This is a genomic window from Nostoc sp. DedSLP03, assembly GCF_034530815.1.
Taxonomy (GTDB): Bacteria; Cyanobacteriota; Cyanobacteriia; order Cyanobacteriales; family Nostocaceae; genus Nostoc.
Genome location: NZ_JAVRCK010000044.1, coordinates 1 through 57,671, shown reverse-complemented (window position 1 = coordinate 57,671; position 57,671 = coordinate 1). Strand labels below are relative to the sequence as shown.

The following is a 57,671-nucleotide window of genomic DNA, read 5'->3' as shown; positions in this document are numbered from 1 at the left end:
AAAACTTTTGGCATCTGAGCGCCGCCAGTCTTCCAAGCTTCAATTGCTTCTTTTTGCAGAACTAACTGCCCTCCTTGGGCTTTGAGTGTCTCTGCTAAAAGTCTTTGAGCTTCTGCCCTACCTTTGGCGCGATTCACATCTGCTTGCGCTTCTTGTTCGGCTTCCCGTGCTACATAAACGGCTCTTTGCGCCCGTTGTTCAGCAATTTGTTTTTCTTCAACTGCTCTGGCAAATTCTGGTGAGAATGCTAAATCAACTACGCTAGTATCTAACACAATTATCCCATATTTATCTAAGCGATCGCCTAAAGCATTATCAAAGTCTTCTTTTAACTCACTTCGTTTAGTAATCGCTTCTTCTACTGTTCTTCTAGCTGCCGCAATTTTAAATGCTTCTTGTGTCTGAGGGGCAATGATTTTTGAGACAATATTCTCTAATGTTCCTTGTTTTCTTCTAACTTCAACTACCTGTATGGGATCGAGGCGAAAGTTAATTGCAAATCTCGCGGATAAATTTTGTAAATCTTTAGTAGAACTCTCCGCTGGTACTTCAAATTTTTGCACCGTCAAATCATACACATCTATCACAGAAATAAAAGGCGGTTTCAGGTGAATACCTTCCAATAAAGCGCCATCTCTGGCTTTACCCAAAATGCTGATTACTCCTGCTTGTCCTGGGTTAATAATGATAAAGGAATTTAGCCCAATAATCACTAGTATTGCTAACACAATTCCCAAAACTGTGGTTTGCCAATTACCCAATTGCTGATTTTTCAAATTACTTTCTCCAATATTTAGTTAGTCATTTGTCATTTGTCATTTGTCATTTGTCATTTGTTATTCTCCCTCTGCACCCCTGCTCCTGTTCCCAGTCCTTAAATAAACTCAGTTACTAGTTTCTCACTAGTACAACACGGCGTAAATCAACTACCTATTCCAAATTAACGAAACTCTTACGCTGTATACCTGTTTGAATTTTGAATTTTGAATTTTGAATTCAGCCTTGCGGTACTAGTCTGTCTGAATCAATTTTCAGACTCAGGACTTAGGACTCAAAACTTTGTTCCGTGGTAATATCAGTCACACGAAACCGCAAAAAACCGTGGCTACTGTATTAAAATCTCATCGGACATCAAGAAGGCGTAAACATTCAACGTATCCTCTCCTGCGTTTGCTGGAGTATGGACACGAGTATCGTAAACAAATTTGGCTGGCGACTATTTATTCTATCCTCAATAAATTTTTCGATTTGGCACCACCTGGCTTAATTGGCGTGGCGGTGGATGTGGTAGTTAAGCAACAGGATTCCATAATTGCACAGTTAGGGGTACGGGATGTCTTTCAACAATTTTTGATTATTTCCTTCCTGACTGTGGTCATTTGGATACTAGAATCGGTTTTTGAGTACGCCTACGCTCGACTTTGGCGGAATTTGGCTCAGAATATTCAGCATGACTTGCGTTTGGATGCATACAAACATTTGCAAGAGTTGGAATTGGCTTATTTTGAAGAACGCAGTACTGGCGGTTTAATGTCTATCCTTAGTGATGATATCAACCAATTAGAGCGGTTTTTGGATGGAGGAGCGAATGATATTATCCAAGTTTCTTCAACTGTTCTAATTATTGGCGCTGCTTTCTTTATTTTGGCTCCTAGTGTAGCGTGGATGGCCTTGTCACCGATGCCATTTATTCTCTGGGGTTCTTTTGCTTATCAACGACTACTTGCGCCTCGCTATGCTGATGTCCGCGAAAAGGTAGGTTTTCTCAATTCGCGGTTGTCAAACAATATTAGCGGAATTACTACTATTAAAAGTTTCACATCTGAAGCTTATGAAGCCTATCGTTTGGAATTAGATAGTGACGCTTATCGTCGTAGTAATAGGAGAGCAATTACTCTCTCTGCTGCTTTTGTGCCGTTAATTCGGATGCTAATTTTGGTGGGTTTCACAGCATTACTTTTATATGGCGGAATGGCAGCAGTTTCGGGAGCCATGTCTGTAGGTACTTACAGCGTATTAGTGTTTTTAATTCAGCGATTGCTATGGCCTTTAACTAGATTAGGCGAAACATTTGATCAATATCAAAGGGCAATGGCTTCTACTAATCGAGTTATGAATTTATTGGATACTCCGATCGCCATTCATACAGGTGATGTGACGTTACCTATAGATGAAGTGCGCGGGGAAGTGCAATTTAAAAATGTTTATTTTGCCTATAAAGATAGATTTCCAGTAATTAAAAATTTATCTTTGGACGTTCCGGCGGGGAAAACTATTGCGATTGTCGGTTCTACTGGTTCTGGTAAAAGCACTTTAGTCAAACTCTTATTGCGGTTATATGAAGTGCAAGCTGGAAGCATTACTCTCGATGGCATTGATTTGCAAAATTTGAATTTGCAAGATTTACGTCGCTGCATTGGTCTGGTGAGTCAAGATGTCTTTCTATTTCATGGCACTGTAGCGGAGAATATTGCTTATGGTAGTTTTGAAACTAGAGAGCAAGAGATTATCACGGCAGCAAAGATAGCCGAGGCGCACGAATTTATTGTTGAATTGCCCCAAGGTTATGAGACAATTGTGGGGGAAAGAGGACAAAAGTTATCTGGTGGACAAAGACAACGGATTGCGATCGCCCGTGCAGTTCTCAAAAATCCCCCGATTCTGATTTTAGATGAAGCGACCTCGGCGGTGGATAATGAGACAGAAGCAGCAATCCAGCGATCGCTAGAACGGATTACAGTAGATAGAACTACAATTGCGATCGCTCATCGTCTTTCCACCATCCGCAATGCCGATTGCATTTATGTCATGGAACATGGGAAATTAGTAGAGTCGGGAACCCATGAACAATTGCTAGAGAAAGACGGTATTTATTCCGGCCTCTGGCGTGTACAGTCGGGTTTGAGATAAGTTTCGCCTATTGTCTGTGTCTTCATTACGAATTATTTATGTTTTTTGGTAATAGTCAACCAGAATCAGGTGATACTAAGTGGCGTCGCCAGTTGGATAAGTTTGTCAAAGCAAATCAGCAAGAGTTGGCGGCGCTGTTTTGGGGATTGTGGTTAGCAAATGGTGACAGTCAGGGTACTGTTGGTATTGATTTGCAACCAACGCCGCATTTTGTTTATTGTCCAAAAGAACAGATAGAGAATTTAAATGATAAGGTTGAGAATCGGCTTCAGGAAATTTTGGGAATTGTTGAGAATCACAAGCCGGAAGTGGAAGTTGTGATGATTGGGATTGGGAAGGGGGAAATTAAGTTAATTCAGTTTGCACCGGAACCAGCACCACCGATTTGTTTTGAGCAAGCTGGTAAGGATGTAGATGGATTGTTGGATGTGCTGGAAGAGAGGATGAGTGAGGAGATTGTTTTTTAACGCAAAGGGACGCTGAGGGAAGCGCAGAGGAACGCAAAGGAAGATGGAGGACTCTGCGCTTATTGTTTAGTTCATTACTTTGTTGAAGTCTGGGTAAGTCATATTCTCGGCACAATGCCAGATAATGTTAAATACAGCATCGTAATGATATGAACTGTTTTTATAATGTGGTTCGCTCAGATAGTCTTTTAAGGCTATGACAACTTCAAGTAAATGTTCGCTTTGGATGATGCTTATCAAATCATCAGCTATATCTAAAAGACAGGATTCATAGGATAGCCACTCTAAAGGAAATAAATCTTCATTTTCATCTTCCTCAACTTCAAGATAATGATGGGTTTGAATGAATCTAATAAAGACGGCGATTAGTTCATTTAGCTTCTCTGCTTCTAATTTTCTACTTAGGTTAAATTGTTGTAGGCTATAAGCAGCACTTGTAAAAATTGATTCATGCTTTGTAGTGTTCAATAGCCGAATTAGAGTATCAAACGCTTGTTGATTATTAGAATCTATTTCCAGCAAGATAAAGAGCGCACTTAGAGATGTACGTTCATCTTTCAAATTAACCATTTTCCACATGGCTTTAATTATTTGCTGCTGATAGTCATTAGTCGGTGCTAGTATATCTGCTGCATGAAAATATACCCATTCTTCCTCAGCCGTTTCAAGTATTTTGGAGAAAGTGGTGATTGCTACTCTATTACCTGAATCGAACTTTCCTAGACATAAAGCAGCTTTACAACGGAAAAATTCATTCTTAGTGGTTTTAATTCTCTCAGTTAAAATAGTAATTGCAGCTTTGTTACCTGGATCAATTACCATCAAATATCTAACAGACATATCGAGCAAATATGTATTCTCGGTAGTTTCGAGAATCTGGACTAAAGTATTTAATGCTATTGGATTACCTGGATCGATATCCCACAAAGCCGCAGCCGCAGATGAAGAAACCACATCATTTTTGTATTGTTGGATGAAATCAATTAGGGTAGCGATCGCAATTTCATTGCCATAAGCTATTTTTCCTAAAGCTGTAATCGCACCCTGATATATGTCTTCTAAAGTCAACCACTCATTTGTAATTTCATCAGGCTTCATCTTAATAAATTGGATTAAAGCAGCGATCGCAGTTTCATTGCCATAGCCGATTTTTCCTAAGCTACCAATTCCAAACCACCAATAGTCATATTTATCTTGCTTCATTAGGAGTAATAAAGCTGCGATCGCACTTTTATTACCCGGATCTAGTTTTCCTAACTTCTCGGCTGCAAGTTTAAGAACTGTACGACTTTCGGTAGTATGAACCAAATGGACAAAAGCGGCAATAACCCGTTTTCTGTCGGTTAATTCCAGGGTTTTTCTAGCTGTCTGCACCAATGGTTTTGGTAGTATCTGCCAATCTCGCTTATCTTGCCGAAAATAGGCATAACTCCATTTGAGTAGTTGTTCTACAATTGCATCACCCAAATTACATTCTGGGAACTGGGATAAAGCCTCAGCCGCCAAAAAATAGGCGCGATACCGATAAAAATCGCCGCAACCATCATCAAAATCTATTAAAGCTTGGATAAAATCTTCTTTCTGCTTTTTAGCTACATCCTTTTGACTGAACCAGTGGAGAATCTCTGCTTTCCACTCTGGTTCAAAGATGCGGTAAGTGCCTTGATTTAAATTGCTGCGATCGTGGTTAAAGAAATACTGCCAATCATGCATTGCCTCCTACCCACTTCGAGATGTGGGACGAAAGGGATTTAGATGCATCTTGCTACATCAGTTGGCTTTTTGTCAAGTCTGGATGAGACAATGATTGAGGAGATTGTTTTTTAACGCTTCAGGTAGCAAAGGTAAGCGCAAAGGAACACAGAGAAAAGACTCTACTTACATAACAAGCTTATGCAGTGTTCGCATCCAACTATTTTGCTCTGCTTTGATGGCTTGCAATATCATACGTTGTTCTGGAATAGCTAGTTGCTTTACTAATGATATGATTTGCTCAGTATTGAGCTGAAGGGTTGCCATCTTTGTAGCACCTCTGTTGAGATTTGCAGATATTTTAACTCAGTTAATTTTATGCTGTAGCGATCGCACTCCATACAGCAACAAAAGCGATGTCTAACGACAAGGCCAGGAAGTTTTACTTACCTCGGTTTACAATCTCAAGTAGAGCGATCGCTCTCCATTATCAACGAACACATAAAAGCGATCTCTCACGATCTCAGCACCTCATCTAGAATCACAATCGGCAAGTTTGTGGCTGTCCTCAGTTGCCGATCGTTGGTGAGAAACTGAGTACAGCCAGATGTTGTAGCAGTCGCAATATGAATGGCATCAGGTGTTCTCAAAGAAGGCGTGCTTGCACGTAGCCTTGCTGCTTCACGCAAGATGGTCTGACTTATTGGAATCAACTGCATTTGAGGCGATCGCAGTAATCGCTCATAGGCATCAACCAGAAATGTATCCGAGTTTCTCAGTGGCACAACTAAGGTTTCCATCAGAGTTAGTTCACTGCTAAAGACTTCAAGGGTTCTGGCCTGAAGACTATTCCATAGGGTATTCAGCAACACCCCATAAGTTGGGGTCTGTTCGACGGCGTAAATAACTGTTACCGTATCGATGTATACACGAGCAGCATTTGGCAGAATTAGTTGTCCCATGCATCTCGTTCTGCTTGGAGGTCTTGATTGATTTCTTCTACACTTCTGCCAACAGGACGCTGTTTGTGGATTTCTTCAAGCAGGTGGATAATCGATTGTCCTTCTAGTGTCGTTTTTTGTGGTATCAGGACAATTACCTCAATAGTTTGTCCTACAGAGGTTGAGAGTGTATCGTCAGGCAAGGTGATTTCAATTTTGTTGCCTGGTAACACTTTAGTTTCAATGCGTAATGCTGATTGCATCAAGCCTTCTCCTGATTTGGTTTCTTTTTAGCTATTGTTTCTTCTATGGACTCCCTATCGTTCTATCCATTGTGGCTCAAAAAGCGATCGCGATCGCAACTATCTCTCAACTATCAAAGGCGATCGCACCTCATTCTACAATTTAGGTGGAGCGATGTCTTTGACGGGCTACGCCTACGCCCTCAGAACACCATCATTCCACCTCACAACAAGAATATTCTCGTTTGGAACAAGAACGTTCTCACTTGGAACAAGAATATTCTCGTTTGAAACAGGAACGTTCTCATTTGGAACAGGAATGTTCTCGTATAAAACAGGAACGTTCTCACTTGGAACAGAAACGTTCTTGTTTAAAACATGAAACTTCGAGTTCAGAACAGGAAACTTGGAGATAAAAGCTTGATTGATGAGGTTGGGAACTTGAATTTTGCTATTGTGAGGAGAGGCGATCGCGTAAATCTTCTAAACTTTGACGCACAGCAGCAGTATTAGGATGATTTGCGCCTAACCGACGCTCAAAAATATCTAATGCTTGTATGTACAAAAGTTCCGCTTCGCTGTATCTACCTTGGTCACAGTAGAGTGCCGCTAGGTTCTTGAGACTAATTGCGACATCTGGATGTTCATCTCCCAGCAGCTTGGGCCTGAGTGCCAAAGCTTCGATGAAAAGGGTTTCTGCTTCGCTGTATCTGCCTTGGTCACGGTAGAGATACGCTAGGTTGTTGAGACAAGCAGCAACTCCTTCATGTTCATCTCCCAGCAGCTTGCGCGTCAGTGCCAAAGCTTTGATGTAAAGCGGTTCGGCTTCGCTGTATCTGCCTTGCAAACGGTGGAGTACCGCTAGGTTGTTGAGGGTTTCTGCGACATCTAGATGTTCTTCTCCCAGCAGCTTACGCCTAAGTGTCAAAGCTTGGATGTAAAGAGGTTCGGCTTCGCTGTATCTACCTTGCAAACGGTAGAGTTCTGCAAGGTTGTTGAGGCTAGTGGCGACATCTGGATGTTCTTCTCCCAAGCGTTTTTTAGTAACTTCTAGACACTGCTGATACCAAGGTTCAGCCTGAGTATATAATCCTTGACCATTGTAAAATCGAGCGTTGCCAACAAATGCCCAAATCAAATCATCATCGCTGATATATTCAATGAGATTATTTGCTACTTCAGCTATATGAGGTATGGCGAAGGAGACGGCGTTGATTTGCTTAAGGATAGGGTCTTGAGGAATATCTTTAGCAACTGCTACCATTATCCGGCAAAAACTTCGCTTTAATTCCTCTGCCTGTTCTAAACCTGTAAGCTTATATTGGAAAAACTCCCGCAACAGTGGATGCAATTGGTAAACTCCCTTATCTTTACGCTGGAGTAAATGCAAATTCAATAATTTATCATCCCGAATTTCTTCTAACTCTTCCTCGTCTGACTCTGGAAAACACTGTTCTACCAAATCCCAAGCTATAGGCGCGGGGGCAAATAAACTCAATAAACAGCCATCAGTGAGAGGTTAGAGTAATTGCACTTTTGTCAAGAGGGTGCGGGAAAAGGCGATAAATCCAGCTTTGAGACTGGCTTTCGTATGGCTTTAACAACTCCTAAATCTTGATTCTGTTTTGCAGCAAAGTACTGAATGGGGTCATCGGCGCTACCTTTTTCGTTTGCTACGCTGAAATGGTACAAACCTCGAAAAATCATCTCCAAAGAAATGCGGTCAAATGGCAAAGATAATTCATCAGCTACCGCATCTCCCAAGTCAACTAACACGGCATAAAAGAGCCAAGTAGCCCAGACTTGTAACTTCACACCATTAATAGAACCAGTCCATAAATAAGATAGCCCCAGCAGGCGTTTGACTGTGTAAAAAGCTTCTTCAACTCTCCATCTTCGGCGATATAAATCTGCCACAACATAAGGAGGTAATATTTGTGGGTCGAGGACAGAAGTAACATAAGAATAGCTAGTTTTACCAACCTTAATTTCTATTAAACGTAAAGTGAGTACTGGTGCGCCACGACGAACAGTGCCAAGTTGAATCAATCGGTCTTTAACTGAATGGTCATAGCTGAAAATCTTTAAGTACTTAATAGATGCTTTGACTTTTAAACGAGTAATAAAATGAACTTCTTGGTTAATAATTTGTTGTAAAAAGTGGAAATGATAAAAACCTCTGTCAAGTAAAATCAGAGTTTTAGGAGGTAGTAAATTTAATAATGCCGCTTCAAAATTAGTGTCCGATGCTGCTGGATTAGTATGAAACCAAACTTCGACAGGTAAACGAGTAACCAAATCAATAACTGTACAAATTTTCCCGGCTAAGTGCCCTATTTTCAAGTCTTCCAGGCTTTTTAGCTTCCGAAATAACGCTTCTAGGGTTGACCCATCAGCAATCCAAATTTGTTCAAAATTACGGAGTGCAAATTTAACACTATCTGGCAATGGTCGTCGGAGTCTTTGTTGCCAGTTAAATTGTAACTTAGGTAGTAAATCTTTAAATACACGCTCAAATAATTCATTAGGAAAAACTAAAAATCTTTCTGATAGGGACTGTTGAGCAAAAATAGCTGGAGTTAATAAAGCTTCTAATTGCTGAGAAATTGCCTGATTATCTATAGTAGGAGTATTATGTTTATGTACGTGGTCAGAGCTTTGCTTTGGTCGCTTGGGCATGGCGGTAAACCAAACTTTTCATTGAGTCGTTTAATAATTGAATTTACCTAACAATGTTGCCCACTTCTTATAAATTTATTCTGCCGTTACAATACCTTTTCGCTGGAAATTTTAACTCTCAAAAACTTTTTGAAAATGATAATCAAATAAAGGGGGAAGGAGGTGAGCGTCGCTCACCTCCTTCCCCCTCCCCCACGCACGATTATCATTCTTATTTGAATTATTTTGAGTATTTTAACGGGTTGACAAAATACCTTTTATCTTAACCTCTCACGGATGCTTAAGGGCAAATTTTCCGGTATTTCGATAGCGAGATTTGACTTTACCTGTTCTCCTCCAGGCGAATGTAGTCAGAAAATATTAGTACCAGTGAAAATATTTCCTTGAAAGACGTTTTTAATAGACTCAGCTAACTTTGTAGAATTAATGATGGTCGCTGGTTGTGAGTTCAGCCCATTTGCTAAAGCTTGAACTTTTGATGCTACTTGAGGATCGGTGTTTACTGCTGCTTCCACGTCCCGCACTGATTGAGCAATATCGGTATCGGTGTCTGCTGCGGCTTTCAACTCTAGTACTGCTTTGCCATAATCTAAGGGCTGTTGTGGATTTTCTGGTATCGCCTCTGCTAACAACGGCAACTTATTTTTATTACGTAGCTGTGCGATTAATTTACCGCTTGCTTCTAACCCTGCTTCCCCAAGCTTTTCGCCAGTTTTTTCTAGAGCTTTAGTTAAAACTATAGTAGCGAGCGCAGTTGCAACAGCCGTTAGTGTTACAGGTTCCATAATTTTATGAATAATAACCGAAATTCCACTGAAAGCTATTCTAGCCTAGCCCGATCATCACATTTCTTGATTTTGTCTGTGCAGACACAGTTTTTAACGTTAACCCTCTGCTAAGAGTGGGTTTCTCGACTTGAGCGGACTGGCGTTGTGTTATGGTCTAGCCTAAAGCACCAAAACCTTTAACTGATGCGTTACGCTAATAACGCTAAAGTCATAGTATGACTACTAAAATCACAACCCAAATGCAAGCTGATAAATACCCTTTTGCTCAAGAACTGATTACTGATATGGAAGGTAATATTCGCAAAGTAGTCATAGATTTTGATGACTATCTACGCTTGCTAGAAGCTATTGAAGATGAAGGACTTATCTTAGCAATGAAGGCAGTAGAACATGAAATACCTCTAAATATTGATGAAGCATTAGCACAACTAGAACAAGAGTGATTACCCAATATCTATCCAGCTTTATCAAGGATCTCAAGGCTTTGAAAAGTACACCTTACTATGAGACTATTAAAACCCTTGTTTTTGAAGAAATACCACAAATATTAACCTTTGAAGAAATTACTAACCTCAAAAAACTTCAAGGTTATGAAAATGCTTATCGCATCCGTGTTGGTGATTATCGTATTGGACTTATTTTTGATGGAGAAACAGTCCTATTTCAGCGAGTGCTACACCGGAAAAATATTTATCGTCATTTTCCAAAATAAAACCATATTAATTACAAATTACGTTAGCGTAGCGCGACTTAGCCCCTTACCAATCACAAATGCAATTTAATACCCAACTACTACCTCGAATTAACAATAAATCCTTGAGAGAAAATGGCAAACAATATTATGTAGATGCCAAGGGAAACCGCTTCCCTAGCGTCACCACAATACTCAATGTCACCAAACCCCAAGCAGACAGAGACAGATTATTAAATTGGAAAGCGCGTGTAGGTACAGAAGAAGCCACCCGCATATCTACAAACGCCAGTCGTCGGGGAACCCAAACACACAAACAAATTGAGCGCTACCTCCTTGGGCAAAATCCTGTTTGTCCCGAAGCCAGTCGCCCTTACTGGGAAAGTATTCAGCCAGTTTTAGCAGAAATCGACACAGTGAAACTGGTAGAAGGCTCTGTTTTTCATTACGATTTGAGCTATTCTGGCAAAGTCGATTGTATTGCCAGTTATCAAGGCATCCCTTGTATTTGCGAGTGGAAAACAGCAGACAAACCTAAAGGTTCAATCGAGCATTTATACGAACATCCACTACAACTTACAGCCTACATTGGAGCAATTAACAATTATTATCGAGATTATGGCATTCAGCTAAATCATGCTTTGTTGGTAGTCGCAATCCCAGAGATGCCAGCCGAGGTATTTTGGTTTGAACCAGCAGCGATTAAAGATTACTGGCAGCAATGGGAAAAAAGAGTCGCCGAATATTGGGAACGCAGAAGTGTTTGGAGTTGATGAGTGGGATTCTGATTCAAAGATGCGGTAAGTGCTTTGATTTAAATTGCTGCGATCGCATGATTTTGTAATTCGAGTTTTGTTATAGTTATTACCCCATAGTAGGATGGGCATTTTAATACCCACCCTATTTGCCTAAACTAACGCTGGTGTATTTGCACGCTTAACTTGAGGTGTTGCAACCATTCGCATTCCGGCTGGTGCAGCTAAAGTTAACCCACGGCGCACAGGACGCACGGGACGTTTATTCACTAGCGAAACTTGGAATTCTGACAAAACAGTTGCCAAGACAATTTTCATTTCATACTGGGCAAATGCCATCCCAATACAGCGACGATTACCGCCACCAAAGGGTAAATATTCATAAGGCGAATATTGTCTTCCTAAAAAGCGTTCTGGTTTGAACTGCTTGGATTGTGGGTAAACTTCTTCCCGATGATGCGCTAAATAAATGCTGGGGATTATTACCGTTCCCTCTCGCAGTTCGTAGCCCATAATTGTAATTGGGGTTTTCACAATCCGGGGGAAAGCAGTCATGACAATTGGATAAAGTCGTAGTGTTTCTTGGCAAACTGCTGTCAAATAGGGCAATTTACCTACACTACTCAAATCGTGGTTAACTCCAATGGTGTTGAGTTCCTTTAGTAATTTCTCACGCACCTCTGGTAAACGATCGATCCAGTAAAAAGCCCATGTCAATGCCGAAGCAGTGGTTTCATGTCCCGCAACTAGCAGTGTCATTAACTCGTCGTGTAATTCTTCATCTGACATCCCTTGACCATCGTCGTAACGAGCCGCCATCATCAAACTGAGGATATCTTGGCGATTTTGTTCAGATTCAGCCCGACGTTCTCGAAGTAAAGCATAAATCAGTCGATCGATTTTTTGCCGTTGTTGCAGAACCCAGCCCCACGGACTCCACGCACCGAAATCTTTTTGCATGAACTGGAAGAAGAAGGCGCTGGACATTACAGGCGAACTAATGAAGTCTAATAAGTCACTTAGCGATCGCCTCAGTTCCTCAAACAGCTGTCCATCATTCAAACCAAATACAACCCGGAGAATAACACGCAAGGTAATTTCTTGCATCGACTCACGGATCTTAAAAGGTTTACCAATTTGCCATTCATGAGTCACCTGTTGGGTTATTTCCCGAATTTCCTCGCCGTAAGCCCGCATTCTTTCACCATGAAAGGGAGGAGCTAATAATTGCCGTTGCCTCTGGTGGCGATCGCCATCCGCTAACATAAAGGAGCGATCGCCAAGTAAAAATTTTAGTCCTACGTTCCCCCTGCCAACCTCAAAATGCTTGGAATCAGCAGTAAAAATCTGCTCAAGTGCTTGGGGTTGACTAAAATATACTAGATGGTTATCCGAGCGATTACTCCTAATCGTGAAAGTGTCACCGTAGATTTGGGCAAAATCATCCACATATTTCACTGGCTGAGTAATAAACTTGATCATCCTCAGCCAGCGCGGCATTTGAGGCCCATCGGGTAAATTGTAAGTTGTTGTCATAGAATTTTAGGGAGTTAATGGCTTCTGAATTTTATTGTTACGACTTTTCATGTTACTTAGGGTTACAGAAAGCGGTATATTCATCATTGGGGACTGGAAACTGGGAACTGAAGACTCAAAGGAAAACAAAGAGGATAATAATAACTCTTGTACAGACGCGATTAATGAGCCAGCGCGTTGCGGGGGTTCCCCCCGTTGTAGCGACTGGCGTCGCGTCTCTCCTAACTCAGCACTCAGAACTCAGCACTCAAAAGGCAGCATCGGAAGTAAGCAGTGCCAAAAATCATCGCTATTCTCAACGGTAAAGGAGGAGTCGGTAAAACGACTACCGCAGTCAATCTGGCTGCAAACTTTGCGAAGAAAAAAAAGGTGCTGCTGATTGATGCAGATATTCAAGGTTCTGCCAGTTGGTGGTTTGGGCGCAGTCAGCAGGGAATGGGATTTGATTTATCTCAAGAAACAGATCCCGCACTTTTAGGTGATTTAGCAAAGATAACAGGTTACGATTTAGTAGTGGTGGATACACCTCCCGCGCTACGCTCTGAAGCATTAGTGGCGGTAGTTGCGATCGCAGATTATCTAGTTTTGCCGACACCCCCATCTGCAATGGATTTAGCAATCCTCGTGGAAACAGTCAAGGAAGCCGTCATCCCTGTGGGAACCCCCCATCGGGTATTGCTCACCAAAGTCGATACGCGCAGTCTGGGGGAAGCACAAGAAGCAAAAAACACTCTGACTCGCTTAGGTATTCCTACTTGTAATACCTTCATCCGTGCCTATAAAGCTCATGAACGAGCAGCACTAGAAGGTGTAGCGATTACTCAATGGCGAGGCGGAAATGCACGGGAGGCGGAATTAGACTACCGCCGTGCAGCTGATGAATTACAGCGTGATTGGAGAAAATAATAATGGCTAGGAAACAAAGTCTCTCTGACTTACTACAAGAAGAGGCGCAAAAATTTACACCCCCAGAAGGTGAATCTGCGATCGAGGTTACAGCCGAAAAAATAGCCGCAGAACAGGCTGCATCTGATGAGGAATCGTTAGGACAACCACTTGAGCCAACTTCTACTAAGCGCACAAGTCCCACTAAAGCTGATTTAGAAGCAACTGTCAAAGAGTTGACAAGTAATCTAGAAACAAGCCACAAAAAAGAAGCATCTCTTGGACAAGAAATTACTGATTTGCAATCAAAATTATCTAAACAAAAAACATTTGCATCAGAACAAAAATCATTACTAGAACAGCTAACAAAAGAACTTGATGAAACCAAAAAAACAGCACTGCAACTTGCAGAAGCAAATTCCCAGCTTATAGAAGAAATTAATTCTTTAAAACAAAAAGCAGAAGAAAAAGCAGAGAAATCTAAACTTGTTGTCAAAGAAAGTAGCGCGATCAAACCAGTAAAAGACCGCTACAATCCACTTAACTACAAAAAATCATATCGGTCATCAGAAACACTAGCTCAAAATCAACCTCAAAATCAGCCGAATGAGTATCCTGATAGTTCTAATGAGATGTGGTTACTTGACTAAAGTCAGTTCATCAGTCAGTTAAAGATTAATGGTACAAATCAAAATCTATGGCACTGCTTCATTTATCCGTCATTCTCGCAGTGCCATTTCTGACGTAATTCATTCTTGTGTTGTTGAAGCTCTAGTATATCCTCAAGACAAGCGTATCCATCGGTTCTTTCCTCTCGAACCCGAAGATTTCATCTACCCCGTCGGACGTTCAGAGAAATACATCATCATTGAGATTAGTATGTTTGAGGGACGCACTATTGAAACGAAAAAGAAATTAATTAGGTTATTGTTTTCTGCCTTATCTGAACAAGTTGCAATTGCACCTATAGATATAGAAATCACGATTACAGAAACCCCAAAACACAACTGGGGTATTCGAGGAACAACAGGAGATGAATTAAACCTCAATTACCAAGTGCAAGTGTAAATTTTTGGAGCTTTTAGAGTGAGCATTGTAATCATTGGTGTCAACTTAACGTGAAAGCCTAGAATTTCCTGTTATTAAATCACTTGCTTACAATCACTATCCGCGTCACCCCTCCCTAACTCTCCCCTTTTAGATGACAGAAGCCATTAGTAACAGATGAAAAACTTGTCAGTCGCCGTCACAGAAAAATTATTGAGAGTTAGGCTATCTTTAAACTCGAAAGTCTAAAATATGCTGCGCGGTGATTTGTGGTTGTTCCAAATGTGGGAGATGACCACAATCTTTAATCCACGTAAGAGTACTGTGTGGAATTGCCCTTTTAAATATTATGGCATCTTTAGTACCCAAAATTTTATCGGAATCGCCCCACAAAATTAGCGTTTGTTGCACAATTTTTGAAATAACTGTGAATCTAAAAGCACTGTAACCACCACTTTTAGTAAAAGAAATCAGAGCTTGATGCCAACTCGGCATTTGTAAATGTAATGCTCCACAACATAACGCATCGATAGAGGCAAGAGTTTGATTTTTATATCCAATGCGAGAAACGCGATCGCGCACTTTCAGATTACTCAAAAACTGAGTTGCTAAATAATCTAATGGGGGAAACATGAATTTGCTTAATGGCGAACCACCCGCCAATCCTGCACTATCAATTAACACCAGCTTTTTGACTACTTGTGGGTAAGCCAATGTAAAATCAATCGCCGTCGCACCCCCCATCGAAGCGCCCACCAAAATTACAGGTTGCTTAATGAGGCTTTTCCAGAAATAATAAAGATGGGTTTTAATTGCAGTTGGACTATAAGCAATTCCTGAGAGTCTATCTGTAAACCCAAAACCCAATAAATCCACTGCCCAAGTTTCATTATCTTCAGAAAGTAGTGGCAAAAGCCGCCGAAATTCTAATACAGAACTGTCAAAGCCGTGAATTAATAAAATCGGAGTTCTACCACACCCTTGCTTGACAAATGTTGTAGTTACTGGTTGATTAGTTAAAGGAGTAGCGATCGCAGTTGTTTGAATACTCCGAGCTAGTGCGATCGAAGTAGGTTCTGTGAGTTGCTCAACTGCCGTAGGAAGAAAATTCGGAAACATAAATTTCAGTCGATCGTACTAGTACAATACGGCAAAAATAAACCACCCATTCCAAATCAATGAAATGCTTATGCTGTATTCATTTTTAATTTTTAATTCCGCTTTGCGGTACTAGCTTGCTTCCACCCATAACTAATTTTGTTAAACAATCAAGTTACACAACCTAAGATCCTGAAGTATTATTTGTAATACTATATATATATAAAACATCAGCCAGGGACTATCAAAATATTCTAACTCCCAACAGACACGATTAATCGCGTCTCTACTCCCCAAAAAAATATGGCATCAAAGAAAGTTTTCCAAAATGTCAAAATGGGGACTAAAGCCACGTACAATTAAAATCGCTTATCCCTTAGTCCAGGAGCTAATGCCATGCCAATGGCGGTTGGCGTAATTGAAACTTTAGGTTTTCCGAGTGTCTTAGCAGCAGCAGATGCAATGGTCAAAGCTGCCGCAGTTACAATTGTGTATTATGGTCAAGCGGAGAGCGCTCGCTTGTTAGTCGCCGTCCGGGGACAGGTTTCTGAAGTAAATAGAGCTGTTGAAGCCGGAATCATAGCTGGAGAGGAAGTAAAGGTTGGTACAGTAATTACCCACTACATCGTTCCCAATCCCCCGAAAAATGTCGAAACCATATTACCGATCCATTTCACTGAAGAATCAGAACCTTTCCGCATGTTCTAAGCAATTTTGCTATTCATTATCTGTAGCGAAGCTTCGTACAATTAACTTGTAGCCCCCAGTTTATTCATACAGGAGATTAATAATGTCATTACAGGCAGTTGGAGCACTTGAAACGAAAGGTTTTCCTGCGGTGCTAGCAGCAGCAGATGCTATGGTAAAAGCTGGTCGAGTTACCCTCGTTGGTTATATCAGAGTGGGTAGCGCCCGTTTTACAGTTAATATTCGTGGTGATGTTTCTGAGGTAAAGACAGCTATGGCTGCTGGTATTGAAGCCGCAGAAAATGTTTATGGCGGTACCCTAGAATCTTGGGTGATTATTCCTCGTCCCCATGAAAACGTTGAAGCTGTTCTACCAATTGGCTACACAGAACAAGTCCAAAGCTATCGAGAATCTGTAGAAAATCCCATTGTTAGTAGATCGAACAATCGATAGATTTAACCTCCTGCGGGGAAATTCAAAACAAAAACTTCCCATAAATGAATTTAAAGAGAAGTTTATTGTCAGGCTTCTGACTATCAAAACTTTAGAGGATTACATTTCTTCTGTTTTTAGATTTTGTATAAGTTGAATTTGGAAGCAGAGAAAACAACAGTTAGAGTCAATAGTCAAAACCAATATTGACTGTTGACTGTTCATTTTTATAAATATAAAAGCTTTCAGAATAACTTACCAATATGAAAGGTGTAGTTGTGACTGAAGCTAGTTTAAAAAAGATAAATTGACCTATCAATCCTTACTATTTTTTTATACAACGACTTACCAAACATCTTTTGAAACAAAAATTACCGTATATACACTTAATTCAATCAACAAATCTCACAAAACATAACTTAATCCAATTCAGTGAAAGCCCGCTCCTCTTTCAAAAGCAGGGAATTTAGCCAATTTATTCAGGAGAATTAGAGAATCTTCCAGAGCAAAATCTCATGAACACTAAGTATATTGAGATTAAACTAAATATTATATAGGACTCATATTTGATTTCTGAAAAAACTCAGTACATCTTTATTCCTATCTTCCCAGTCCCCAGTCCCCGATCTTTACGAGTAATCAGGAATCAAATAGGATTGCTATACGACGCAAGGGTTTGTACAGAGTTGAAACTTATACTAGTGAAATAACGTCCAACTTTGAGTTAAATTAGATTCGTTCCTTGGATCTGTTACAAAATGTTAGATTTACCCGATCCATTTTGTGAAAGGTGTATCCTCCACACTTTAAGCAGATTTCTGTTCTCAACTAAAAAAACATAACTTTACAAAAAATTTAAATTGGCAGAATGCCCCAAATGCCTGATACATAATATGTTTGGACTTTTTGAAGGAAAAGCGAAACATCAATGTAGAAATTTCTGCATAATTTTAGTGAATTCAGACGTAATAAAAGTAGAATCACTGAGCTATTTTCATGAAATTCATGAAATTCATGAAATCTGGGGCAGCTGCCAGTTAAACAATTAGGTGGGACGAATGGGGGTTGTAATGCAAACTTCAAAATTGAGTTTCGAGGAATGCAATCTCATTATGACAATAGATGTGGAAAAACTGGCTCTAGATTGGCAAAAGCGCTTGGCTGTGGAATGTCCAGACCAAAATGAAGCCGCAAGGCAAAGCATTGTTCTCTGGCTGTTGGGATCTGACTCAAAACGGTTCGATCTGTATAATCCTAAAGAACTAGATATCGCCAAGCAAGCGATGGAATATCGCTGGAGGATTTTACGTCAACGCTACTTGGGGTTGGGGCGAGAACGTGCTTATCGCAACTTGATAACCCGATTGGGGAGTTTAGTAACATTACGGAATAAAATTCAGACTTGGGTTTCCCTCAGCCGCGATCGCCAGCGTAGTGTAATGGATGTGTTACAAGAAGTACTCCAAGAGTTACTCCAAAACGACAGCCAGATGCAACAGCAAATGGCTGATATTGCCAAATATACAACCGATAGACGATTGGGAGATGCTCTGCTATTTGCCAGTTTAGAAGAATATTGTCTGCGACCGGTACGCAATCAACCCCTATTAGCTTATCGATTTGTGAATTATTTGCGTCGCACTCAGCGTGGTGGTTTAACCCAAGTGCCAGGACGTGATTTGGTTCGACTAGTCTCAGAAGAAGTTCTTACAGACGACAGTGACAATCGAGTTAACTTAGTCGATAGTCAGGCGATCGCAGAATATATTGAAGCACAACAACTAGAAGAACAACAAGGGCTGCGCCAGTCAGTACAAAAAGAATTTGAAAATTATTTACAAGAAAATCTCGGTACAGAAGCAGTAGAATGGCTACGGCTGTATCTGCAAGGTAAGTCCCAGGAAGAGATTGCCAAAAAAATGAATAAGCCGACGAAAGAAGTCTACCGTCTGCGAGAAAAAATTAGTTACCATGCTGTACGTGTTTTTGCCCTCAAAGGCAATCCAGAACTCGTAGACAACTGGCTCTCAATTTCCTTGCAAGAACATAACTTGGGATTAACCCAAAACCAATGGCAGCAACTTGATGAAAAATTGACTCCTCTAGGGCGACAAATCTTAGATTTGCGCAGAGCAGGTAATTCAATAGAAGCCATAGCCGAACAGTTAAAACTCAAAACCCATCAAGTGCTGGGTGAATGGACAAAAGTCTATCTTGCAGCCCAAGCTTTAAGAACCCAAGAGTAGCCTGTAGTGGAAAATGGAGCATAGGGAAGTGGGGAATGGGAAGCAGGGAAACAGGGGAGAAATCAATTCAAAATTCAAAATTCAAAATTCAAAATTGAAGATTCAATCCCCATACTCAATGCCCAACGCCCAATGCCCAATTTTCAGTATGATCGCTAATCCCTAATCTAAAATTCATACTTTACTTACATTTACTTAAGTATATATAATTGGAATTTTAACAAGTTAACAAAGTATCTTTATTAACTACCTATTCAATTAGAGGCAAAATATAAGTAAACACCAACGAATCAAATCTATGTTGTCTTCAAAGGGCGAACTAAATGATACCGTAGCAAATGGACAGCAAATGCTAACTGCCGCTCAAACGAGGTGGGAGCAAGAAGGCGATCGCGAACAAATGTTCCACCTAATCGATCATCTTTTGTCCTTTGAAGCTTGCCTCTACCACCAAATTTTACCCTTGAGATTAGAAGACAAAAGCCTCTTGCTGGGTATGGTTTATCCAGAAGAAAGCGAAGCCCTAGATTACGTTGGTCGCATTTTGTCTTCTATCAATTGCACAATGGTGATTGAGGCGATCGCAGCCGATGCTCACCGCAGAATACTATCAGCCTACCTCAACCACAAGAATATATCCCAGCTAGATGCCCAACAAGTGCATCAGCCAACAGTGGACTTTCCCCCAACAAATAGCCCAGCTACGATTACTGACATACCTAGTCCTTCCCTAGATGCCGACTCAGAATCAAATCAACAACCAGTATTGACGGCGTTTCAGACACAAAAGCATCAAAATTCTGGACAGCGGGTAGACTTGCCTCCGATCCCAGAGCTAGACCAATCATCTCAAACTACGACGTTCTTCACCCCTATTTCCAGAACTCAGTCGGGAGAGGATTTTGAACCCACATCATCCAACAATTTACCTATTTTTCCCACACAATCTTCCGAACTACTGAATCCGATTGAGTTGCTAACAACACTGCCACCAAAAAAATTACTAGAAGAATTACTAGGGCGAATCTTAGCTGGGGGAATTGGTCGGCTGTATTTAGAAAGACAAGCTTACGAAGGCAGAATACTGTGGAGTGACAATGGAGTTTTACAGTCTGTATTAGACAAACTGCCGCTCTCAGTTTTTCAAGGAGTATTGAATGAATTAAAGCGGTTTGCTTCCCTGCCTGTAACCACGCTTGCAGAACCAAAACAGGTAGAAAAGGAATACGTGTATCAAAAAAATCGCTTATTATTACGCTTGCGAGTCATGCCGGGAATCTACGGCGAAGAGGCAACACTCCAAGTATTGCGGGGAGCAGCATTAAAATTCTATCAACAACAACAATTGACGCGTATAGGCCGCGATGCTTTAGGAATTTCTCAGCAACTAAGCATTAAGTTACATGAACTACAAGAACAACTTTTACTGAATCCTAGCCTTGATTCTCAGCAATTAGAGGCTTTAGTTGCCCTGAATCAATTAGTGAAAAATTTAGACCAACAGATCAAAATACTGGCACTAGATAGCAATCTACCAACAAAGAGTAAATCATCAATCAGTAGGTGAAAACGCTGATTTCGTTAGCATACATAATTGTTATGTTGTAATGGAATCTCAGACAGATAAAGCTTAGAGATTCATCTTCAAATAAATACAAATTTTGCGATCGTATTCTGAGTAAGATTACGGTTTAAACAAACTTAAATAGTAGCAAAGTTAGTTTACCCTCTTAAATCCTATTGTTGCAAATATTTCATGCTAACTGAGGTTTTTAGTGAACTTTTCCCCTTAATGAGTACAGCCAATCCACAGACTTTGGAATGGCTACTCAACGTTGCAATTGAACATGAATATCCATCTGGGCGAGCCGTTGTGATGGAAGATGCCTGGGGTAACGCCGTTTACTTGGTGGTTTCTGGTTGGGTCAAAGTCCGGCGTACCGTCGGGGAAGATTCAGTAGCTTTGGCAATTTTTGGGCGTGGCGATTTTTTTGGAGAAATGGCAATTTTGGATGAATCTCCACGCTCAACTGATGTCATTGCCCTTTCACCCGTGAAATTGCTTAGTATCTCCAGAGAGCGGTTTATTCAAATATTGTTTAAAGACCCGCAGTTACATCACCGGATGTTGCAACTAATGGTGCGGCGATTGCGGCAAATTAACCAGCGCCTACAAATGCGGTCTTCACCACCAGCAGTCAAACTCGCCCATACTCTAGTGACTTTGGGTGAAAGCTATGGTCAGGAATCAAACTTAGGAAGAGAAATTTTTAACATTCCCTTTAAAGATTTAGCAGAGGTGACAGAAATCGGCGTTGAAGAAACCACCAAAATCATGGAAAAACTCCATGAAAAAGGGTGGATAAAGATTGATAGCGTCAACAACATCACTTATCTTGTGAACTTCAAACAGTTGATGAACTTAGCTGGCAAAGTCTGATTCTTTTATTTATTCAGCGATCCCAAGTTTGGAGGTAGCTGTAATGCTTGATATATTAGGATTTAGAAAAAGATTATACGGAAAGTTTCTGTATAATAAATAGTTAGCCATCTTCCGTCACTGAGAGTTGTTGATAACGAAAGGTTCTTAGTCAATGGCACAGGTTGGGTATGCAAAAGTTGAACAAGGAGGTAGATGAACAACTCTAGCATTCAGGGTAGTTGCCTTTGTGGAACGGTGAAATTTGAAGTGAACCCGCCGTTCCAAAAAATGGTTCATTGCCACTGCTCGCGGTGTCGCAAAGGCACGGGCACAGGCCATGCTACAAATCTAACCGTTGAACCAAAAAAGTGAAGACAATACCATCATAACTCTGGGACTTAGACACAATGCAGGGAATGCGATCGCCTTTACCTGCCAAAATAGGCGTCAGATTCGGTAGTGTCTTGTAAAGCTGAATAAAAGCCTGAAACTCAGTCGCAGTAACCACCCCCACCGCTGGAGTAATATCTAATTCTGCGTGGTGTAGCGCACTTTTTAAAAGTGTTTTATTACAAATGGGTTTTCCAATTAGAGAATCTCCGCCAGTAAGGATTTTTGGTGCGTTGGCGTAGCTCATTGTATACATCGCAGACTGCTAAATATGGCTGAAATACTCAAATAGCCTGTAGTAATTATGTACAATGCATAAGTAGTATATTAGTTATGCAAAAGAAATAAAGTGTAATCTTTATTTGATAAAAAGTGGATTTATCCGTGGAGTCAAAACTTACAATACTGTCTTTTCTACGAGATGCAGTGCGATCGCACTGCATCTCGTAGCCTATTAACAATTACCTCAGCAAACAAGATGACTGAAGCAACAGCAACTCGTCCCAATACCTATATCAAGGAAACTGGGCCAATGATTCATTACCTGGTGGCAATGTCCCAACCAGAAACCCATCTGTTTGAGGTGACTTTACGCCTTGTCAATTATTCCTCACCGATTCTTGATTTAAAATTGCCCGTTTGGACACCAGGTTCTTACTTAGTCCGAGAATACGCCAAGAATTTACAGGATTTTGAGGCTTTTGCAGAAAATAAGCCTTTAACTTGGCGTAAGCTTGGTAAAAATCATTGGCAGATAGACAAAACAAATGTTTCAGAATTAACTGTACGTTACCGCATTTTTGCCAATGAGCTATCGGTACGAACCAATCACTTAGATGCTACCCACGGTTATTTTAACGGTGCGGCACTATTTTTTAGAATACCTGGCTGGGATAAGCAACCCATTCGCGTCACCATCGTACCACCGCAGCCAAAATGGCAGGTAACTACTGCCTTACCACCCGTTGGTGAACAAACAAATACTTTCTTGGCTGGCGATTTTGATACTTTGGTGGATACTCCCTTTGAGATTGGTTCCCACCAATTGTATAAATTTGAGGTATTAGGAAAACCCCACGAATTGGCAATCTGGGGACAAGGTAATTACCAAGTTCAGCAAATGATTGCTGATATCCAAAAAATTATTCAAGTAGAAGCGCAGATGTTCGGCGGTTTGCCATATAAACGATATGTGTTTCTGCTACATTTATTTAGCCAAGCTTTTGGCGGTTTGGAGCATAAAGACTCTTGCTCCTTAATTTACCAGCGTTTTGGATTTCGCGCTCAGGAAAAATACGATCGCTTTCTGCAATTAGTTGCACACGAATTTTTTCACTTGTGGAATGTCAAGCGAATCCGCCCAAAAGCATTAGAGGTTTTTGATTACGACCAAGAAAATTACACACCATCATTATGGTTTTGTGAAGGTACTACTAGTTACTATGACTTGTTAATTCCTTTGCGGGCGGGAATTTTTAATGTTCAGTCGTATTTAAATAACTTAAGTAAGGAAATTACCAGATATGAAATGACACCGGGGCGCAAGGTACAAACCGTTTCCGAGTCGAGTTTTGATGCCTGGATAAAACTTTATCGCCCGGATGCCAATAGCGGTAATTCCCAAATTTCTTACTATTTAAAAGGAGAAATGGTATCGTTATTGCTGGATTTGCTGATTCGCTCTACTCACAATAATCAGCGCTCCCTTGATGACGTGATGCTAAAAATGTGGCAGCAATTTGGGCAAGCTGAAATTGGTTATACCCCAGAACAGTTACAAGAAGTTATCGAATCTGTTGCCAGAATTGATTTGACTGATTTCTTTAAACGCTACATTGATAGTACTGATGATTTGCCTTTCAATCAGTATTTAGAACCCTTTGGCTTGCAGTTGGTAGTCGAACAGCAAGAAGAACCTTACCTGGGCGTGAGAATAAATACAGAGAATGGGCGGGAGATCGTTAAGTTTGTGGAAATTGGTTCACCTGCACAAGTAGGGGGAATCGATACAGGTGATGAGTTGTTAGCAATTGATGGGATTAAGATAACAGGAGGTGGCTTAAGCGATCGCCTCAAAGATTATCAACCAAACGATAACATTCAAGTCGCAGTTTTCCACCAAGACGAACTGCGTACTTATTCCATCACTCTCGCGTCACCACATCCGACTCGATATCAGGTGAAGCCCGTTGATTATCCTAACTCCAAACAGCAACAAAACTTTGCTGGATGGCTTGGGGCTGCGATCGCTACTGTTTAATTAAGGGGCATGGGGCATTGGGCACTTGTACTGAGCGTAGTCGAAGTATTGGGCATGGGGAAAGGGAAAGGGGTAAGGGGAAAAGGGGAAAGATTAAATTTATTCCTTTTCCCTTTAACCTTTAACCTTTTCCCCTGCTCCCCCTGCCCCCCCTGCCCCCCTGCCCTACTCCTAAGCCGTTCTCACCGCTCCAGAGTAAATCAAACCCCGTTGCAGATCCAGCGTTATAATCGCCCCATCTCGAATCGCCTGCGTTGCCTGCTTCACACCGACAATGACTGGTACACCGAGACGCAAGCCAATTACTGCTGCGTGACTTGTGAGAGTTTCATCTTCGGTAATAATTCCGGCAGCTTTCCGAATTGCCTCAACAAAATCGGCACTAGTGCGGGGTGCAACCAAAATATCTCCAGGATTAAAGTTACTCACATCCATGCCAGTACTTGCCACCCGTGCGCGACCACTTACTGAACCTTGCCCCAGCCCAATTCCGTGACCTAGTACTGCCGTCACCACCTCTACTTTAATCAAATCTGTAGAGCCAGAAATCCCCTGGAGTGTGCCAGCGGTCATCACTACTAAATCTCCTTGGGACAGTAACTGAAGTTCCTGAGCCACGTTAATCGCAGCCTGAAATGTCTGACCAGTGGAAGGTAATCCTAGCACCAACAACGGTTTGACTCCCCACACCATCTGTAGCTGCCGCGCTACATTTACATGGGGTGTCACTGCCAAAATCGGTGTTTGGGGACGGAACTTAGAGACATTGCGAGCTGTTGCCCCAGTTTGGGTTAGGGTCATTATTGCAGATGCGCCTAATTGTTCGGCAATTTGACCTACAGCTTGACTAATCGCATTGGGAATGGAGCGCCGGGAATCTTTTAAAGAACGTAAGTTTAAGTGTTGGGCTTGTTCTTGCTCCATCCGCTCGGCAATTCGTGCCATCGTCGCCACTGCTTCTACAGGGAAGCTACCCACGGCGGTTTCATTGGAGAGCATTACCGCGTCTGTGCCGTCTAAAATCGCGTTTGCCACATCCGAAACTTCAGCGCGAGTCGGACGGGGATTGCTCACCATGCTATCTAACATTTGAGTAGCGGTGATGATCGGAATCCCCAAGCGATTTGCTGTCGCAATTAGCCGTTTTTGGAGTACCGGAACATCTTCTGCTGGCAATTCCACCCCTAAGTCGCCTCTGGCAACCATCACGCCATCACACAAAGCCAGAACCGCTTCCATTTGTTCAATAGCTTCGTGCTTTTCAATTTTGGCAACCACTGGCACTAGCTTGCCTGTACTAGAAATTAGTTCTTTAATTTCGATCATGTCCTGGGGATTGCGGACAAAGGAAAGTGCCACCCAATCGACACCCTGATCTAGACCAAACATTAGATCCTCTCGGTCTTTGTCGGTCATTGCCTTAATTGACAAGTAAACGCCGGGAAAGTTTACGCCTTTGTTGTTAGAAAGTTTACCAGGTACGGTGACGCGACAATGCAAATCACCTTTGTCCCGGTTTATTTCCTCCACCAGCATTTCTACTCGTCCATCGTCGAGGAGAATTTTTGCCCCAACTGGGACTTCTTCAGCTAAATAATCGTAGGTGACGCAACTAATTTCTTGCGTACCGATCACCGGACGATTTGTCAAGGTGAAGCGATCGCCTTTTGCTAAAACTATAGAGCCGTTATCAAACTTCCCCAAGCGAATTTTTGGGCCCTGCAAGTCTTGGAGAATAGCCACTGGCTGATTTAATTCAAAAGCGGTTTGCCGAATTAAGCGAATACTACGCTGATGGTCGGCATGAGTTCCGTGAGAGAAGTTTAGCCGTAGCGTCGTGGCTCCCGCTTCAATAATCGCCTTGAGCATTTCAGGACTGCTAGTAGCGGGGCCAATAGTAGCGACAATTTTTGTCCGGCGCAGAGAATCTCGTAATTGCATAAGGGCTGAAGTTAGGGAGCTATCTGGGAAGTCATCGTAACTGAAGTGGCATCTCCTTTTCAGTCACTGCTATATCAATCAGATATAAGCAGTTAGATGAGGGTTTATGGGAGAGTGGAGGCTGTGGGATAGAGTAGATATAGTACATCAATCTTGTATCCATCCTCCCAACGAAGGAGTTTATTCCATCAACTTCTTGCCGATTGTCATACCCCACTTATCAGTAAAGACTAGGCTTCGTTTGGAATCATAGCGTTATTCATCTGCTGATATGCAAAGCTGTGGATAAATCTTGCTATACAAAAATTTGCAAAACTTTATCATTCAATAATATTTATCGTATATTCGTAATGTCTGCTCAAGAAGGAGTTAATGTTAGAGATGATCGCATCGGAGGCACAAAAGCCACTGACAATCCCACCCAAGGAATTTTTAACGCCTCCTGGTGATTTCAATCCGACGCTACTGCTGTTTTGTGTTGCTGTATCCATGCTGGTGTTATCCAACTTTGGTTACTGGCTCTGGGAATGGCCGCACTGGCTATGCTTTTGCGTTAATACGATCGCCTTGCATTGTGCTGGAACCGTAATTCATGATGCCTGTCACCAATCTGCCCATCGCAACCGCGTGATGAATGCGATGTTAGGACATGGCAGTGCGTTGATGCTAGCTTTTGCTTTTCCTGTATTTACGCGGGTGCATTTACAGCATCATGGTCATGTAAATCATCCTAAAGACGACCCAGATCATTATGTTTCTACAGGTGGGCCGCTGTGGCTGATTGCAGTGCGCTTTTTGTATCACGAGGTGTTTTTCTTTCAACGGCGACTGTGGCGGAAATATGAGCTATTAGAATGGTTCATTAGCCGCTTAATTATTGGTGTGATTGTTTATATCTCAGTGCAGTACCACTTTTTGGGTTACATTCTCAATTTTTGGTTTATACCGGCTTTTGTGGTCGGCATAGCACTAGGATTATTTTTTGACTATTTGCCTCATCGTCCTTTTGCGGAGCGCGATCGCTGGAAAAATGCTCGTGTCTATCCTAACCCGATTCTCAATATCTTGATTATGGGACAGAATTACCACTTAATTCATCATTTGTGGCCTTCTATTCCTTGGTATAATTATCAACCTGCATACTATGTAATGAAACCGCTTTTAGATAAAAAAGGATGTTATCAAACTTCAGGATTGTTACAGAAAAAGGATTTTTTTGAGTTTGTTTACGATATTTTTTTAGGAATTAGATTTCATCATCAAAAAGAATAGAGTTGTTGCATAAAGCGATCGCCTACGGCGGGCTGCGCCAACGCCTTAAAAATCTCCGATTTCAACAACCGCACCCGGAGCGATTGTTGCTAAGATACTGCGAACACTGGGTATTCAATGGAAGCAAATCAGATAGGCGATTACTAGATGCCACGAGAACAACGACCGCAACTCCAGCCTGTTGCAAGTTTTGCTGATATTGTAAGTTTTGGTCTGTTGTGAGGAGAATCGTGAAACTTTCCTGGATCATCAGTTGCAACAGTTCACCATTCTTTTTGCCTGACCATCCCATTTCCACAACTGTGCGTACCTCATAATCAGTGAGTTCACGTTTTAAGGGTCGTGGAACACACTCATCAAGCAGAATTAGCATAAGCGGTCAGCATTTCCTTTGCTAATTCAAGAGCGGCGTAGGCGTAGCCCGTCGTAGACATCGCTTGCTCACGGCTAACACTGGGAAAGTGATCTAAAAACTCATCCAGTGAGTCACCCGCTTCTAGGTAATCGAGCAAGGTTTTTATCGGCACACGAGTATTAACAAAAACAGGGGTTCCCCCCAATATATCAGGGTCGCTATGAACAACACGCGATGTGGATGTCATATAGTTAGTATACGTGCGACAAATTACCTTCCGATCCTAGCTCTGATTCTCTCGTAAATCTCAGCATATATTCCATATTCTTGAAGCCTTATTTAGCGCAGCTTCATAAAGAATTAGTATTACAATTAAACATAGAGTATGACAATGTATTATCAAATAAATATGCCATCGAATCTGCTCACGCTTGTCAAGATTTTCTAGTACTTCATAGGATTATTTATTTTTGTCCCAAGAATTGATTGCTCTTTATCTTTTATGAGAAAATTAGAGCTATTAATTCTAATAACCTCATACATTTCTGCCACAAACACTGAACCTAAAGTAGCTACCATATCTGCAATAGAAATCTTAAAGACTAATGGAACCTTAAAATTAAAAAATGATTTTGGCATAGTTTTAACATTTAAATACAACTTTTTTTGACTAACGTACCATACTCCAGTAAATTTATTACCTGTTAGAAGTTCTTTAGGTTTAGATAAAAGTAAGGTTTGAATCCTGGTTTGTTCATAAGTCATATCATCTTTAAATTCAATAGTGATTTTTTCCGAACCAGTATTAAAACGCCATTTCCCCAAAAGTAAAATTTCTATTTCTAAATCGGAATGCTTACTAGTATTCATATCTTACCTATCCACAGAATAATTATTTAATTTTTCTCTCAACTTAGGTGAATAGTTGCGTGTATCAAAAATGCTTTAATTTCCTACTATCCATATCTTTTGATGATTTTGTCTAAAAAATTTTTGAATATCATGAATGCAAACTCTTACATTATTAAGATACTCTCACTTGGCAAAGTGCATATGCATAAACTTTCGTAACGAGCGTCTGTTCATCCTCACGCTACAACTGAACTTCTGCATCCGGGTAGGTGACTTGGAGTGCTTCTACTTGTAAGCATCGCCTAATCCTTCCACCCTGATTCGTTATTAATGCCTATATCGATGTTCTGCTGTAGCTTGTTATTTCCCTACTTCTTCTCTGTGTGCCAATAACCAGATAATAGACCTCTTGCAAAAATATATTTTTGCACTCTTAGGGAAAAGGGTAAAGGTTAAAGGAAAAGGATTTTGAGTTTCTTTACCCTTTTCCCCCGCCCCTTTTCCCCAAACCCTTGCGAAGCGTTTTTACTTCAAGCCCATAACTAAAGTTATGGGGTTCCCTTTCCCCTTTCCCCTTTAACCTTTTCCCTGCCCGAAGGGCGTTGACGGCAATGGCTTTTCGGCCCACCCCACAAAATTGGATAAGGCTACCAATTACCTACAGGTTGAGCAGTTGGAGAAAACATTGAGGGATCGATTGAAATGCCCAATCCTTTAGCTACACGACGACCATAAGAAATATCTGCCCGGAAGAAGTGGCAAAGTTGGCGCATTTGGATATCCTGTCTCGCTTGAGAGAGACTGCCGACGATATTATGAGCAAGACGCTCTTGCTGCTCAGGAGTTAGTAACCGATACAAATTACCTGCTTGGGTGTAATCGTCGTTTCCTTCACGATGACTGTAACGATCGACTGTGACATCGCCTAAATGACTAGGTGTTTCTGCATAAGCTGGATTTTCTTTGGGCGTACCCTCAGCACTATTCGGTTCATAGTTAGGAACGCTACCGTGATTGTTCCCTGGCGCCATAAAGCCATCTCGCTGATAATGCATCACTGGACATTTTGGCTGATTAACGGGTAGTTGTTGATAGTTACCACCCAAGCGATACCGTTGAGCATCTGGGTAAGAAAAAATTCGAGCTTGCAGCATTTTGTCTGGAGAGAAACTAACGCCAGGAACTACCGCACTAGGGCTAAAAGCGGCTTGCTCTACTTCGGCAAAATAATTCTCAGGGTTACGATTTAGCTCTAATATCCCGACTTCAATTAAAGGATAATCTGAGTGCTTCCAAACTTTGGTCAAATCAAAAGGATTATCAGGATGTTTTGCTGCTTGCTCCTCGGTCATCACCTGAATACACATCCGCCACTTGGGATAGTCACCTTGAGCGATCGCTTCAAACAAATCGTGAGTCGCATGATCGGGATCTTCACCCTTAATCTTAGCCGATTCTTCCTCCGTCAAGGTTTGATGCCCTTGCAGAGTCTTAAAGTGAAATTTACACCAGACGCGATCGCCATCAGCATTAATTAAACTAAAGGTGTGGCTACCAAAGCCGTCCATGTGGCGATAGGTTTTGGGAATTCCCCGATCTGAAAAGAGGATTGTCACCTGGTGAAGCGATTCTGGACTGAGTGACCAAAAATCCCATCTTGCATTATGGTCTTTGCAATTGGTTTGGGGATTGCGCTTTTGGGTATGGATAAAATCAGGAAACTTCAGGGGGTCACGGATGAAGAAAATAGGGGTATTGTTACCTGTGATATCCCAGTTGCCCTCTTCAGTGTAAAACTTGATGGCAAAACCTCTAGGGTCACGCTCGGCATCTGCTGAACCTTTTTCTCCCCCGACTGTAGAAAAGCGCAGGAGAACTTCAGTTTTCTTGCCAATTTCAGAAAAAAGTTTAGCTTTACTGTAGCGGGTGATGTCATTGGTGACAGTAAAAGTACCGAAAGCAGCCGCACCTTTAGCGTGGACAACTCTTTCGGGAATACGTTCTCTGTTGAAATGAGCCAGCTTTTCTAAGAGGTGGAAATCCTCGATTAATACAGGCCCACGCGCTCCAGCCGTGAGTGAGTTCTGATTATCAGCAACAGGAATACCGTCAGCAGTTGTCAAGTTTTGCGGTTCAGTCATGGTTCAAGAAGCTCTCCATGTAAGTTACTTAGATTGCCCACAGTACATTTTAGTCAGTAGATTGACGGATGCCTACTGATAGAACAATTTAATTCATAGTCATAACGAGTTTATATATAAAGCATACTCGATATGATTATGAATTACAAGGAATTTTTTTGTCTTTTGGTAAGAAGCTAGAAGGGCGGTTAGAAACCGCGTCTATACAGGTAAAATTCACCTCTGTAGGTTGAAAAACCTTAATTTTACGTGAGTTCGACAAGCCCTTTTTTGACCTCTCCCCCAACACCTCTCCGACACCCAGAGGCAAGTCAAAACCCTAATTTATGGTTGCTCCTCCCTCTCCCACGGGGAGAAGGAGGTTGTCCGGGAGAGGTTCATCGAACTCACGTTAATTTGGTGGTCAACAAGAAAGTGGCGGGTCTAAATCCCCCACTAAATTGATTCTGAATTCTGAATTCTGAATTCTGAATTCTGAATTCTGTTTTAAATGTTTGAGAATCAACGAGCAAACATCTGTCGCCTCAATTTGATGTTCATTAACGAGGTGAGTTTGATGGGTGATAAATAGAGGCCCTTCGTCTGGAGAAGTGGTGATATTACCGTGAGAACCACGCACTAGGGAAGCGTCCAGAGGAATCACATCCATTAAGTAGCGAAAACCTAGTTGTTTCTTAAGTAACTTGAGAGCAATTTTTCCTTGAGGAAATTTTATTTGCGGATCGAGGAAAAGTTCTACAGGATCGTAACCAGGTTTGCGGTGGATATCTACGGTTCTAGCAAAATCAGGTGCTTTTGCATCATCGAGCCAATAATAATAGGTAAACCAAGCGTCAGATTGTGCGATCGCTACCAACTCTCCCGATCTAGGATGATTGAGATGGTAGGCTTGTTTTCCCTCTTCATCCAATACTTGCGCTACGCCTTCAGTCGCTTCTAAAAGCGATCGCACTTTCGGGATATACGCCGGATCGTTCACATAAACATGAGCAATTTGATGATCGGCAACAGCAAAGGCAATGCTAGCACCGAAATCGAGCAGTTCTCGCCCTAATTCCTCGCGCACAGCAATTAAACCATTTTCTCGTAGTACGCGGTTCAAATCCACCGCTTTAGAAACTGGGGTAATGCCATACTCAGAAAGAATAATTACTTGAGTATTTCGTGCTTGATAATATTCAATTAAATCACCACAAACAGCATCAATTTCTCGCAAATCCGCTTGAATCTGTGTTTGATTGTTACCAAACTTTTGCAGACAGTAATCTAAATGTGGTAGATAAACTAGTGATAATGTCGGGCTGTAACGTTCCTCAATCCATTTTGCGGAATTGGCAATCCATTGGCTAGAACTAATGGTAGTTTTTGGCCCCCAGAAATCGAACAAAGGGAAGTTTCCTAAATCAGATTGAATTTGCGATCGCACATCACTAGGATGGGTATAAATATCAGGTAATTTTCTCCCATCTGCCGGATACATCGGGCGCGGCGTAATTGCATAATCTACTGAAGAATACATGTTGTACCACCAAAAAAGGTTGGCACAAGTAAAGTTTGGATCGATTGATTTAGCTATTTCCCAAACTTTGGGAGCTTGCACTAGTTTATTAGACTGCCGCCAAAACTTCACTTCACATTCATCACGGAAGTACCAACCATTAGCGACAATTCCATGTTCTTTAGGCAATTTTCCTGTTAAATAAGTAGCTTGAACCGAACAAGTTACAGCAGGTAGAACTTTTTTAATGGGAGCCACTTGCCCTTTATCAGCCCAAGAAGATAAAAACGGCGTATTTTCTCCTAGTAAACTGGGCGTTAATCCTACGACATTTATAACAACTGTTTTTTTCATAAACTTAGTTTCTTCTTAATTTGCGACGAATTCTTTTAATACCCACTCAAATTCTCGCTGAATAGAAGTCAGCATATCTATCTTCATTTCTGACGGCAATACATCCCAAGTGTAAGTCTCAATTTCTAAATGCGAGCAAGCATTGTTTACCTGAAGTAAATGCAAAACAGTAGCGATGTCATCTTGGGTAGATTGCAAAATTTGATAATCATGAATAAAAATAGGTACATGGAAGTGAGTACGCCATTCTTCAGCTAGAGATTGCTCTAAATGTGGTAATGCAGTTATTAAATCAGGATAGTGGTGGAGTGTACCATCGCTACGACGTTCTATTACCTGATGAAGATAAGTAGATTCTGCGAAAGGACGTAAACGCTCAACTATTAAACTACGCTTCTCAACCTCAGCAGGGATTTTTACTTTAATTGCAGCGCTGATTTGAATTTTACCAATTTTAATTCCTGCCGATTGCAAACGCGTAAATACAGATTGTGGCTGTTCATATTCAACTGAAAAATGGCAGGTGTCATAACAAATGCGAACGTGTTCTAGCAATTTAGTTTCTGCTAAATCCTGCTCAATATTTAACTTGTCTGATAAATAACTACCACCTATTGGCAATAACCAATTTTGATAAAAATCAATTACTTCTGAAGTATTTTCAATTAAACCATCAGGCTCAGGTTCTAAATCAATATGAAGAATCTTGTCTGTTTCTTCATGGATGCGAATCATTTCTATAACAACTGATGCTATATTCAAACAACTCTTTTTTAGAACCGTTTCAAAAGTTGCTTGGTCTTTTATCCACCAAGGTTTATAGGATAATGGTAGTGTAGAAATTCCGCCATCAAGTCCTTGGGGTAATAGACTAGCTAAAATATGTGCCAAGTTTAATGTATAATTAGCTCGTTCTTGTGTAGACCAATCTGGTGCATAAACTTGATCTTTTACTACTTGTCGATGAAATCCGCCATAAGGAAATCCGTTTAAGGTGAAAACATATAAATCTTGTTGAGTTAGCCAAGCTTGAAATTGAGCTAAGTTATTACTTTCTAAAAGTTCTTTTGCAGCAACATCTGCTAACCTCAAGCCAATCCCAAAAGGTTCGGTAGGCGATAAACGTGATTTTAGTTCGGGAATATACTTCTTTAAATTTGCGAAAACCTCTAGCCAATTTTCACCAGGATGAATATTACTGCAATAAGTTAAGTGTAAATTATTGTTGTTTGTAATTTTCATTTTCTACCTCTATTCCTTGTCTATGTAATCTGTTTTCTTTGACTTAAACTATTTCACAAAATACTTGTTAGATATTCATAATTAGGGGCGCATAGATGTGCGCCCCTATAGCCAATTTATGGTATTACTGGGTGTATACATTCAAGTTAAGTAACAGCAAATACTTTTGCTAACTTCATCGAAAATGGTAGCAAAATTAGAACTAATAAACCGTAATACAAACCAGCAAAACCAGATGCAATGGTTGCATCTAATACTATTAGAGATAAAACGCCTATTCTCACAGCATTTCTAATATTTTCAGCTATCGGTTCGCGCGCTGCTTTGATAAAGTTAGGCAAGATTCTGATAGCCAAGAAAATAGCGAATGGTAGGGCTGCGATCGCTGTATACTCTTCTAATAATCCTAAAGCTAAAACTGCTGTCAAAACTATTGCAATTAGAAGTAGCGCCAGGACTCCCGTAATCTTCTTACCACCGTGAACTTCACCCTGACTAATTGCCGTGATAGCAGCAATATAAAGAACAGGAATCAGCGCTAAATACCAACGTTCTCCGATGATTTCGGGTACAGCACTTACACCTAATAATAAGTTACTACCACGACACAAACCCATATTTAAAGGGCCGAAAAAAGGATGATGTTTGGCGAGTGAGTTATAGAGGAGGCATGAAAGAGTAATAAATGTTGCGATCGCAGCACTCAACAACGATACTTGAAAAGCAGCTATAATCCCGATTGCAAACAGTATACTCCCTAATAAAGTAGCATTTTGACGAGATACGCGACCACTAGGAATTGCTCTATTTGGTCGCTCTTTAGCATCTAATTCGGCATCGAAAACATCGTTAAAAACTATCCCGCCACCGTATAAACCAGTTGTCGCCAATAACAACCAAGCTAATGGAATTAAGATGGCAAAAGTTGCTTCGCCATTAATTAATTTAGTAAAAATAATTCCAGAACCGGAAGCAGCAAAACCTAGAAGAATATCCGCCCAAGCAGTAACAATATTAGCAGGACGTATCAATTCCAGATAACCTCGCCAACTTTGAAAATTTAAGCTTGCAACATTCACTTATCTGCCTCCGTGCTTACTATTTCTCAAAATAAATCGCATATTACAAATCAATTAGATATTTATGCAATTTATCTTCTTTTGTACAGACGCGATTAATCGCGTCTCTCCCCAATTTTCTATTCAATCAACACAAAATCTGAAACTGATTTGATTCCTGGTTCTTGTCCGCGTAGCACAGAATTCCCACTGAACATTTGACGTTGATCGATAGATTGAGGATTGAGCCAATCTGAAGCTTTCATTTGCCCAGTTTGACTGTAAGCAGCTAGGGCATTTTCATAACAAACTGCTCGCACATGTTCTTCAGGAATGCCCCTATCTAACATCAATTGAGCCGTTTTTGGGACTGCCAAAGGATCGCTAATACCCCAATCAGCGCTACTATCTACAATGATGCGATCGCATCCATACTTACGGACAACTTCTACCATCCGGGCATTACCCATCTTCGTCTGTGGGTAAATCGTGAAAGCTGCCCAAAAACCTCGTCCTAATACTTCTTCAACAGTTTCTTCGTTGTTGTGATCGATAACTACTTGTGAAGGATCTAAGCCATATTCAATACAGCGATCCATACTCCGACTAGCACCCGCCTTTTTATTACGGTGAGGAGTATGAATTAGTACCAACGTATCGAGTTCTTTGGCTAATTCTAACTGTTGACAAAAGTACTTATCCTCTGCTTCTGTCATATCGTCATAGCCAATTTCACCAATGGCAACAACTCCTTCTTTACAGGCGTAAAGTGGTAGCAGTTCCATAACTTCAGCTGCTAGCGCTTCATTGTTAGCTTCTTTCGGATTTAGGCCGATTGTGCAGTAGTGTTGGATGCCAAACTGACTAGCACGAAACCGTTCCCAGCCCACAAGACTACTGAAATAGTCTTTAAATGAGCCAGCGTTAGTTCGGGGTTGTCCTAACCAAAAGGCTGGTTCAATAACGGCGACAATTCCATATTCCCGCATTACTAAGTAATCGTAAGTAGTACGGGAACACATGTGAATGTGAGGATCGATATACATCATGGTTTTAATAATTGGGAATTGGGAATTGGGAATTGGGCATTGGGCATTGGGCATTGGGAAAGACGAGGCAGGAGGCAGAAGTTCTACAATGTTTGAATTTTGAATTTTGAATTTTGAATTTTGAATTGATTTCTCCCCTGCTCCCTTGCTTCTTCCCCAGTCCCCACTCCCTTCATTTGCGGCTAAAACTGCTCCAAGTCAGATTACCTTGTTGAATGGATGACTGTAAATCTGGGTAATGAGAAAGTAATGCTTGCGCTTGGGGTAAAGGAGACTCAGCACAAGCTAAGGCTGCTGCTTCTTGCTCGTGTATATCCCCATTAGCTAGTACTTTTTCCAAATCTGTGATGATGGCGCTATCGGCAAACCGTCCCACAGGTCGCCAAAGTTCTGGCGTAACTGAGCGTTTAGCTGCCCAACGTTCATGGGCATAATCTGCCAACATTCTCGCCAATTCTGGGTTAGCACGCCGATCTAGACCCCAAATTAGATGCAACGGACTGCCGACAAACACAGCCTTCAGTACCATCTGATTCCAGGCAGCATTATCTAAGTAATTTGCTGGATAAGGGTTACGTAGTGCTATGGCTTGAAATACATTACTCATATTGCTGCGAATTCCCTCAGCAGTACGATGGCGATGTAACTCTGGGTGTGGTAATAGCGGCAAACTTTGATAAAGGGCAACTAACTCCCCCATATCGGCAGTGGAGAAGACTCGATCGAGCGATCGCACATAGACCTCAGCATCATCGTGGGGCAAAGCTAAAAGCAAAAGTGTGCGACACCCTTGATCTACACTCCAATTACCAGGATACCAGCCGGGAATCAGATTCTCTGCTGCTTCCAAGTCCTGGAATGTTAGCTGCAAATCCTGTTTACCTAGATAACGCGGCACAGCACTAAAAGCCGTAAAAAACACTCTCTCAGCAGTGCCGCTAGCAATCTGTGCTTGCTTCTGTTCCAACCAAGTAAAAGCTTTCTCTGAAACAGACTTTAACAGCCAATGATGCAGTAATTTGTTTACTTTACTCATGATAAATTCAGGATAAGTTGCCCAACTTATTTGTGACAACCAAGTATAAAATATAGCACTAAACTTAATATTTTGGGTTTAAAGCAGTTAGATAATATCTTACTGAGATTGTAACTTCACTGAATCTATAAAAATCTTCTGATTTTAAATAAGATACTGTAAAGATACCATTTTGATTAGATAAATCTAAAATTATCTTACGCAAAAAATTTAGAATTCTATGTAATAATGATCTCCATTACTAAGCTCAGATATAAAATATAGGCATCAATAAAAATTTTATACTCATATTATTATTTTGAAGCTTATGTATTAAGTAAAAATACTTCTGTAATATGATTATATTAAAGAATAGATTTGTCTGGTAATTCATTTAAGTAATTGAATTGCTTAATAGATTTATCATGTCTATTTTGCTGTAATTTATAATTGCGCTACTAATTTTTTTTACAGTTACTTAAAAAGTAATAATATTCAAATGACTATTCAACAAAAAACCGCTCTTAATCTGCAACCAATTAACCAATGCGTTCGTGTAACCTTCAATTATAATGTTCACTTTACTAAAGGTCTGTTTCAGTTAGATAATCCTTTACTTGCACAAGCGATCGCCGCAGCTGGAGAGACAACCCCAAAACAAGTGCTAGCAGTGGTAGATGGAGGATTTTTACAGTATCAAGATGGGCTATTAAAAAAATTATCAGCCTATGCCCAATGTTACGAAGATGTACTAACACTGAGCGGTGAGCCGATAGTAGTTCCAGGTGGAGAAGTAGTCAAAAACGATTCTAGATTTATAGAGCAAATTCATCAGCGGATCAATGCCGCTGGATTATGCCGTCACTCCTACGTTTTAGCAATTGGAGGTGGAGCCGTCCTAGACATGGCAGGATACGCAGCAACAACAGCTCACCGAGGAATTCGGCTACTACGAGTACCGACAACAGTATTAGGGCAAAATGATTCGGGTGTAGGAGTAAAAAACGGAATCAACGCCTTTGGTAAGAAAAACTTTTTGGGTACATTCATGCCACCTTATGCTGTCTTGAATGACTTTGATTTTCTCACTAGCCTCGACGATCGAGATTGGCGATCGGGTATTGCAGAAGCGGTAAAAGTAGCGCTGATTAAAGATGCAGATTTCTTCGATTTCATTATGACTAATGCCGATAAATTGGCTAATCGAGACATGGACATAATGGAAAGGTTAATCTATCGTTGTTCTCAGTTGCACTTAAAACATATTGCTGGTAGTGGCGATCCCTTTGAAATGGGTTCATCGCGTCCTTTAGATTTTGGACACTGGGCTGCTCACAAACTAGAGCATTTAACTAATTACAGCCTACGGCATGGTGAAGCTGTTGCGATCGGCATTGCTTTAGATACAACCTATTCATATTTAACAGGACAACTCTTACAATCTGAGTGGCAAAGAGTTCTAACTACACTCAAGAAATTAGGCTTTACTTTGTACGTATCGGCATTGACAGAGCAATTAGATCGACTAGACCATCCGCATTGTTTGTTTAGGGGGCTTACAGAATTCCGCGAACATTTGGGAGGAAAATTGACAATTACCCTTCTACAAGGAATCGGAGAGGGAATTGAAGTTAATCAGGTGGATTTGTCTTTGTATAGAGATGCTATTTTAATGCTGCAAGATTGGGAACTTTTGCATTGATTATTCATTGAATGCAATCAGCAGAAGCGATGTTTTACAACAAGTCTAGAGGTGGAGAATAAGATTTTCTTCACCTTTAGCCAATTGCGATTATTTTATGCAAAAATACTGCTTAATTTTCCAGGCGATCGCAGTAATGCGATTCTGCTTGCAGAAAAAGATTGGTCTGCAATTCAAGAGACTCTTTACTTATTATCTGTCCCTGGAATGCGAGAATCTATAAAAGAAGGACTAGCAACCCTGATCCAAGAATGTGATGGGGAGTTGAATTGGTGAGTTAGCAAGCTTCTGAGGAGCCACTTGCAAACCCCGAAGGAGCGAGTTGGAGGTTGATTTACACAAAACAAGCGCAAAAAGACGCGAAGAAATTAGCTTCTAGTAACTTAAAGTAAAAGGCCAAAGAATTACTCGCAGTCCTTAAAGAAAATCCTTTTCAAAATCCTCCACCTTATGAAAAGCTGGTTGGTGACTTATCAGGTGCTTATTCTCGGAGGATAAATATGCAGCATCGGTTAATATATGAGGTCATCGAATCCGAGCAAGTAGTCAAAATAATTCCTACGTGGACACATTACGAGTAAGTTATCTCCTCAACCCTCCTTGGTGTTCGCAATGAAAACCTCGACGCTCCCAAGCTTGCATATCTACATCAGTAAGTTTTGTGACATTTGAGCATTGCGGTTGAATAATTTGACTTAAAATCGCCCAAAATAAGCTGCGCGTTACATCTAATCCAGTTTTAGTCCAGGATTCCTGATTACCAGGAATACCCAACTCCTGAACAATTTCTGGCTCTACCCAAATACCATGAGCGCCAAAAAGAACCTGTGCCATCCATTTAGCTCTGGGTAAATGACTTGGCGAGGTAATCAACATGACTTTATGCACTCCCCAACGGCGCAAAATTGGAATACCATAATAAAAATTTTCAAAGGTAGAATTCGCGCAGTTTTCTAACCAAACGTTTTGTAACTCTGCTAATTCCGCCTCAAAAATTAACCGTATACAGGGATCTGGAGAACCATGAGAAATTAAAATTGGGGTTTGTGGGTATTGTTTTGCTAGTTGGGCAACATACGTTTCTCGACGAATACTGCCACCTAGCACAAAGAAGGCATCTATCGGCTGCGAAGAAGCAAAAACTAAGGTTATAGTAGTAAAAATCAGCCAAACACCCAGGACAACATACAATCCACCACTGAGTTTTTGTAACAATTGCCACAGATTAGTAGATTTTTTGTTAATAGAAATTAATGATTTGTTGGTAAATTTGCGTTTCATGACTTAAGTAAGAAAAACTGCTTTTATTGCTGTATAACAGTACTGCAATTCAGTGAGCAAAGTGCTATCTTATAAAAGTATTCTAGAATGCAAAAATGACGCTAATTAAAGTGTCACACGCTCAGTATAGCCTTCCGGAGTAGACTAACAAACTGAGAAATGATTGTTAATAACTAATGCGGCATTTTGGGCATCATTTAAGGATAAAAATGATGAAGGAGCATAGTTGATTCTGGGGTATAAAAACTTAAAAATTTCTGGAAAGCCTGATTGCTAAACTGTCAACAACACAATTATTCCAGCTAAGTATACATGAACCAATCTGCGAAAAGTTACTCACCGCTCCAAGTAGCCTTGATTGGTGGAGCGATCGCCACAACTGCTACAATCTCTGTGTTCGGTCCCGCTTGGACTCGTGGTGTGCGTGCTGCTCTAGCCCTACAAGACAGCCCAAAAACGATAGTTGACCAAGTTTGGCAACTGGTAAATCATGAATATGTTGATGGCAAATTTAATCAACAAGATTGGCAAGCAACCAGGCAAAGCCTGTTGAGCAAAGATTACTCTTCTAAGGAAGAAGCATACACTGCCATCCGCGAAGCTTTACAAAAATTGGGAGATCCTTACACTCGGTTCATGGACCCCCAACAATTTGAAGCTCTAACTAGCCAAACATCTGGGGAAGTCTCTGGTATCGGCATTCGGATGGAAGTGAACGAAAAAACTCAGCAGCTCACCGTTGTCGAAGCCATAGAAAATTCTCCGGCACTGAAAGCTGGAATCAAAGCAGGCGATCAAATTTTGGCAATTGATGGCAAATCCACTCTCAAAATGAAAGTGGATGATGCTTCTAAGCTCATCCGTGGCAAAGCGGGTACTCCCATTAAGCTACGATTGGGACGCGCAGGCCAAAATGCCTTTGATTTGAAGCTGACAAGGGCAAGTATTGAAGTCCCAACGGTACGCTATACCCTCAAGCAAGAAGGGAATCGCCGCGTTGGTTATATCCGTTTGCGGGAATTTAGCGCCCACGCCGCAGACCAAATGCAACGAGCCATCCGCGATTTGAACACAAAGAAAGTTGATTCTTATGTCTTGGATTTGCGGGGAAATCCTGGCGGTTTGTTGCAGGCAAGCATTGAAATTGCTCGGATGTGGTATGACAACGGCGGAATCGTCAAAACAATAGACCGTGTAGGCAGCAGCGAAGAAACTAAAGCCAATCGCACTGCTCTAACAAATCGTCCTTTGGCAGTTTTAGTGGATGGCAATTCAGCTAGTGCTAGTGAAATCCTTACGGGGGCACTCAAGGATAATAAACGGGCGGTAGTCGTAGGAGGTCAAACCTTTGGCAAAGCCTTAGTCCAGTCAGTTCATGAACTCGCAGATGGTTCCGGCTTGGCTGTCACCATTGCCCATTACTACACCCCAGCGGGAACGGATATTAACCACAAAGGAATTACACCTGATATCAAGCTAGACTTGACAGAGGCACAAGAGCGTCAATTGGCTTCTAATCCCAATTTAATCGGAACTAAGAGCGATCCCCAATATGCTCGCGCGATCGCAATTTTATCAAATAACAACTTTGCCCAACCGCCAGCAAATCAACCGACTCGACCCATGAGCCGCGCCGATAACCTGAAATTTTAAATTGACGCGAAAGATTTGTTACCAGGTGTTTATATAGTAGTATTCCCAAATCCAGATTTTTGGAGTTATGAAAACTGCTTGATATGCCGTTCCAGGATTTTGGTTTGGGAATACTAGCTGTTAATCCCATCTCTAAAATCTCAGATTTATGAATCATCAGCCAGTTGATGCAACCACCGCCACCAGCTTTTTACCAATGGTGTCGGTGGTTGTTCCTATTTATAACGGTGAGGCAGATTTACCAGAGTTAATCAATTGTCTGTTGTCTCAAACTTACCCAAAAGACCGGGTAAAATACTTGTTGGTGGACAACAACAGTAGCGATCGCACTCTTAGCATCCTAAAAATATCTGCCGAAAATTGCCCAATTACAATTCGCCCTTTGAGTGAGAACCAAATTCAAAGCTCCTACGCTGCTCGTAATACCGGCATTCGCGCCGCTACGGGTGAAATTATGGTTTTTACCGATGCAGATTGTCGCCCACAACCGCAATGGTTAGACACACTAATTCAGCCTTTTGTCAACGCAGAAGTAGTAATTGTTGCTGGTGAAATTTTGGCACTACCAGGCACAACTTTGCTAGAACAACACGCAGACCGTCAAGAAACTTTATCGCAAAAGCATACCCTCAACCATTCCTTTCGTCCCTATGGCCAAACAGCTAATTTGGCGATTCGGCACATTGCCTTTGAAAAAGTGGGTTTATTTCGTCCCTATCTAACTACTGGTGGTGATGCTGATATTTGTTGGCGGATTTTGGGGGAAAACATCGGGCGTTTGGAATTTGCCCCAAATGCGATCGTTCAACACCGCCACCGCGCTACACTGCAAGAACTGCAAAGTCAATGGCGGCGTTATGGACGTTCAAATCGCTATCTGCACGAACTGTACGGTGTAAATTTAATGCGAGAGATGACACCCAGAGAATACGGCTATCGCTTGGCACGTTGGTTATTGAAGGAAGTACCAAGAGATATTAAAAAGGCTTTGGCGAAGCCCGCCCCAGGCATCGCTAGTCAAGCCACCCTTGTAGATTTATTAAATACCCCCATTGGTTTATTCACAGCGAGGGCGCGTACTGCTGGACAAAGAGACGCCAAGCTACCAGAGGATGCCAAAATAATTGCTCGACTGTAACTAAGAAAAAGGGCGTTGCTGATTTAGATGTGTAAATCTTGGTATAGAGACGTTGCAATTGCTAGTCTCTACAAAGGTTTTGAAATTATGCAAAATCATTTTCATACCTAAATTCAGTAACACCTGAGCAAAAACGTTCTTGTCAATCTAGAAGCATTGACTGAGAACTTTATGCTTTCCTTAGCTCACAAAAGCGAATGTATCTTAAGAAGTATTTTCAAAAGCAGGTAAAGCAAATATGCTGTTATTAATCTTTTAACTTTAGTAACTTATATTTAATAAAATAAAAATTACAGTAGGTAGGGCTTGTTACCATTCAGCACTTTGGTTGGCACTAAATAGGACTAAAATTTGATTGAAGCTACACCAATTTGATTGCTTCGTAATTATTGAAATATAAATTAGTAAATCAAAAAACCAGCTTCTTTAATATTTATAGAGTGTCCGCTCTTTCAAGTAACCTTCTCTCCTTGCCTGCTCAATAGCGTCTGAAGTCTTGAAGAAAGCATGAGGTTTGCTTCTACTGCTTTCATTCACACTTACGCTTTATAGTTTTGTGAGTTGAGCAACATGAAAGTGGATGGATTTGATCGACAGATAGATAAATTGTGCTCACAGATACAGGAACTATTAAAATACTATGGAACTAAGCTGAATTCACAACAGGAGATGATAACAGAGGCTTTCGAGGAACTTAACACCGCAATAGAAGAACTATTGACAGCTTCCGAGGAGTTAAAGGTAACACGAGCGGCAGTAGAGAAAGAGCGTCAGCGTTACCAAGACTTGTTTGAGTTTGCTCCAGATGGTTACTTGGTAACTGATAGCAACGGGATAATCCAAGAGGCTAACCATGTAGCAGCAACTTTACTCGGTGTCCAACAAAAATATTTAGTAGGAAAACCATTAATTCTTTTTATTGCTCAACAACACCGCCAGTCCTTTAACTCTCAAATAAACAATTTGCAAGAGATACAGAACTGGGAAATTCACCTAGAGCCACGCAAAGGAAAGCCTTTCTCTGCTAATGTGAGAGCGTCTGTAGTATACGACCTTGAGAAGAAGCACCTTGGCTGGCGTTGGCTGTTGTGCAACATCAGCCAACGCCAACAAGCTGAAGAAATGTTGTACCAAGCTTACAGTGAGTTAGAAATACGGGTGGCGGAACGGACAGCGGAACTGGTAAAAGCAAATCAGAAATTGCTAAATGAAATTACAGAACGCAAAAGAGTCGAGTCACAACTACTGCACCTTGCTTTTCACGATACACTGACGGGTCTGGCAAACCGCGTTGCATTTATGAACCGCCTAAAACATGCGATAAATTATTCAAAACGGCATTCAGATTATCTATATGCTGTGCTATTTATCGACCTAGATCGGTTTAAGGTGATCAATGACAGTCTTGGACACCTAAATGGAGACCAATTGCTACTTGCTATTGCAAGTAGACTACAAACATGTATACGCTCCATAGATACAGCGGCACGGCTTGGGGGAGACGAATTTACAATTCTGCTTGAGGGAATCCAGGATGTGTCAGACGCCATCAAAGTAGCTGAACGGATTCAGAAGGAACTGACATTACCCTTTGAACTTGACGGACAAGAAGTCTTCATCACGGCAAGTATTGGCATTGCGTTGAGTTCGACAGTAGACTATCAACACCCAGAAGAACTGTTGAGGGATGCAGATACAGCAATGTATCGAGCCAAGATGATAGGCAGAGCGCGTTATGAGCTATTCAACTCAGATATGTATGCTGATGCTTTAGCGAGATTGCAGTTAGAGACTGATTTGCGCCGAGCAATTGAACGCGAAGAATTTCGGGTTTATTATCAACCGATTGTTTCGCTCACTAGTGGCTCTATTTTAGGTTTTGAGGCTCTATTGCGCTGGCAGCACCCAGAGCGTGGTCTACTTAATCCAGCAGATTTTATTTCCCTAGCAGAGGAAACTGGACTAATTTTCTCTATTGGCAAATGGGCTTTGCATGAAGCTTGCCGCCAGATGCAAGTTTGGCGGGTATGTCATCATTCTAAATTACTAGAGAAAATTAGTGTTAATCTCTCCGTCAAGCAATTTTCTCAGCCGGATTTGATAGAGCAGATTGGACAAATTTTGCACTCAACTGACCTGGATGCTGGTACTCTAATCCTAGAGATTACTGAAAAGGCAATTGTGGAAAATGGCGATAAGGTAACTGCCGCAATTTTACAACTTCGAGAGATGGGCATTGAGTTATCAATTGATGACTTTGGTACAGGCTACTCTTCATTAGGTGGTCTTTATAACTTTCCGATTAGTGTGTTGAAAATTGACCGTTCTTTCATCAGCTTGATGGGCACTAATAGTAAGAATTTAGAAATTATTGAGATAATTGTCACTTTGGCACACAAGCTAGGTGTGGATGTGCTTGCCGAAGGTGTAGAGACAAAAGAGCAGCTATTAGTTCTAAGAAAGTTAAACTGTCAATATGCCCAGGGACATTTTTTCTCAGTTCCGTTAAATAGCTCGGCAGCAGAAGCATTAATTATGGAAAATCCTCAATGGTAGGGTTATTAAGAAATTTGTAATTGATAAGAACGCTGTTTTTATTCTCATAGCAATCATGAATCATAGCTACTGGAGACTGCTTTAGTATATGGTCGCTTAGTTTGATTCAAGACGAGCCAACTTTCTTTAGTGGTAGCCAACATGAAACCATCAACTGTTGGGATCTTGCTACAGGGAAATGTTGGACAACTTTGCGGCCACCCCGTCCCTATGAAGGCACGATGGTTAATGCAGCAACAGAGTTGATGGAGGCACAGATTTCAACTTCAAAAGCTTTTGAGGCGGTAGAGGTGAATTCAAGTTGCTCAATGCCTACCAACTTTCGCTAAATTGGAAAAAGGAAAACTCAAGGGAATTTTAAATGTCAGCACAATTGTTACTGGTGGATGATGAACCAGGGATACGGGAAGCCGTGAAAGACTATTTGCAAGAGAGCGGTTTCAGCGTTCAAGTCGCCAGTAACGCCCTTGAAGGTTGGGAATGGATGCAGCTAAATACACCTGATTTAGTGATTTCTGATGTGATGATGCCTCAAGTGGATGGCTATCAATTCCTGAAACAACTACGGGAAGACCCCCGTTTCCAAGCACTCCCAGTAGTATTTTTAACTGCTAAAGGTATGACAGGCGATCGCATTCAAGGCTATCACGCTGGTGTTGATGCCTATCTACCCAAACCCTTCGATCCAGACGAGTTAGTGGCTATAATCGAAAATTTGCTAGCCCGTCGCGTCGCTAAGGCTGCGAGTACGGGAGATGACGCTGAAACCCCCGATCTTGCCGAACTAGCCAATCAGATTTCCCAAATTAAAGCATTGTTAACTCAAAGAAATGCTATTTCCCAATCGCCAGCCCCTTTTAAAATTGATTTGACTCCCAGAGAACAAAGTGTTTTAAATTTGGTCGCAGAAGGGTTAATGAACAAAGAAATCGCCCGTCGCTTAGAAACCAGCGTCCGCAATGTAGAAAAATACGTCAGCCGTTTATTTAGTAAAACCGGTACCAATAGCCGTACAGAGTTAGTTCGTTTTGCTCTAGAACACGGTCTTGCTAAATAGGCATTGGGATATTTTTACTTGTACTGAGTTTCGACTGCGCTCAACTACCGCGTTCGCGTTGTAGCGTCTCTTAGAGAAGCCGTTGACGCAGCCTCTGGTAGGGAAGTATTGAGTCTGGAGAAGATGACAAGGTAGACAAGGTAGACAAGGTGGACAAGGAAGAAGGGAGAGACTTGTCCCTTTGTCTCTCTCATCTCCCTCATCTGTCCTGCCTTTGACTTTTCACGTTATGTGGAAAAGCGCACGAAAAACTTAACCCCCCAACCCCCAACCGTGGCGGGAAGGGGGAGAATTCAAAGTCTCTCTCCTTTTAGAAGAGAGAAATAGAAGAGAGGTTTTCCAGATACCGTGAAAAGTCAGGTTCTGTCTCTGGGTAATTGATAATAGCTAACTAGCTGCTAAACCGTGACCTATTACCAGTAATAGATAAAACATAAGTCTTTCAGCAAATCAGGCACTTAGCTTCACCAAAAAGCTAAAAGGAAGGTTATTTATTTTTACTTTGCTCTTTCAGATTTTCATTTGATTTGCGCCTGTTGTCCAATTCCCCATCTGTAAAGACACAGGGTTTTATTATTCTGCAATGTTTTGATAAAAACTCGGTAAAATGCACCCGGCTGAATTTGCTTTCAGATTCTACCAGTATTCTTTGCTACAAAGTTTTTAATAGCGGAAACTGTTCCTGGGACTTTCTGTTGCTTAATAAGACTTTCACAAGGTAGAAATCAATATATTTTATGAAATCTACTGACTGCTTAGTTTTTATGGCAACGGGGGTATGGGATCAACATTTGATTTGATGCCCAATTCGCGTTTTTCACTACTTAAATTACACCTTTAGGTTGGAGAGTTTTCCGCGACATTACGCAAGCGCATTAGCTGACGCCGCATTTGAGGCGAGGCTTTAAACTCAGATACTTCTTGGGCTTTAACGGACGCTTGGAGCGTTTCTAGAAAGTCATCAGAACCTTCAGTTAAAGCATCAAGTAGCACCTGTAAGAGTTGCTCGCGATCGCTCAATAGACTCTTTTCCTCAATCAACCGGAATTTGAGATGTATTTCACACTCATAAACACCTACTTCGAGATTATTTATCTGGCGTGGTAATGCTTTGGAGTTCATAACTATTGAGATTCCTTTACTTGGTTGTCATGAGGGTAAGGAGATAGATGTCCAGCAAAATTCTTTATATCTCTTTTGAATCCAAAGTGCTTGAATTAAGAATTTTTCTTCATCAATCACCTTTGTATTCCATTTCACTCTCCAGTGGTGTATTTTCAAGCTAGATTTTCAGTGTCTAGATTTTAAGGTTTCTGTGCCAGATGTAGCTTATGGTAAGCCATAACTATTATTCAGTTTTTAAGATTCTACACAATAAAGTTTCTGTAAGAAGTTGTTCAACCTTTTTAAAGGTTTTTACATCAACTTTATGTGAACGTCAATAACAGTTTGACTTGTTACTCAAATTTTAGTGTTTATACGTAAGTAAAACCGCTGATATTTTGGGAATTTACTACAGCCAGCGGTCGATGTAGCGCTATTGCGTGAAATTACTTGATGTACGTTTTTTGCAATAGAAAATTCCGGAGAAATTGCTCGGCATAATTATTAATGTCAAAACTTTTGTTCTCCATAAAAAAAGTACACAGATCGAATTATTCCTGCTGAGTACCTTGTTTTACTGCCATTTGGGATTGTTTGAGTCTAAAAATCTTAGCAGTAAGTCAGATTTAGAGACTAAATGAAAATATTTTACCAATTAATTTTTACAGAAAAATAATTCAACTACTGTCAGTACTAGCAGTTAAATATATCTTCAACTCATAACAGTAGTAGCAAACTCATCAGGAAAGATGATATTTTTACTTATGACCATTCAATGTACCCTTTGAAAACAGCATTCAAAGCTTTTAAATTGAGAGCATTCAAGCTCGGATATAACGTCTACAATAATTTCAGTGTAATTCACGCAAATCTTACACCTTTTTATGGATAACCCGATGCTGCTCAAGTCCACAACCCGGCATATCCGCATTTTTGCAGGTGAAATTGACCGGGATGGCGATCTAGTTCCTAGTCAACAAGTCTTAACCTTAGATGTTGACCCAGATAACGAATTTAATTGGAATGAAGATGCACTGCAAAAAATTTATCGAAAATTTGATGAACTAGTAGAAGCATCTAGTGGCGCAGACCTCACAGACTATAACTTGCGCCGTGTAGGGTCAGATTTAGAGCATTATCTGCGATCGCTTTTGCAACTCGGCGAAGTCAGCTACAATCTTTCTGCCCGTGTTACTAATTACAGCATGGGAATCCCTCAAGTTGCCATTAACGACAAGCAATAAGTTAATGAGTTGGTAGCGGGCTGCCTGAACCCTTCTGTACAAAGAGTGCTGAGTGGGGCAGAGAGGAGAATAACTCTTAACTCAGCACTCAGCACTATTGAATGCATTTATCAAATACTTTTGCCAAAATTAATATTTGCTATTCTTTATTCTTAAATTAAAGTTAATTCTTGCTATCCTACTTATAAACTAAATAAATACCAACATTATCTGCCTGTTGATGATGGGGTAATTTACCAAAAGCAAATCGTGCAGTTATGCTTGGGTTATGCTGTGGTGACAGGGTTGGAGTTAGTTGCTTTGGCGATGGAGATTCACAGGGCAATAGAAGCTATGATTAGGCTGTAGGGTTGAGTTAGGAGCGTATTTTTTGGATAAGTTTTGTATTAGCACCTGCTGATATCCGCCAGCTAAAATCATCATCTAAAGTCTGGGTATGTCAAGTTAAGAAAGATGAGCGGTCTAGATTGTCCCTACTAATGCTATTAAAGAAATTGCCAATCGCTGATCGGTGCGAAAACTATGGAAAATGACGCGGCAACGCTCTACTGTCCAAACGAAAATTGTCAGGCTGCCAACCCCCTGACTCACAAGTTTTGCCAGCGATGTTCTACGCCCCTACCCAAAAATTATCTCTGGGCTGTGGTAGATAGCCCAAGTGTGGGTAGCCCTGGAGAAATATTAGCCGATCGCTATTTAATCCTTGATAAATTTGTTCTTTTAGATACGAAGCCTGGTTTATTAGCGCTAACGCCTGAGTTAGATAATTTGCAGCCTCTAAAAGCGTACCTGAGACTGATTCCCTACCGTTTACACGTACCGCAGGTATATGGAGTGCTTTTTGTTGCTGACGGGTCTTCCCACCGAGAAATATTACTCTTAGAAAAACCGCCACTATTAGTAGATGACACTATCCAACAAGTTCATTTGGGCAGCGAGTTAACCACCGCTTGGCGTGATGCAACATCAATGCGCCAACTAAATTGGTTGTGGCAAATAGCTCATCTGTGGCAACCTCTAGTAAGTGAAGGTGTCGCTTCTAGCTTACTTGACTCTTATGTATTACGGGTAGAAGGATCGTTAGTCCGGTTGTTGGAATTGCGTTTTGACAGCGCTACATCACCAGAATTGCCACAATTAGGTGAATTTTGGCAGCAGTTGGTTAGCACAGCCAAACCAGCGATCGCGGAGTTTGTCGATCGCGTTAGCCTTGCTTTAATTCAGGGAGAGATTAATTCCACCGATCAATTAATCGGAGTTTTAGATCGGGGACTGGCTGGGTTAGGGCGATCGCAAACACCCACGATCCAAATTATCACCAAAACTGACACCGGGCCCAGTCGTCAACGTAACGAAGATGCCTGTAGCCCTCCCAGTGGAACTCTAGTGAGCAAACCACCCCAGCCAACAGCCTTAGCAATTGTCTGTGATGGCATCGGCGGACACGAAGGCGGCAATGTCGCCTCAAATTTAGCCATTGAAACCATCCAGCAGCAGGTACAGCAACTAACAAAAGTTCCCTACGACCACATAGACCCTTCAATGTTGCTGAATGACCTAGATAAGGCAGTGGCAATGGCCAATGACAAAATCAGTCAGCGCAATGACGGTGAAAATCGCCAAGGGCGTCAACGTATGGGCACAACTTTAGTCATGGCATTGCCTGTTGCTCATGAAATGTATATTACCCACGTAGGCGATAGTCGTGCTTACTGGATTACACGCCACGGCTGTTATCAAGTTACCCTTGATGATGATGTCGCCTCCCGTGAAGTGCGACTAGGTTATGCCATTTACCGCGAGGCAGTACAACAGAGTGCCGCTGGCTCTCTAGTCCAAGCTTTGGGAATGGGTTCTAGCACTTCATTGCATCCCACATCGGGACGGTTTATGCTTGATGAAGATGCCGTTTTTTTGCTCACATCCGATGGTTTGAGTGACTTCGATCGGGTAGAGGAGTACTGGGAAACAGAAATTTTGCCGATTTTAGCTGGGGAAGCAAATATAGCAACTGTTGCCGATAGATTAGTCGAAATTGCTAACACGAAAAATGGACACGATAATGTCACCGTCGCTTTAGTTCACTATCAAGTCCAATATTGGGAACCAGAAATCACCATCCAAGCAGTGATTCCCCAAAGCTATTCTGCCAAAACTGTTGATTTAGCATCCAGGGCGACAGATGCGACAGTTTTAGGCAGCCCAAACCACAAGACTCAGGTGATTCCAGACACTGAGCATGCCAAAACTCGTCAATTCCCCCTACAGTGGATAGTTCCATTAATATTTGTGGTAGCAGCAGGTTTTTTAGGATTGTTCGTCAAGCAACTGCGAGGAACCTCTCCAATTTTTTCCAATCCCTTACAAACTCAAAACCCTGGCATTGAAACGACACCCGCACCGCCGCGATCGCTAGCTAATCTTTCTTCTGGTTGGGTAATTAAAACCAATAATGACATATCCTTGGGAAACAACCAATCACTCCCCCGTGGGGCTTTTTTAGAAGTTATTGAGAAAAAACCAAATCCAAATCCTGCTTCTGGCAGTTCTTTGGTGTCTATGCGAGTTTGTGCCAATAAAAGTACCCAAACTTCAGCTAATCCTAAAAACCCAGGTGTAACTACCTCAGTTCCTCCAAATTCAAAACCTTTGCCAGCAACAATATTGCTAAACTCCTCCCAAATCAACCGTTTTGGCGTTGTTTTACAATCAGACGCACCAAATCCATGTAGAACTGTGACGCAACCGCCAGTTACCGAACCATCTGACACCAGTCCAACTTAATCAAATACTCGATAAACTGGTAAAAACCTGGAATAATAACAGGTAACAATCTGAGTAAAAAACTTACAAGGTCAAAAAAATAAAAAATTTTCACCTTGGAGAATTGTTATCAAAACAGAATAAAGGCGTCAGTCGTCAAAATTCAGAATGAATTATGTACTACTGATAGATGAATAACCGAGTTCAAAACCCCTACCATCTCTCTAATTTGGTGCAACACAGTTAATGTCGGGTTGAAATCCCTCACTCATTTATTCTGAATTCTGAATTCTGGCGTATCTATTTTCTTCTGTTGAAATTATTTGTTTTAGTTTTTAGTTTAATGAATCCATGCCATCCCTGAATTTGGCGATCGCCCGTCTCGTAAATACTGGCACTGACAACTTCGCCATTTGGGTGGTCAAGGCTCCGTATCCCAGTGGCTACGTTTTACGTGACTGTGTATGGCCTGTTGAACTTACCCAAGTCTGGCAAGAATGGCAGCAGATGTTTGCTGGTCATGGTCGCCTAGATATTTCCCCTAACTCAACATCTCAAAAGTCCAACCCATTCCCCATAGATTGGATTTCACCTCCTTCAGGTCAACCTACTGGCCCTTACAGCAGTCGTCTGATGCAATACTTGGGAATGAATTTATGGCGCTGGGTATTCGACGGGCAAATTCTTGGTAGTTTAGAACGCAGCCGCGGTATTGCGATGGGTCAGCATACACGTTTGCGCTTTCGACTAGAAATTCGCGACCCGGATCTGATCGCTTTCCCTTGGGAAATTATGCAGCGTGAGCCTGGTCAATCGGCGATGTCTCTCTCACAAGATTTGCTATTTAGTCGCACCACCACAGAAGTTGACGCTTTGCCGTATTTGCGAACTGACCAAGCTTTAAGTATTCTGCTGGTTTTAGGCCATGATGACAAGCTGCAACTAGAACAAGAAGCCGCTATCTTACAACAAGCTCTAGCAGATACGCCTGGTAACTCCCAAAGATATGCACCTTGTGTAGTGAATCAACTGATTCAACCAACTCCACAACAGTTGATTGATGAATTAGAAACCAAAGAATACAATGTTTTCTTTTACGCTGGACATGGTTTGCCAGACCCAGACGGAGGGTTACTGTTTTTGCGACCAGATATGCCCCTCAATGGCATAGAATTGGCGCAAGTATTGACCCGTACAGGTGTGAAACTAGCGGTTTTCAACGCCTGTTGGGGCGCACAACCAGCTGCTGTCGATCGTCAAGCTATCCCTGCCAGCAGTTTAGCAGAAGTATTGATTCGTCATGGTGTGCCTGCGGTTTTGGGGATGCGCGATGAAATCGCTGACCATGAAAGCCACAGTTTTATTCAAGCCTTTACCGAAGCTTTGCGATCGCACAAGCCAATTGATGAAGCCGTAGCACAGGCTAGGCAAGAGTTATTAACACTGTATAAATTTAATCAACCTGCTTGGACTTTGCCTGTTCTCTACCTGCATCCAGATTTTAATGGCGAACTTATTAAGAATCTGGATGAAGGTATCACGGAACTACCAGATACAGCCATTCCTGATGTCGGTTCCTCGCTTCCGATTGCAAGTTTACGATCGCTCACTCCAAAAGGTAAAACCTGGTTACTGCGTTATGGAGTTACTCGCATCGGCCGCACGAAAGATAATGATATTGTCATTCCCGAACCATCTGTATCCAAACGCCACGCCGAAATCTTCTGCCGCAACACTCTTACAGATGCTACACTAATGCGAACTTATTACTTGCAAGATTTTTCCACCTATGGGACAACCTGGTTTTTAGGCCCTAATGGCTGGCAACAAATCCTCCGAGAGGAAGTCCCTTTGAAATCGGGGATGCAGTTAAAGTTTGGAAGTGCTAGAGGTGAAACCTGGGAGTTTGTGATTGAAGACTCCTAGCAAAGCTATTGCATAAATAAATTTGAGCCTTTAGCATTAACTTTTAAAATCTGTTTTTTTTGGAGAAAAAATCAACAGTTTTTGCGGAAATCTCCTCTTAGAACTTGTAGCTGTCAATACCACCAAATAATCATGAGGGAAGAAAATATGGCTCACAGAATTAACGGCTCAGACACTTTCTCATCTTTGCCATCTCAAGTAGATTTAGAGTTATTAGAAGCGTTACTAGAACCAGAGGATGCTAACTATCCCTGGAATCCAAGTGATGAAGAATCAGAAGCTTATTTTCAAGAACTAGAACAACAGTTCGGAATGGAAGATTTGCAGGGTGTTGAACTAATGAGGCGATCGCAAGATTTTTACGGACATCTAGATACACTTTGGTCTAGTATTACTTCGACACCCGACCACAATAATAACCTACAACAGGCAGTAGTGTTTAACCTTCAAGAAACATTACGTACAAATTTTTCTGCCTGTGTCCCCCAAATATTGCTCAACACCATCGCCACCAAAGCCGCTGAGATATTTGCTGCTCGCCAATTAATCAGCGAGCAACTAGTTGAGTGCGTTCAGACTGTACTACCAACTTGGGGAACAGAGGATCTGATCGTTTTGGCTCGTCCTTTTGCTTACGCTATGCGAAGTAGCGAATCGCAAAATGCGGCATCTGCACTCAGCAATCTTCAAAATAGCGAATGGACAGCTTTATCAGAAGTAGATAAAGCAAAGGTTAGTTTAGCGATCGCTTCTTATGCTTTTACTGAACTTAACAAATCTCAGCCGGAACTATGAATGAGGAAGGGGGAATGGGGAGTAGGGGATAGGAAAAGTTTTCATTATGCAATTGTGTTTGTGTAACCCGCTCTTTGCTGTTTACTCTATTTTGAAGTGTCTTTTGCAAAGATGTTGGTTGGCGTTACGCAAAGAAAGAGTCGAAAATCAAGACTTTTTGCAATAAGTTGTATAATTTTTTATTTTTATAAGTATATTTACTCCACGATAAGTTAACAGTACGCTAATTTTCAAATTAGGACATCTATCCCAAGAGGTAAATACTCAAGCATTGCTTGTTTTCCCCCCTGCTCCCTGCTCCCTGCTCCCCTGTTTCTTCTATTTTGGGCCAAGAAATCGGGTAGCAAAATTTTGCGATCGCGTTGGTGACAGCGCCCGTGCCTTGAGAATTGCTGCCATCAAAAAGGCGTAAGATAACACTCCAACAACTACCAACAACAAGGCATTGATTGATCCTGTAGCATTCCAGAGAGCGTGGAGCGCAGAGGCACTCAAATAACCAATAGACAGAATTTGCCAACTTCTACTAGGTTTGAGGACAGCCAACCCGATAAAATAACCCAAGTAGCCACTATAAGCCATGTGTCCAGCTACAGAGCCTAAAATTCGCGGAATTAGCAGTTGTAAACCTGCAAGTTGACCAGCAGCTCCTATACCCACCTGTTGCGTGACATTTTGAGTGATATCAGGCACATACTGACCGAGGGTTTCCAAGAGAGTAAAGCCTACAGCAGAAGCCGTACCCAGGAGAATACCATCTAGAGGTTCCCAGATGCCGATGCGTTCTCGCCAAGGTGAAGACAACATTCTACCGATGGCAAAAGCCCCTAGTACAGGTAATGCTTTGAGTAATTCCTCCATCAACCCAGCGCCAAAAAACATCCGCACCAGTAACTCTGTGAAGGTGATAGATTCTTGGGGTGTGGGCAAGCTTCCAGGCAGAATGCCGCGAAATACGAAAATAAATAGATCCAACAGGGGACTGAGCAAAATCAGGATTGTACCCAATGACGTAGCCATTAGCACCCACCAAGGCTTCTGTTTTCCGCAAAGTTGGTAAACAAAATAGTAGGCAGCGAAGGCGATGTAACTTGCGACGATCACTTGATTAGCTTGGGGGCGACCGACTGTAGCGAACATCAGCACCACAAAAATTACGGTCAGTATTCCCGGTACGAGGTAAGCTTTACTAGTTAAATCTTTACCAGTGGAAATAATTGGAAAAAGCTGGGTGAAGCTAACAGAATCTGGCTGCTTTAATTGCGTGTGGTTGTGGTAGTCCGTCGCTGAAGGTAGTGGTGTAACTTGGTTCACTGTCGTCGCCGGAGTCAGTGAGGTATACTCGCATTCAAAAATGTATTGCGGCCCATCAGCACCTAGAGAAATGCGATCGCCTGGGTGCAATTCCTGACATTCATATAAGCGTTGTCCATTCAAATAAGTGCCATTAGCACTATTCAAGTCACAAAGCACCCAGCTAAATTTGCTATCTGGGGATAGAGAGAGGGGACGAACCACTGCATGACGACGAGATACCATTCGGTACATCATGGCATCCAAGACAACTTGGCAGCTGGGGTCGCGTCCAATTACCATCTCTTTACTGGGGGGCAGCGAGTAGCGAGATTCTGCTCCCAAAGCTGCCCCATTACCAGACACTAGCCGCAGAAATGCATTATGTCTTGCGTTTTTGCCTGTCATCGATAAGAAGTACGTTTCTAAACTAATTCTTCACATAATTTGGCAGCAGGACTAACCTTAGCCACATTAGCAGCAGCATTGCTAAATCCACTATAGCTTCACTTACTGCTAAGAAATTTAAAATTATTGGTGCAAAATTTCAAATTGTTTCATCTCATGTAAAGAAGTATTCCATCTGCTGAGAGTTTGCCCTAAAACTGGCTTGTTTGGCGGCTCAATCAGATTGTCTTGATGCTGTACTTTTGACATCGTAGCGGCAAATTAAACCTACTGCAATTTATTAAAAAATAGTATTTTTTACTGCATTTAGTTCCATTTCAAAAATATATAATTTTTAGTCGTCTGTTGTCAGTTGTTTTTGCCAAAGCTCTTTTGGAGTAAAAAGTAGGGGAAGAAACTGTTATGAAGTGAACCAAAAGATTTCTAGTATCTTGTCTCAAACAACTGTAGTCAATTCTGGGTGTTCAATCTTGGTTCCAATTACTGTGAGGAATTCTGCTAGCCAATGTGGGTGAGCAGGCCAAGCTGGTGCTGTCACTAAGTTACCATCAACTATTGCTCGATCGACGGGGATATCAACATAGATCCCTCCGGCACTCTTGATATCTGGGCTACAAGCAGGGTAGCCAGTACATCTCTTGCCTTGCAGTACATCAGCAGCTGCTAATAACTGCAAGGCGTGGCAAATGGCAGCAATCGGTTTATTGGCTTGGGCAAAGTGACGGGTGATTTCTAGCACCTGCTGATTGAGGCGGAGATATTCTGGTGCCCTTCCTCCAGGAATGACTAAGGCATCGTAGGTTGTGGCTTCTACTTCTGCAAACGTTGCATTTAAAGTAAAATTGTGTCCGGGTTTTTCGCTGTAAGTCTGGTCTCCTTCAAAGTCATGAACTGCTGTCCGCACTTGATCGCCAGCTTTTTTGTCGGGGCAAACTGCATGAACAGTGTGTCCCACCACTTGCAATGTCTGGAAAGGAACCATCACTTCATAGTCTTCTACATAGTCGCCAACAAGCATCAAAAGTTTCTTTGCAGCCATATATTTGTTACCCTCACTTATTAGTCATCAATAGTTGTTTATAAAGTAAATATTAATTTAGAGTCAGCTTTTTTCGGCGTTAGTTTATGTACGAGTTTTTGATACTTAACATCAATTACTGTGCTGTCATGTATCATTTCTGAGTTACAATTTAACAAAAATTAATATATTTTGCAGGAACACGACGATAATTCAACGATCGCGATCGAATTGTAAATTAAAGCAGATTAAATTCTGCGATCGCTCTCGGAAAATTTTTGTTTTCATGTCCTGGTTGGCTGAGTTTAATCAAAGCAAAACGCTGTAAGGGTGTTAAAGCTGCCCAACGTTGCTGTGTCAGGGTTACACCTATTTCTTGAGCTTTTCCCTGAAGGCTAGCTGGTACAGTGGCAGAATCTAGCCATGCAGGATGAGGCTCGATAAGCAATTTTTTAGCTGGTACACCTGTGCGTTGTATGATTAATTGCTCGATATATTCGCGGTAAGACTGAATTTCTGTTTCTGTAGTGCAAGGTAATTCCACTAAAGCTTGCCGTTCATCTGTCGTCATTTGATTCCAGTCAGACAATTTTAGCTTGATGCCACAGGTATCTAATTTACAACGCACCTGCATGGGGATGCAACGCAGAGAATCAACAAAGTCTGCTTCAAATTGAAAGAAATCTGTCACGTCGCTTCGCTCCGAATTCAAAATTCAAAATTCAAAATTCAAAATTACGTCTAATGTGAATTAAAGAGAATGAGACTGGAAGGTGAGAACATCAAT

General features: G+C 41.5%; 52 protein-coding genes and 3 pseudogenes (1 of these 55 running past the window's edge). 29 read left to right on the top strand and 26 right to left on the bottom strand.

Features of this window, described 5'->3' with window-relative positions; all coding sequences use genetic code 11:
* Positions 1-776, bottom strand: partial view of a prohibitin family protein gene (locus RM368_RS21220; RefSeq protein WP_322695862.1) — the 5' portion only. It extends 73 nt beyond the left edge of the window; 776 of the gene's 849 nt are visible here — the first part of the coding sequence; the start codon lies at positions 774-776; the stop codon falls past the left edge of the window.
* Between the two features lie 325 nt (positions 777-1,101).
* On the opposite strand from RM368_RS21220, the gene RM368_RS21215 reads away from it, so the two are divergent.
* Both RM368_RS21215 and RM368_RS21210 read left to right on the top strand, forming a co-directional pair.
* Positions 1,102-2,910 (top strand): ABC transporter ATP-binding protein, encoded by a 1,809-nt coding sequence (locus RM368_RS21215; protein WP_322695861.1) that lies wholly within the window; start codon positions 1,102-1,104, stop codon positions 2,908-2,910.
* Between the two features lie 38 nt (positions 2,911-2,948).
* Entirely contained in the window at positions 2,949-3,377 is a 429-nt protein-coding gene (locus RM368_RS21210) for a hypothetical protein (protein WP_322695860.1), read from the top strand.
* A gap of 66 nt (positions 3,378-3,443) precedes the next feature.
* On the opposite strand, the gene RM368_RS21205 is transcribed toward RM368_RS21210, so the two are convergent.
* The 4 genes from RM368_RS21205 to RM368_RS21190 form a co-directional block, all read right to left on the bottom strand.
* The gene (locus tag RM368_RS21205; RefSeq protein ID WP_322695859.1) at positions 3,444-5,090 is read right to left on the bottom strand and encodes a hypothetical protein; all 1,647 of its coding nucleotides are present in this window, start codon (positions 5,088-5,090) and stop codon (positions 3,444-3,446) included.
* Between the two features lie 165 nt (positions 5,091-5,255).
* Positions 5,256-5,396 (bottom strand): hypothetical protein, encoded by a 141-nt coding sequence (locus RM368_RS21200; protein ID WP_322695858.1) that lies wholly within the window; start codon positions 5,394-5,396, stop codon positions 5,256-5,258.
* A 188-nt stretch (positions 5,397-5,584) separates the two neighbouring features.
* Positions 5,585-6,031, bottom strand: a complete 447-nt coding sequence (locus tag RM368_RS21195) for a type II toxin-antitoxin system VapC family toxin (RefSeq protein WP_322695857.1) — start codon at positions 6,029-6,031, stop codon at positions 5,585-5,587.
* On the bottom strand, positions 6,019-6,273 hold the full coding sequence (locus RM368_RS21190; RefSeq protein ID WP_322695856.1) for a hypothetical protein: 255 nt from the start codon (positions 6,271-6,273) through the stop codon (positions 6,019-6,021). Before RM368_RS21190 ends, RM368_RS21195 begins: the two co-directional genes overlap by 13 nt.
* Positions 6,274-6,318: 45 nt before the next feature.
* Between RM368_RS21190 and RM368_RS21185 the strand changes: the two genes are divergently transcribed.
* Complete coding sequence (locus RM368_RS21185) at positions 6,319-6,543, top strand: hypothetical protein (RefSeq protein ID WP_322695855.1); 225 nt, start codon at positions 6,319-6,321, stop codon at positions 6,541-6,543.
* Between the two features lie 160 nt (positions 6,544-6,703).
* Here RM368_RS21185 and RM368_RS21180 read toward each other — a convergent pair whose 3' ends face one another.
* The 3 genes from RM368_RS21180 to RM368_RS21170 form a co-directional block, all read right to left on the bottom strand.
* A complete protein-coding gene (locus RM368_RS21180; protein ID WP_322695854.1) occupies positions 6,704-7,750 on the bottom strand; it encodes a tetratricopeptide repeat protein in 1,047 nt (348 codons plus the stop codon).
* Between the two features lie 41 nt (positions 7,751-7,791).
* Entirely contained in the window at positions 7,792-8,931 is a 1,140-nt protein-coding gene (locus tag RM368_RS21175) for an IS4 family transposase (RefSeq protein WP_416212248.1), read from the bottom strand.
* Between the two features lie 350 nt (positions 8,932-9,281).
* A complete protein-coding gene (locus RM368_RS21170) occupies positions 9,282-9,716 on the bottom strand; it encodes a hypothetical protein (RefSeq protein WP_322695853.1) in 435 nt (144 codons plus the stop codon).
* Positions 9,717-9,934: 218 nt separating this feature from the next.
* On the opposite strand from RM368_RS21170, the gene RM368_RS21165 reads away from it, so the two are divergent.
* The 3 genes from RM368_RS21165 to RM368_RS21155 are packed head-to-tail and all read left to right on the top strand — an operon-like array spanning position 9,935 to position 11,183.
* Positions 9,935-10,162: a hypothetical protein gene (locus tag RM368_RS21165; protein ID WP_322695852.1), complete on the top strand. Its 228-nt coding sequence runs from the start codon at positions 9,935-9,937 to the stop codon at positions 10,160-10,162.
* Entirely contained in the window at positions 10,159-10,431 is a 273-nt protein-coding gene (locus RM368_RS21160) for a type II toxin-antitoxin system RelE/ParE family toxin (protein ID WP_322695851.1), read from the top strand. Before RM368_RS21165 ends, RM368_RS21160 begins: the two co-directional genes overlap by 4 nt.
* A gap of 59 nt (positions 10,432-10,490) precedes the next feature.
* Positions 10,491-11,183 (top strand): PD-(D/E)XK nuclease family protein, encoded by a 693-nt coding sequence (locus RM368_RS21155; RefSeq protein ID WP_322695850.1) that lies wholly within the window; start codon positions 10,491-10,493, stop codon positions 11,181-11,183.
* A gap of 135 nt (positions 11,184-11,318) precedes the next feature.
* Here RM368_RS21155 and RM368_RS21150 read toward each other — a convergent pair whose 3' ends face one another.
* On the bottom strand, positions 11,319-12,701 hold the full coding sequence (locus RM368_RS21150; RefSeq protein WP_322695849.1) for a cytochrome P450: 1,383 nt from the start codon (positions 12,699-12,701) through the stop codon (positions 11,319-11,321).
* A 273-nt stretch (positions 12,702-12,974) separates the two neighbouring features.
* Between RM368_RS21150 and RM368_RS21145 the strand changes: the two genes are divergently transcribed.
* Genes RM368_RS21145 through RM368_RS21135 form a run of 3 tightly spaced genes read left to right on the top strand, consistent with a single transcriptional unit; the run spans position 12,975 to position 14,654 of the window.
* Positions 12,975-13,607, top strand: coding sequence for a ParA family protein (locus RM368_RS21145; RefSeq protein WP_322671549.1), 633 nt, complete (start codon positions 12,975-12,977; stop codon positions 13,605-13,607).
* A gap of 2 nt (positions 13,608-13,609) precedes the next feature.
* Entirely contained in the window at positions 13,610-14,236 is a 627-nt protein-coding gene (locus RM368_RS21140) for a hypothetical protein (protein WP_322695848.1), read from the top strand.
* A 28-nt stretch (positions 14,237-14,264) separates the two neighbouring features.
* Positions 14,265-14,654 (top strand): tautomerase family protein, encoded by a 390-nt coding sequence (locus RM368_RS21135; RefSeq protein ID WP_322695847.1) that lies wholly within the window; start codon positions 14,265-14,267, stop codon positions 14,652-14,654.
* A 210-nt stretch (positions 14,655-14,864) separates the two neighbouring features.
* Here RM368_RS21135 and RM368_RS21130 read toward each other — a convergent pair whose 3' ends face one another.
* Entirely contained in the window at positions 14,865-15,752 is an 888-nt protein-coding gene (locus RM368_RS21130) for an alpha/beta hydrolase (protein WP_322695846.1), read from the bottom strand.
* A 375-nt stretch (positions 15,753-16,127) separates the two neighbouring features.
* On the opposite strand from RM368_RS21130, the gene RM368_RS21125 reads away from it, so the two are divergent.
* The 6 genes and pseudogenes from RM368_RS21125 (at position 16,128) to RM368_RS21105 (ending at position 21,537) form a co-directional block, all read left to right on the top strand.
* Positions 16,128-16,439 (top strand): BMC domain-containing protein, encoded by a 312-nt coding sequence (locus RM368_RS21125; RefSeq protein ID WP_322695845.1) that lies wholly within the window; start codon positions 16,128-16,130, stop codon positions 16,437-16,439.
* 82 nt (positions 16,440-16,521) lie between these two features.
* Positions 16,522-16,872 carry a carbon dioxide-concentrating mechanism protein CcmK gene (locus RM368_RS21120; protein ID WP_322695844.1) on the top strand — a complete coding sequence of 117 codons (351 nt, stop codon included), beginning with the start codon at positions 16,522-16,524 and terminating at the stop codon, positions 16,870-16,872.
* A gap of 1,037 nt (positions 16,873-17,909) precedes the next feature.
* Complete coding sequence (locus RM368_RS21115; RefSeq protein WP_322695843.1) at positions 17,910-19,097, top strand: HetZ-related protein 2; 1,188 nt, start codon at positions 17,910-17,912, stop codon at positions 19,095-19,097.
* A gap of 298 nt (positions 19,098-19,395) precedes the next feature.
* Positions 19,396-19,608, top strand: a pseudogene (locus RM368_RS38820) (pilus assembly protein PilB); the annotation flags it as partial.
* A 495-nt stretch (positions 19,609-20,103) separates the two neighbouring features.
* A pseudogene (locus tag RM368_RS38815) lies at positions 20,104-20,664 on the top strand (pilus assembly protein PilB); the annotation flags it as partial.
* 189 nt (positions 20,665-20,853) lie between these two features.
* The gene (locus RM368_RS21105) at positions 20,854-21,537 is read left to right on the top strand and encodes a Crp/Fnr family transcriptional regulator (RefSeq protein WP_322695841.1); all 684 of its coding nucleotides are present in this window, start codon (positions 20,854-20,856) and stop codon (positions 21,535-21,537) included.
* Between the two features lie 322 nt (positions 21,538-21,859).
* Here RM368_RS21105 and RM368_RS21100 read toward each other — a convergent pair whose 3' ends face one another.
* The gene (locus tag RM368_RS21100; RefSeq protein ID WP_322695840.1) at positions 21,860-22,156 is read right to left on the bottom strand and encodes a hypothetical protein; all 297 of its coding nucleotides are present in this window, start codon (positions 22,154-22,156) and stop codon (positions 21,860-21,862) included.
* Positions 22,157-22,387: 231 nt separating this feature from the next.
* On the opposite strand from RM368_RS21100, the gene RM368_RS21095 reads away from it, so the two are divergent.
* Positions 22,388-24,169, top strand: a complete 1,782-nt coding sequence (locus RM368_RS21095; protein ID WP_322695839.1) for a M61 family metallopeptidase — start codon at positions 22,388-22,390, stop codon at positions 24,167-24,169.
* A gap of 171 nt (positions 24,170-24,340) precedes the next feature.
* Here the strand turns inward: RM368_RS21095 and pyk are convergent, their stop codons facing one another.
* Entirely contained in the window at positions 24,341-26,110 is a 1,770-nt protein-coding gene (gene pyk / locus RM368_RS21090) for a pyruvate kinase (protein ID WP_322695838.1), read from the bottom strand.
* Positions 26,111-26,491: 381 nt separating this feature from the next.
* Between pyk and crtR the strand changes: the two genes are divergently transcribed.
* Positions 26,492-27,382, top strand: a complete 891-nt coding sequence (gene crtR / locus RM368_RS21085; protein ID WP_322695872.1) for a beta-carotene hydroxylase — start codon at positions 26,492-26,494, stop codon at positions 27,380-27,382.
* Positions 27,383-27,443: 61 nt separating this feature from the next.
* Here the strand turns inward: crtR and RM368_RS21080 are convergent, their stop codons facing one another.
* The 9 genes from RM368_RS21080 to RM368_RS21040 all read right to left on the bottom strand — a co-directional run bounded on the left by RM368_RS21080 (position 27,444) and on the right by RM368_RS21040 (position 36,967).
* Entirely contained in the window at positions 27,444-27,755 is a 312-nt protein-coding gene (locus tag RM368_RS21080; RefSeq protein WP_322695837.1) for a DUF5615 family PIN-like protein, read from the bottom strand.
* Entirely contained in the window at positions 27,739-27,984 is a 246-nt protein-coding gene (locus RM368_RS21075) for a DUF433 domain-containing protein (RefSeq protein ID WP_322695836.1), read from the bottom strand. The genes RM368_RS21080 and RM368_RS21075 overlap by 17 nt, the downstream gene beginning before the upstream one ends.
* A 197-nt stretch (positions 27,985-28,181) precedes the next feature.
* Entirely contained in the window at positions 28,182-28,607 is a 426-nt protein-coding gene (locus RM368_RS21070) for a hypothetical protein (protein WP_322695835.1), read from the bottom strand.
* A gap of 629 nt (positions 28,608-29,236) precedes the next feature.
* Entirely contained in the window at positions 29,237-30,730 is a 1,494-nt protein-coding gene (locus RM368_RS21065) for a catalase (RefSeq protein ID WP_322695834.1), read from the bottom strand.
* A gap of 403 nt (positions 30,731-31,133) precedes the next feature.
* The gene (locus tag RM368_RS21060) at positions 31,134-32,582 is read right to left on the bottom strand and encodes an alkaline phosphatase family protein (RefSeq protein WP_322695833.1); all 1,449 of its coding nucleotides are present in this window, start codon (positions 32,580-32,582) and stop codon (positions 31,134-31,136) included.
* A gap of 15 nt (positions 32,583-32,597) precedes the next feature.
* Complete coding sequence (gene eboE, locus RM368_RS21055) at positions 32,598-33,824, bottom strand: metabolite traffic protein EboE (protein ID WP_322695832.1); 1,227 nt, start codon at positions 33,822-33,824, stop codon at positions 32,598-32,600.
* Positions 33,825-33,970: 146 nt separating this feature from the next.
* Positions 33,971-34,903 (bottom strand): UbiA-like protein EboC, encoded by a 933-nt coding sequence (eboC, locus tag RM368_RS21050; protein ID WP_322695831.1) that lies wholly within the window; start codon positions 34,901-34,903, stop codon positions 33,971-33,973.
* A 119-nt stretch (positions 34,904-35,022) separates the two neighbouring features.
* Positions 35,023-35,985 carry a TatD family hydrolase gene (locus tag RM368_RS21045; RefSeq protein WP_322695830.1) on the bottom strand — a complete coding sequence of 321 codons (963 nt, stop codon included), beginning with the start codon at positions 35,983-35,985 and terminating at the stop codon, positions 35,023-35,025.
* A gap of 118 nt (positions 35,986-36,103) precedes the next feature.
* Positions 36,104-36,967 (bottom strand): EboA family metabolite traffic protein, encoded by an 864-nt coding sequence (locus RM368_RS21040; RefSeq protein WP_322695829.1) that lies wholly within the window; start codon positions 36,965-36,967, stop codon positions 36,104-36,106.
* Positions 36,968-37,439: 472 nt separating this feature from the next.
* On the opposite strand from RM368_RS21040, the gene RM368_RS21035 reads away from it, so the two are divergent.
* From RM368_RS21035 to RM368_RS21025, 3 genes and pseudogenes are all read left to right on the top strand, one after another.
* Entirely contained in the window at positions 37,440-38,648 is a 1,209-nt protein-coding gene (locus tag RM368_RS21035) for a 3-dehydroquinate synthase (RefSeq protein WP_416212250.1), read from the top strand.
* Between the two features lie 84 nt (positions 38,649-38,732).
* Positions 38,733-38,924 carry a type II toxin-antitoxin system Phd/YefM family antitoxin gene (locus RM368_RS21030; protein WP_416212249.1) on the top strand — a complete coding sequence of 64 codons (192 nt, stop codon included), beginning with the start codon at positions 38,733-38,735 and terminating at the stop codon, positions 38,922-38,924.
* Between the two features lie 128 nt (positions 38,925-39,052).
* Positions 39,053-39,229, top strand: a pseudogene (locus RM368_RS21025) (Txe/YoeB family addiction module toxin); the annotation flags it as partial.
* Position 39,230: 1 nt separating this feature from the next.
* Here RM368_RS21025 and RM368_RS21020 read toward each other — a convergent pair.
* Positions 39,231-39,929, bottom strand: coding sequence for a YdcF family protein (locus RM368_RS21020; protein ID WP_322695826.1), 699 nt, complete (start codon positions 39,927-39,929; stop codon positions 39,231-39,233).
* Between the two features lie 312 nt (positions 39,930-40,241).
* Between RM368_RS21020 and ctpB the strand changes: the two genes are divergently transcribed.
* The 5 genes from ctpB (at position 40,242) to RM368_RS20995 (ending at position 46,333) form a co-directional block, all read left to right on the top strand.
* On the top strand, positions 40,242-41,582 hold the full coding sequence (gene ctpB, locus RM368_RS21015; RefSeq protein WP_322695825.1) for a carboxyl-terminal processing protease CtpB: 1,341 nt from the start codon (positions 40,242-40,244) through the stop codon (positions 41,580-41,582).
* A 148-nt stretch (positions 41,583-41,730) separates the two neighbouring features.
* Positions 41,731-42,720: a glycosyltransferase gene (locus RM368_RS21010; RefSeq protein ID WP_322695824.1), complete on the top strand. Its 990-nt coding sequence runs from the start codon at positions 41,731-41,733 to the stop codon at positions 42,718-42,720.
* Between the two features lie 669 nt (positions 42,721-43,389).
* Positions 43,390-45,276, top strand: a complete 1,887-nt coding sequence (locus RM368_RS21005; protein WP_322695823.1) for an EAL domain-containing protein — start codon at positions 43,390-43,392, stop codon at positions 45,274-45,276.
* Positions 45,277-45,377: 101 nt separating this feature from the next.
* Positions 45,378-45,605: a hypothetical protein gene (locus RM368_RS21000; RefSeq protein WP_322695822.1), complete on the top strand. Its 228-nt coding sequence runs from the start codon at positions 45,378-45,380 to the stop codon at positions 45,603-45,605.
* 32 nt (positions 45,606-45,637) lie between these two features.
* Positions 45,638-46,333 carry a response regulator transcription factor gene (locus RM368_RS20995; protein ID WP_322695821.1) on the top strand — a complete coding sequence of 232 codons (696 nt, stop codon included), beginning with the start codon at positions 45,638-45,640 and terminating at the stop codon, positions 46,331-46,333.
* An 837-nt stretch (positions 46,334-47,170) separates the two neighbouring features.
* On the opposite strand, the gene RM368_RS20990 is transcribed toward RM368_RS20995, so the two are convergent.
* Positions 47,171-47,455, bottom strand: coding sequence for an Npun_R1517 family heterocyst differentiation transcriptional regulator (locus tag RM368_RS20990; RefSeq protein WP_094350942.1), 285 nt, complete (start codon positions 47,453-47,455; stop codon positions 47,171-47,173).
* Positions 47,456-48,321: 866 nt separating this feature from the next.
* On the opposite strand from RM368_RS20990, the gene RM368_RS20985 reads away from it, so the two are divergent.
* The 4 genes from RM368_RS20985 to RM368_RS20970 all read left to right on the top strand — a co-directional run bounded on the left by RM368_RS20985 (position 48,322) and on the right by RM368_RS20970 (position 54,165).
* A complete protein-coding gene (locus tag RM368_RS20985) occupies positions 48,322-48,681 on the top strand; it encodes an NAD(P)H-quinone oxidoreductase subunit M (RefSeq protein WP_322695820.1) in 360 nt (119 codons plus the stop codon).
* Positions 48,682-49,203: 522 nt separating this feature from the next.
* The gene (locus RM368_RS20980) at positions 49,204-51,465 is read left to right on the top strand and encodes a protein phosphatase 2C domain-containing protein (RefSeq protein WP_322695819.1); all 2,262 of its coding nucleotides are present in this window, start codon (positions 49,204-49,206) and stop codon (positions 51,463-51,465) included.
* A gap of 330 nt (positions 51,466-51,795) precedes the next feature.
* The gene (locus RM368_RS20975; RefSeq protein ID WP_322695818.1) at positions 51,796-53,370 is read left to right on the top strand and encodes a CHAT domain-containing protein; all 1,575 of its coding nucleotides are present in this window, start codon (positions 51,796-51,798) and stop codon (positions 53,368-53,370) included.
* 147 nt (positions 53,371-53,517) lie between these two features.
* Positions 53,518-54,165 carry a hypothetical protein gene (locus RM368_RS20970; protein ID WP_322695817.1) on the top strand — a complete coding sequence of 216 codons (648 nt, stop codon included), beginning with the start codon at positions 53,518-53,520 and terminating at the stop codon, positions 54,163-54,165.
* 318 nt (positions 54,166-54,483) lie between these two features.
* Here RM368_RS20970 and RM368_RS20965 read toward each other — a convergent pair whose 3' ends face one another.
* The 3 genes from RM368_RS20965 to RM368_RS20955 all read right to left on the bottom strand — a co-directional run bounded on the left by RM368_RS20965 (position 54,484) and on the right by RM368_RS20955 (position 57,575).
* Positions 54,484-55,866: a PrsW family glutamic-type intramembrane protease gene (locus tag RM368_RS20965; RefSeq protein ID WP_322671513.1), complete on the bottom strand. Its 1,383-nt coding sequence runs from the start codon at positions 55,864-55,866 to the stop codon at positions 54,484-54,486.
* Between the two features lie 436 nt (positions 55,867-56,302).
* The gene (locus RM368_RS20960; protein ID WP_322695816.1) at positions 56,303-56,905 is read right to left on the bottom strand and encodes a DJ-1/PfpI family protein; all 603 of its coding nucleotides are present in this window, start codon (positions 56,903-56,905) and stop codon (positions 56,303-56,305) included.
* Positions 56,906-57,122: 217 nt separating this feature from the next.
* Complete coding sequence (locus RM368_RS20955; protein ID WP_322695815.1) at positions 57,123-57,575, bottom strand: nitrate reductase associated protein; 453 nt, start codon at positions 57,573-57,575, stop codon at positions 57,123-57,125.
* Between the last annotated feature and the right edge of the window lie 96 nt (positions 57,576-57,671).

What these genes read in the sequence shown, in the direction of transcription:
- RM368_RS21065 (WP_322695834.1), bottom strand. Translation starts at nt 30,730, where the DNA reads ATGACTGAACCGCAAAACTTGACAACTGCTGACGGTATTCCTGTTGCT.
- RM368_RS21155 (WP_322695850.1), top strand. Translation starts at nt 10,491, where the DNA reads ATGCAATTTAATACCCAACTACTACCTCGAATTAACAATAAATCCTTG.
- RM368_RS21135 (WP_322695847.1), top strand. Translation starts at nt 14,265, where the DNA reads ATGGTACAAATCAAAATCTATGGCACTGCTTCATTTATCCGTCATTCT.
- RM368_RS21075 (WP_322695836.1), bottom strand. Translation starts at nt 27,984, where the DNA reads ATGACATCCACATCGCGTGTTGTTCATAGCGACCCTGATATATTGGGG.
- RM368_RS20975 (WP_322695818.1), top strand. Translation starts at nt 51,796, where the DNA reads ATGCCATCCCTGAATTTGGCGATCGCCCGTCTCGTAAATACTGGCACT.
- crtR (WP_322695872.1), top strand. Translation starts at nt 26,492, where the DNA reads ATGATCGCATCGGAGGCACAAAAGCCACTGACAATCCCACCCAAGGAA.
- RM368_RS21185 (WP_322695855.1), top strand. Translation starts at nt 6,319, where the DNA reads ATGGACTCCCTATCGTTCTATCCATTGTGGCTCAAAAAGCGATCGCGA.
- RM368_RS20960 (WP_322695816.1), bottom strand. Translation starts at nt 56,905, where the DNA reads ATGGCTGCAAAGAAACTTTTGATGCTTGTTGGCGACTATGTAGAAGAC.
- RM368_RS21175 (WP_416212248.1), bottom strand. Translation starts at nt 8,931, where the DNA reads ATGCCCAAGCGACCAAAGCAAAGCTCTGACCACGTACATAAACATAAT.
- RM368_RS21195 (WP_322695857.1), bottom strand. Translation starts at nt 6,031, where the DNA reads ATGGGACAACTAATTCTGCCAAATGCTGCTCGTGTATACATCGATACG.
- RM368_RS20980 (WP_322695819.1), top strand. Translation starts at nt 49,204, where the DNA reads ATGGAAAATGACGCGGCAACGCTCTACTGTCCAAACGAAAATTGTCAG.
- eboE (WP_322695832.1), bottom strand. Translation starts at nt 33,824, where the DNA reads ATGAAAATTACAAACAACAATAATTTACACTTAACTTATTGCAGTAAT.
- RM368_RS21100 (WP_322695840.1), bottom strand. Translation starts at nt 22,156, where the DNA reads ATGAGCTACGCCAACGCACCAAAAATCCTTACTGGCGGAGATTCTCTA.
- RM368_RS21170 (WP_322695853.1), bottom strand. Translation starts at nt 9,716, where the DNA reads ATGGAACCTGTAACACTAACGGCTGTTGCAACTGCGCTCGCTACTATA.
- RM368_RS21140 (WP_322695848.1), top strand. Translation starts at nt 13,610, where the DNA reads ATGGCTAGGAAACAAAGTCTCTCTGACTTACTACAAGAAGAGGCGCAA.
- RM368_RS21045 (WP_322695830.1), bottom strand. Translation starts at nt 35,985, where the DNA reads ATGCCCAATGCCCAATGCCCAATTCCCAATTCCCAATTCCCAATTATT.
- RM368_RS21060 (WP_322695833.1), bottom strand. Translation starts at nt 32,582, where the DNA reads ATGAAAAAAACAGTTGTTATAAATGTCGTAGGATTAACGCCCAGTTTA.
- RM368_RS21020 (WP_322695826.1), bottom strand. Translation starts at nt 39,929, where the DNA reads ATGAAACGCAAATTTACCAACAAATCATTAATTTCTATTAACAAAAAA.
- pyk (WP_322695838.1), bottom strand. Translation starts at nt 26,110, where the DNA reads ATGCAATTACGAGATTCTCTGCGCCGGACAAAAATTGTCGCTACTATT.
- RM368_RS21125 (WP_322695845.1), top strand. Translation starts at nt 16,128, where the DNA reads ATGCCAATGGCGGTTGGCGTAATTGAAACTTTAGGTTTTCCGAGTGTC.
- RM368_RS21130 (WP_322695846.1), bottom strand. Translation starts at nt 15,752, where the DNA reads ATGTTTCCGAATTTTCTTCCTACGGCAGTTGAGCAACTCACAGAACCT.
- RM368_RS20965 (WP_322671513.1), bottom strand. Translation starts at nt 55,866, where the DNA reads ATGACAGGCAAAAACGCAAGACATAATGCATTTCTGCGGCTAGTGTCT.
- RM368_RS21105 (WP_322695841.1), top strand. Translation starts at nt 20,854, where the DNA reads ATGCTAACTGAGGTTTTTAGTGAACTTTTCCCCTTAATGAGTACAGCC.
- RM368_RS21210 (WP_322695860.1), top strand. Translation starts at nt 2,949, where the DNA reads ATGTTTTTTGGTAATAGTCAACCAGAATCAGGTGATACTAAGTGGCGT.
- RM368_RS20995 (WP_322695821.1), top strand. Translation starts at nt 45,638, where the DNA reads ATGTCAGCACAATTGTTACTGGTGGATGATGAACCAGGGATACGGGAA.
- RM368_RS20990 (WP_094350942.1), bottom strand. Translation starts at nt 47,455, where the DNA reads ATGAACTCCAAAGCATTACCACGCCAGATAAATAATCTCGAAGTAGGT.
- RM368_RS21205 (WP_322695859.1), bottom strand. Translation starts at nt 5,090, where the DNA reads ATGCATGATTGGCAGTATTTCTTTAACCACGATCGCAGCAATTTAAAT.
- RM368_RS21115 (WP_322695843.1), top strand. Translation starts at nt 17,910, where the DNA reads ATGGGGGTTGTAATGCAAACTTCAAAATTGAGTTTCGAGGAATGCAAT.
- RM368_RS21010 (WP_322695824.1), top strand. Translation starts at nt 41,731, where the DNA reads ATGAATCATCAGCCAGTTGATGCAACCACCGCCACCAGCTTTTTACCA.
- RM368_RS21095 (WP_322695839.1), top strand. Translation starts at nt 22,388, where the DNA reads ATGACTGAAGCAACAGCAACTCGTCCCAATACCTATATCAAGGAAACT.
- RM368_RS21005 (WP_322695823.1), top strand. Translation starts at nt 43,390, where the DNA reads ATGATAACAGAGGCTTTCGAGGAACTTAACACCGCAATAGAAGAACTA.
- RM368_RS21165 (WP_322695852.1), top strand. Translation starts at nt 9,935, where the DNA reads ATGACTACTAAAATCACAACCCAAATGCAAGCTGATAAATACCCTTTT.
- RM368_RS21120 (WP_322695844.1), top strand. Translation starts at nt 16,522, where the DNA reads ATGTCATTACAGGCAGTTGGAGCACTTGAAACGAAAGGTTTTCCTGCG.
- RM368_RS20970 (WP_322695817.1), top strand. Translation starts at nt 53,518, where the DNA reads ATGGCTCACAGAATTAACGGCTCAGACACTTTCTCATCTTTGCCATCT.
- RM368_RS21190 (WP_322695856.1), bottom strand. Translation starts at nt 6,273, where the DNA reads ATGCAATCAGCATTACGCATTGAAACTAAAGTGTTACCAGGCAACAAA.
- RM368_RS21070 (WP_322695835.1), bottom strand. Translation starts at nt 28,607, where the DNA reads ATGAATACTAGTAAGCATTCCGATTTAGAAATAGAAATTTTACTTTTG.
- RM368_RS21150 (WP_322695849.1), bottom strand. Translation starts at nt 12,701, where the DNA reads ATGACAACAACTTACAATTTACCCGATGGGCCTCAAATGCCGCGCTGG.
- ctpB (WP_322695825.1), top strand. Translation starts at nt 40,242, where the DNA reads ATGAACCAATCTGCGAAAAGTTACTCACCGCTCCAAGTAGCCTTGATT.
- RM368_RS21040 (WP_322695829.1), bottom strand. Translation starts at nt 36,967, where the DNA reads ATGAGTAAAGTAAACAAATTACTGCATCATTGGCTGTTAAAGTCTGTT.
- RM368_RS21080 (WP_322695837.1), bottom strand. Translation starts at nt 27,755, where the DNA reads ATGCTAATTCTGCTTGATGAGTGTGTTCCACGACCCTTAAAACGTGAA.
- RM368_RS20985 (WP_322695820.1), top strand. Translation starts at nt 48,322, where the DNA reads ATGGATAACCCGATGCTGCTCAAGTCCACAACCCGGCATATCCGCATT.
- RM368_RS21200 (WP_322695858.1), bottom strand. Translation starts at nt 5,396, where the DNA reads ATGGCAACCCTTCAGCTCAATACTGAGCAAATCATATCATTAGTAAAG.